The organism is Streptomyces sp. SD15, from assembly GCF_054462255.1.
The window spans coordinates 1-46,759 of record NZ_JBTLMO010000058.1; the positions used below are offsets into that span (position 1 = coordinate 1).

The following is a 46,759-nucleotide window of genomic DNA, read 5'->3' on the forward strand; positions in this document are numbered from 1 at the left end:
TCGGCAACCGACGACAACGCCGCAGATCGGCGTGCCGGACCCCGCGTCTCCGGCATGATCCGCCGGACAGGCCCTAGGGGATTCCCCCTCGATCCGCGCGCCCCTCACGGTGTTCCGCGAGATGGACATCACCAGGCCGACCGCACGGTCGGCCTGGCTCCGCACGTGGGCCGAGCGACACCGACCGGTCCCGGGTCGCCGCCCGCGAAAACGGAGCGACACCGCGCCTGCGACCCGGCCACACTCCCGTACATGACCTTGCCCCAGCAGTTCGCCCTGCCGTCTGCGGAGTACCTGGCATGGTGCCGGGAGTCGCCCCCCAACTGCCCGGTCTGCGCGTCGTCGCATGGGTCGACCGACCCGGGCCACCGCCGACCGTGACGAACCACATACCGCCTGAGTAGCCGACTGGTAGCGCACTGTCAGTCCTTGCCCCTAGGCTTACGCGCATGTCCCCCGATTTCACTCACTCTGGTTCCGTGCGGTCTGCCGCCGCGTTAAACGAGCAGATCCGCGCCCTGTGGATCCGCGCGGGCGGTTCCCTGTCCGCTCAGGAGCGTGCGGAGTACGAGCTGCTGGTCGTGAAGTGGGCGGAAGCGATACGCGGAGAGGTCATCGAGGCGGCGTGAGGTCCAGGGAGTGACGGTCACCCGGGACCGACGTCCCGCGAGTTGACGCTCACCGTCCCCCGGAAACCCGCAGCACCGCCCCCGTCGTGTACGACGCGTCGGGCGACATCAACCAGGCGATGGCGGCGGCGACTTCCTCGGCCTGCCCGACGCGGCGCAGTGGAATCGAGGACGCGGCGCGTTCGGCGCGAGCCGGGTCGCCCATGGCCGCGTGCATCTCGGTGTCGATCATGCCGGGCGCGACGGCGTTGACGCGGATGCCGTCCGGGCCGAGTTCCTTGGCAAGGCCCATCGTCAGGGCGTCGACGGCCGCCTTCGTGGCCGCGTAGTGGACGAACTCCCCCGGGCTGCCGAGCGTGGCCGCCGCCGAGGACACATTGACGATGATGCCGCTCCCCCACGCCGCCATGGACCGGGCGGCGCGGCGCGAACACAGCAGTGTCCCCAGGAGGTTGACCTCGACCACCCGTCGCAGCTCGGCGGGGTCGGTGTCCGCGAGTCTGCCGAGCGGTCCGGTCACCCCGGCGTTGTTCACCAGTCCGGTCACCGGCCCGAGCCGCTCCGCCGCCGTGTCGAAGAGCCGCTCGACGTCGTCCTCGTCGGAGGTGTCCACCCGCACCGTGACACAGCGCGCCCCCGCCGCGCGCACGGCGGCCGCGGCCCGCTCCGCCGCCGCGCCGTCGCTCACGTACCCCACCACCACGTCGTGTCCGTCCGCCGCGAGCCGCGCACAGGTCGCGGCACCGATCCCCCGGCTACCACCCGTGACGACCGTGACATGACGTGTCATACGTGCCTCCTCATGGCGAACCTGATCCGCACCAAGCCCGCATGCGATCACCCTACGATCGCAGCCGCGCCAGCACGTCCTCATCGAGAGCGTAGGGCCGCTCCTCGGGCAACAGCCCAGCCGCGCGGTCGAGTTCCCCCGCGCGCACGAGGGCGTGGACCTCCGTCGCGAGCGGCGTCACGTCGTCGATGCGCACGATCCAATCGTCCGCGTACCGGGCCGCCGCCTCACCCCCGAGTCCCAGTTGGAGAGAGCGGTACGGCAGCGCATTCAGCCGCAGATCACGCTCGGGATCCCACTGGACCCGCGCCGCCGCCTGCCTCAACTGCCGCTTCCAGGAGGCCTGGTCCTCGTGCAGCTCGGGCACATAGTGCGAGAGACAGGAGTTGCGCAGCGCCCAGACGAAGCCCTCGCGACCGATCTCGACGGCCAGAACCGTCTCCTGCCCCTCCTTCGTACCCCAGCCGCAGCGATACATCATCCACAGGAACGACGGCTTGATCCATGTCATCCGGTCGCGCTTCCAGGCGGACGGAAAACAGTTGTCGCGCGCCGCGGCAAGGCCGATCTCCGGGCGATACGCCTGGTAGACGGTGACCGTGGAAGGCGTGTGGCGGGCCCGGATGCGGAACTTGGGCTCTGCTGGGAGGGATTGATCGTTCACGGCCAACAGGATCCGCCGGCGGAGCACGCCAGGGCCACCGAATATCGCTGCACGGCTCTCGATATCGCTGCACGCCCCTTGGCTGCGCACGCTCCGTGGCCAACACTGAGCCGATGACGCAGCGTGTGGAGCTCGCGACCGTGATGGACCGGTTCGCCGTGGACGGACTCGTCACCGAGTACGCGGTGGCGGTCGACGACGGCGACTGGGAGGCGTACCGGAGGCTGTTCGCGCCGGACGGACGCGCCGACTACCGCTCGGCCGGCGGCATCGAGGGGGACGCCGACCAGGTCGCGGAATGGCTGGCCCAGAGCATGCGGCTGTTCCCCATGCGCCAGCATCTGATCGTGAACCGGCGGGTGCGGTTCGGGGTGCTGGACCAGGACACGGGCGACACGGCCCGGGTCCAGGCGGACTACATCAATCCGATGCGGTTGGCGGGACCCGAAAGCGGATCCACCGCCCCCGACTTCCTGTGCGGCGGCCGGTACGCCTTCGGACTGGTGCGTACGGACCTGGGCTGGCGGCTGCGTGAGGTGGTCGTCCAGGAGAAGTGGCGCCGCACTCCCCAGACAGGCCAGGAACCGGCGGCCCCCTGAGCAGACGCTCTTGTCGGAGATCGTCCCCGACGCGCACACTGGAGGCACGCACCGGGGAGGGAGGCGCTGTATGAAGATGCCCGATCGCCTTCTCACCTCCCCTTGGCAGCGTGGAATCGTCGCCGCGCTGGCGGGCTCACTGCCGGTCTTCGCCTTCCCCTCCCCGTCGTGGTGGTGGTTCGCGTATGTCGCCCTCGTGCCCTGGATACTGCTGGTCCGCTCGGCCCCGACGGGGAGGCGGGCCGCGTACGACGGCTGGCTCGGCGGACTGGGTTTCATGCTGGCCGTGCACCACTGGCTGCTGCCGAACCTGCATGTGTTCACGATCGTGATAGCGGCGCTGCTCGGTGTGCTGTGGGCGCCCTGGGGCTGGCTCGTACGACGGTTCCTCGCGGGCGTGCCATCGGCGGGGCGGGTCGGGGCCGCGCTCGTCGTGCTGCCCTCGGGGTGGCTGATGGTCGAACTCATCCGGTCCTGGCAGGGCTTGGGCGGGCCCTGGGGTCTGCTCGGGTCGAGCCAGTGGCAGCTGGAGCCCGCACTGCGGCTCGCCTCGGTCGGCGGGGTGTGGCTGCTGAGCTTCCTGGTGGTGGCGGTCAATGTCGCGGTCGCCGTGCTGGTCTCGGTGCGACAGTCCCGTATACCCGCCCTCGCCGGACTGGTCGCCGCGGCCGCCGCGACCTCGGCGGCCTGGATGTGGTCGCCCCGCCCGGACGGGGAGGGCCGCGTCCGGATCGCCGTCGTCCAGCCCGGTGTCGTCGGTGGCACGGACAGCGGCGAGCAGCGCTTCACCCGCGAGGAGGCGCTCACCCGCACCCTCGCCGGACAGGACGTCGACCTGATCGTCTGGGGCGAGAGCAGTGTCGGTTTCGACCTGGCCGACCGCCCCGACCTGTCGGACCGGATCGCCGCGCTGTCCCGCCTGACCGGCGTCGACATCCTGGTGAACGTCGACGCACGCCGCTCCGACCAGCCCGGAATCTACAAGAGTTCCATCCTCGTGGGACCGCAGGGGCCGACCGGCGACCGCTACGACAAGATGCGGCTCGTCCCCTTCGGTGAGTACATACCCGCGCGTTCCCTTCTCGGCTGGGCGACCTCGGTGGGCGAGGCGGCGGGCGAGGACCGCAGGCGCGGCACCGAGCAGGTGGTGATGAATGCCGGGCACGGGTTGCGGGTCGGCCCGATGGTCTGCTTCGAGTCGGCGTTTCCCGACATGAGCCGTCATCTCGCCCAGGACGGTGCCAAGGTGCTGATCGCGCAGTCCTCGACGTCCACCTTCCAGCACAGCTGGGCGCCGGAGCAGCACGCCTCGCTCGCCGCACTGCGGGCCGCCGAGACCGGCCGCCCGATGGTGCACGCGACACTGACCGGCGTCTCCGCCGTCTACGGCCCCGGTGGCGAGCGCGTCGGCTCCTGGCTCGGCACCGATGAGAGCGGGGCGGCGGTGTACGACGTACCGCTGGCCGGCGGTGTCACGCCGTACGTCCGGTTCGGGGACTGGCCGGTGCACGCGGCGCTGCTGGTACTGGCGGCCTTGTGCGCGACGGAGGGCGTCCGGGCGCTCAGGCTACGGCGGACTGCTCCTGAACCGCTCGTACCACCTGCTCGCACAGTTCGTGAGTCGCCAGCGCGTCACGGGCACTGAGCACCTTGCCCGCGCGTACGGCGTCGAGGAAAGCGACCACGCCCTGCTCGATGCCGCGCTGCCGGGCCACCGGCACCCAGTCCCCGCGCCGCCGCACGGTGGGCTGCCCCTTGTGGTCGATCACCTCGGCGAGATTGAGCACCTGACGCTTGGTGTCCTGCCCCGACACTTCGAGGATCTCCTCCGCCGAACCGCTGAGCCGGTTCATCACACCGAGCGCGGTGAAGCCGTCTCCGGCGAGCTGGAGCACGACGTGGTGCAGCAGCCCGTCCTCGGCGCGGGCCCGCACGGTCACGTCGTCGATCGGCCCCGGCACCAGGAACCGCAGCGTGTCCACGACGTGGATGAAGTCGTCGAGGATCATCGTGCGCGTCTCCTCGGGCAGCCCTATGCGGTTCTTCTGCATCAGGATCAGCTCGCGCGGGTGGTCGGCGCACTGCGCGTACCCGGGCGCGTAACGCCGGTTGAAGCCGACGGCGAGACTGACGTTCCGTTCCTCCGCGAGCCGCACCAGGCGCTCCGAGTCGGCCAGCTCGTAGGCGAGCGGCTTGTCGACGAACGTCGGTACGCCCGCCTCCAGGAGCCGCGTGACGATCTCCGGGTGCGCGACGGTGGCCGCGTGCACGAACGCCGCGTCGAGATCCTGCGCCAGCAGCTCCGAGAGGTCGGCGTGTCGCTGTGTCACCGGCAGGTGGAGGCCGTCGCCGACCCGAGCAAGCGTCGCGGGCGTCCGCGTCTGCAGATGCAGCTCGACCCCCGACTGGACGGCGAGCACCGGCAGATACGCCTTCTGCGCGATGTCGCCGAGTCCGATGCAGCCGACCTTCACAGGGGTCTCCTCAAAGGGGTGTGGGCGGGGTTTTTGACCTCGTCGGAAGCATACGACCGCGACAGCGGCCGCCAGTCTGCGATGCCGTCGAAACTTCGCGGGAACGGCGCGGGTGTGCCTTGGACGGCGCGGCGATCACGCGGTCGCGTACGGCGCTGCCGACGCGGTTGCTCACCATGGTGAACCGGGCGCACGGCCTTCCGGGCGATCGCGGTCATACGGAGATCGCGATCGTGCGGGGCTTGCGGTCCTACGAGGCTTGCGGTCATAAGGAGATCGCGGTCCTACGAGGCTTGCGGTCCGCCGTGCAGGTGGCGAGGCCGGGCAGCTCCGGGTCAGCCTGCGGGCGGCGGCGCCCACCGGAGGAGCGGAAGGATCACCCGTGCGGGGCATCCTGCGCCTACCCGCTCCCCAAAGTGGGCCGCAGGCGCCAGAGTTGCGCGGGTGCATCGAACGACAACGACCGCAACGCTCCTGGTCACCGTGGCGGCCACCGCCCTCGCCGGCTGTGTGACCGTCCAGCGACCGCCCGTTTCCAGCCGACCGCCCGCACCGGCCCTCCCGTCGGCACCGCGTCCGGACGGCAACGCCGAGCCACAGGTCGTGCAGGCGCCGGCGCGGGAGGCGCTGGCACTGATCGAGCCGTCCCGCAAGCCGTCGCCGAGCGCTTCGAAGCCGAGCCACGCGGCTCCCCCGGCCCCCGCCGCTCCGCAGGCGCCCCCGCCGAGACGCCCACACACCGCTCCACAGCCCCAGCCGGACCGGCCCGCACCCCGCACCGTCACCCCGCCCGCCACGCCGGAGCTGCCGAAGACTCCTGACCTGTGTGCCCTCGGCAGGAAGTACGGGGGCTGGAAGGCGGACAGCCCCGAGTCGGTCATCTGCAAGGAGACCTACGGCCGCTGACGGGTCCGGTACGCGTCACGACGCACCCCCGACCCCGGCAGGGCGCCTTTCGTCGACTCCTCGGCCTGCGTCAGCGCCGGGGCCGACGTCCGCCTGCTGGCGCGGAACTCCTCACGGCAGGCGGTCCGAGACCCTCGTCGGCGGCGCGGCGAGCGGCGGCCCGACCACCCTGCTGCGACACCGACCCGCCGGGCCTCGGCACCGCGCACCCCAGGCCTGGCCTGGCACGGTGCTCTCCCCGGGACCCTAGGGTCGCTGTCTCGGCGGCCCCAGCGTCTCGCCTCCGGGCCCGCCGAAGGAGCCGGGGCCCTCGAAGGGACCGAGGCCCTCCCCCGATGCCCCGCCGAGTCTCAGCTCCAGACGGCCGATGGCCGCCCGCACACCGTCTCCGTAACCGTCGTCCCCGAGGGCGCCGACCGCGCCGCGGGCCCGACTCAGATGGCTGCGGGCGGCATCGGAGCGGCCGAGTTTCACATAGTCGGCCGCCAGGTTCAGATGCAGCGACGGGTAGAACACGCGCACCGCGAGCGACTGGTCGTGCTCGACGACCCTCCCGTCGGTAAGCTCCTCGGCCGCCGACAAGGCCCGCAGGTCCCAGGCCAGCTCATCCGAAGGATCGTCCTGCGTGTCCGCCATGTAGTGCGCCAGCGTGCAGCGGTGCAGTGGGTCGCCGTCCTGGCCGATCTCCGCCCACAGGTCCAGGAAGCGCCCCCGAGCCTCCTCACGGTCGCCACCATGGTGCAGCATGACGACCTGTCCGATCCGGGTCATCATGGCATCCGGCGCCGCCTTCTCCTGTTGCTCCGCCACCGCGTCCTCCAGGCTCGTCACTGTCCCTTCCGACGCTAGCCGCAGGCACTGACATTCACGCTCAGGCGCCCCCGTACGCCGCTGGGCCAGGCCGGTGACGGTCCCGCCCAGCGGCACCGGCGTCAGCCGAGGTCCGGAATCCGCCAGTCGATCGGCTCATGGCCCTGCCGGGCGACCGCCTCGTTGATCTGCGTGAACGGGCGGGAGCCGAAGAACTTCTTGGCGGAGAGCGGCGAGGGGTGCGCGCCCTTCACCACGACGTGCCGCTCCTCGTCGATGAGCGGGAGCTTCTTCTGCGCGTAGTTGCCCCACAGGACGAAGACCGCCGGGTCGGGCCGGTCGGCAACGGCACGGATCACCGCATCCGTGAACTTCTCCCAGCCCTTGCCCTTGTGCGAGTTGGCCTCACCGGACCGCACCGTCAGCACCGCGTTGAGCAACAGGACGCCCTGCTCGGCCCACGGCATCAGATAGCCGTTGTCCGGGATCGGGGTGCCGAGCTCCTCCTTCATCTCCTTGTAGATGTTCCGCAAGGAGGGCGGGGTCTTGACTCCGGGGCGGACCGAGAAGCACAGGCCGTGTCCCTGGCCCTCGCCGTGGTACGGGTCCTGGCCGAGGATCAACACCTTCACCCGCTCGTACGGCGTCGCATCGAGTGCGGCGAAGACCTCCTCGCGCGGAGGGTAGACGGGACCCTTGGCGCGCTCCTCCTCGACGAACTCGGCGAGTTCCTTGAAGTAGGGCTGCTGCAGCTGCTCGCCCAGGACGCCGCGCCAGGACTCGGGCAGCATGGCGGTGTCGGTCACGTCAAGTTCCTCCGATGTGCGGTCACTTCCAGGCTTCAGAACCTACAGGCGACCACTGACAATCGGACTCGCGCCCCGTACCGCCGTACGCCCCTCCCTCCTGCTACCAGCTGGTCTTCCGGTACAGCTCCCACATCATCATGATCGTCGAGGGGTCGAGGGCCTGCTCGCCGCCCGCGATCTCCTCGCTCGCCGCCACGTACTGCCTGCCCTGCCACAGAGGCAGCAGCCGGGCGTCGTCGACGAGGATCTGCTGGGCCTCCTCGAACTCCTCGACGACGGCCCCGCGGTCGATCTCACGGCGCGACTGGGGCAGCAGGACGTCGGTGATCCGCGGCGCCGGATAGGGCGTACCGAGCGCGTTCTGCGCACCCACGAACGGCGCGATGAAGTTCTCGGCGTCCGGGAAGTCGGGGAACCAGCCGCGCCCGAACACCGGGTACTCGCCCTTGCGGTAGCCCTCTTCGTACGTCTTCCAGGGGCGCCCGTTGAGGCTGACCCTGAACAGGCCGGAGTCCTCGAGCTGGCTCTTGAGCTCCCGGAACTCCGGGGCGGTCTCGGAGCCATAGCGGTCGGTGGTGTACCAGAGGGTGAGCGGGACGCGCTCGGTGATGCCCGCCTCCAGGAGGATCTGCCGGGCCTTGGACGAACTGGGGTCCCCGTAGTCGTCGAAAAAGCCTGTCGTGTGCCCGGTCAGCCCCTTGGGGACCATGGAGTAGAGCGGTTCGACGGTGTCCTTGTAGACCTTGTGCGCGATCGCCGCTCGGTCGACGATCTGGGCGACCGCCTTGCGGACCGCTGGAATCTTGGCCCACGGGTCCTTCGGGTTGAACACCAGGTAACTGATCTCGGTGCCCGCGCCCTCGACGAGCTGGAGGTAGTTCTCGGCACCCGCGGTCCGGAGCGAGACGACGTCATGGGAGGCGAGGCCACGGAAGGTGACGTCGATCTCCTTGTCCCTGAGGGCGTCGACCATCTTGCCGGAGTCCGGGAAGTAGCGGATGGTGACCGCGTCGTTCTTGCGCTGGGCGAAACCCTTGTAGTGGTCGTTCCTGACGAGTACGGCCTTCTCGCCGTCCTCGTAGGAGCGCAGGCTGTACGGCCCGGACCCGAGGACCTTTCCGTCCTTGCGCGGCGAGCGGGCGGGGTAGTCGTCGGGGTCGACGATCGACATGGCCGGCGTGGCCAGGACGAACGGGAAGGTGGCGTCCGACTGGTTGAGGTGGAAGACGATCTCCCGCTCGCCCCGTGCCTGGACCCGGTCGAGGCTGCCCAGCAGACCCGCGGGACCGCTGGGCAGGTTGATCTTCCTGATCCGGTCGATCGAGTACTTCACGGCCTGCGCGTCGAGGGTGCCGCCGTCGGAGAATTTCAGGTCCGCGCGCAGCTCGCAGCGGTACGTGCGGTTCGAGGTGTCCGTGAACGCGCAGCTCTCGGCCGCGTCGGGTTCGGGCGACACCGCCCCGGAGGGGTAGCTCAGCAGCGTCTGGTAGATGTTGCGGAACAGCTCCCAGGAGCCGTCCCAGGAGGCGGCCGGGTCCAGCGTGCTCGGGACGCTGGTGGTGCCCACGACGATCGGCCCGTCATCCTCGGTCGATCCCGAGGTGAGGACACCGCACCCGGCCACCAGGGTTATGGACGTGATCCCCGCCAGCTGCCGCAGACGTTGGTTCCGGTTGAACACGCGCACGCTCCTCGATCTGCCGTACCAAGGGTCGGCAGACCATACCGCAGTGCCCCACCGGTGAACCCGCGTTCCTGGCAGGGCACTTGATCAGCGCATACGTGACTACGTTGTCATGCTGCGGTGCACCAATGTCACCTCGACGCGGGCGCTGTTCCTGTCCATCGGCTCGCGCCCGCGTCGAAGCTCAGGTCATCACACCCCGGCGTTCAGGAAGATGCCGCCGTCGACGACGAGGGTCTGACCGGTGATCCAGTCCGACTGCGCCGAGGTCAGGAAGGCGGCGGCGCCCCCGATGTCGGAGGGCACGCCGAGCCGGCCGAGCGGGTAGGACGCGGCCGCCTCCTCTTCTCGGCCCTCGTACAGAGCCTGCGCGAACTTGGTCTTGACGACGGCGGGTGCGATCGCGTTGACCCGCACCGTGGGCGCGAACTCGTGTGCCAGCTGCACGGTCAGGTTGATCATGGCGGCCTTGCTGATGCCGTACGCGCCGATGAAGGGCGAGGCCGAGATGCCCGCGACGGAGGCGATGTTGACGATCGCGCCCCCGTTGTCCTTCTGCCAGGCGTGCCAGGTCTTCTGCGCGAAGCCGAGCGCCGAGACGACGTTGGTCTCGAAGACCTTGCGCGCCACCTCCAGGTCGAGGTCCGCGATCGGGCCGAACACCGGGTTCGTACCGGCATTGTTGACCAGGTAGTCGACGCGCCCGAAGGCCTCCATGGTGCGCTCGACGGCGACGGTCTGGTGGGCCTGGTCGTGCGCCTTGCCCGCGACGCCGATGACGCGGTCGGCACCGAGTGCCTCGACCGCCTCCTTCAGGGTGTCCTCGTTGCGCCCCGTGATGCATACGCGGTCACCGCGGGCGATGAGGGCCTCCGCGACGCCGTAACCGATGCCGCGGCTCGCGCCCGTGATGAGGGCGACCTTGCCGGAGAGTTCGGGAAGTGCGGTCATGTCCGTGTCCCCCGGCCTCAGTTGAGCGGTCCGCCGGCCACGTACAGCACCTGGCCGGAGACGAATCCGGCGGCCTCGCCGGTGAAGAAGGCGATGGCGTTGGCGATGTCGTCGGGGTTGCCGACGCGCTGCACGGGGATCTGGGTGGCGGCGGCGGCCTGGAAGTCCTCGAAGCCCATGCCTACGCGCTCGGCGGTGGCCGCGGTCATGTCGGTGGCGATGAAGCCGGGCGCGACGGCGTTCGCGGTGACGCCGAACTTGCCGAGCTCGATGGCGAGGGTCTTGGTGAAGCCCTGCATACCGGCCTTCGCGGCGGAGTAGTTCACCTGGCCGCGGTTGCCGAGCGCCGAGGACGACGACAGGTTGACGATCCGACCGAACTTCGCGTCCACCATGTGCTTCTGACATGCCTTGGCCATCAGGAAAGCGCCGCGCAGATGCACGTTCATGACCGTGTCCCAGTCGGACGCGCTCATCTTGAAGAGCAGGTTGTCGCGGAGTACGCCCGCGTTGTTCACCAGGATCGTCGGCGCGCCGAGTTCCTCGGCGATCCGCGCGACCGCGGCCTCGACCTGCGCCTCGTCGGAGACGTCGCAGCCGACCGCGATGGCCTTGCCACCGGCGGCAGTGATCTTCTCGACGGTGTCCTTGCACGCGGCCTCGTCGAGGTCGATCACCGCGACGGCGCGGCCCTCGGCTGCCAGTCGTACGGCGGTCGCGGCGCCGATGCCGCGCGCGGCACCGGTGACTACGGCGACGCGCTGCTCAGTGGTGGACATTGCTGGTTCTCCTCGCCCTTGAAAAGCCCTGCGGCTTGTCTGAAAAGCCCTGCGGCTTGACATGTCCTGCGGCTCACACGGTACGCCCCTCGGGTGAGCGACCGCTTAGTACCTTCAGCAGACGTGACGCTAGAAGCCCTGGCACCCGGTGTCAACGGCACATCGCGGGCGTGTGACCCATTACCTGACGAGCAACTCGAGCAACCGCTCCGCCTCGGCCTGCGGATCGGCGGTCAGTCCGGTGTGCACGGGCCCCGGCTGAACGACGGTGGAGCGGGGCGCGATCAGCCAGCGAAAGCGCCGACCGGCGTCGTCGCCTGCCGCCTGACCTGCCGCTTTCCCGCCTGAGCAGACCCCCTCGACAGCACGCAGCGCGGCCCGTACGCCCGCCACGTCGGCGTCCGGGTCCAGCGCCCGCAGCTTGGTCTCGTCCAGATGCGTACGGGCGGCCACGAAGGACTTGGCGCGGCAGTACACCAGCACGCCCGCGTTGAAGCACTCGCCGCGTTCGACGCGCGGCACGACACGCAGCAGCGCGTACTCGAAGACATCCCGCTCGCTCACTCGTTCCCCTTCATGCCCTTGATCTTGTCCCCCTCGATGCCCTTGATGCGCTCATGAATGGTGGCGGCGCGCGCGAGCAGCGGCTCCGCGTAGGCCCGCCGGAGCGCGTCCGTCGACTCGAAGCCCGGTTCGCCCATAAGCCACTCCTCGGGGATCTCGGCAGTCACCTCGGCGAGCAGTTCCTCGGTGATCAGCGGCGCCAGCTCGGCGGCGGCCGAGGAAATGTCCGGCCCGAAGGGCGCGAGCGCGTGGTCCGAGGCGTCGTACGGCTTGGCGGCAGAAGCCCGTGCGCCGGGCCAGTGGTGGTGCCAGATCATCGTGGCGCCGTGGTCGATGAGCCACAGATCGCCGTTCCACATGAGCAGGTTGGGGTTGCGCCAGGATCGGTCTACGTTGTTGACCAGCGCGTCGAACCAGACGACCCTGCCCGCGCCCTCGGCACTCACCTCGAAGGCGAGGGAGTCGAAGCCGATCGCGCGGGAGAGGAAGTCCATCCCGAGGTTCGTCCCGCCGCTCGATTTGAGCAGCTCCTGAACCTCCTGGTCCGGTTCGCCGAGCCCCATGACGGGGTCGAGGCCGATCGTCACCAGGCCGGGCACACGCAGGCCGAGCCGACGGGCAAGCTCACCGCAGACGACCTCCGCGACGAGCGTCTTGCGACCCTGCCCCGCGCCGGTGAACTTCATGACATAGGTCCCGAGATCGTCGGCCTCGACGAGCCCCGGCAGTGAACCGCCCTCACGCAGGGGCGTGATGTAGCGGGTCGCGATGACTTCCTTGAGCATCGCCCCAGGCTACTGGGGTGGTCCCGGGATCCGGCCGCGGCCCGAGGGCGCCCGTCGCGCCGGGATCCCGATGGGGGCGAACCGGCTGTCGACCGGCTGTCGGTTGCGTCAAGAAGTCCCCAACCTTCTGAACAGGGCACCAGGGTGGGCCGTACCCCTGTACGCATCACCATCACGTTCTTTGAAGGGAATGTCAGCATGACCAGCGAATCACTTCCCCCCGTCTCGGCTCCGGCCCGTCGCACGATCATGACGGCGGTCGGCGCGGCGGGGCTCGCCGTCGCGCTGACCGCGTGCGGATCGGACGACGGGTCCTCCGACTCGACGGCCAACGAGAGCGCGAGCAGCGGCGGCGACGCCGCGGCCGGGGACTCGGGCGGCACGGTCCTCGCCAAGACCACCGACATCCCCGAGGGCGGCGGCAAGGTCTTCGCCGACCAGGGCGTGGTGGTCACGCAGCCGACGGCGGGCACGTACAAGGCCTTCTCGTCCAAGTGCACCCACCAGGGCTGTGCGGTGAAGGACATCACTGACGGTGTGATCATCTGCCCGTGCCACGACAGCAGGTTCTCGGCGACCGACGGCAGTGTGACGAAAGGGCCCGCGACCCAGGCACTGGCCGCCGCCAACATCACGGTGGACGGCGACTCGATCACACTCGCGTGACCGCGGCGCTCTTCAGCGGCGCGTTCGCTTGAAGCAGGCCAGGACATCGTCGGTCGCCGTGATGGTGGCGACCAGGGCGAGCGTGTTGCGGATCATCGCGGGGGTGTAGTCGGAGGGCACCCCCGCGATGGCGTCCGCGGGCACGACGACGGTGTAGCCACGGTTCACGGCATCGAACACGGCGTTGGGAACAGCCACATTGGCCGAGACACCGGTCACGACGAGGGTGCGGCAGCCCAGGTTGCGCAGCAGCGCGTCGACGTCGGTGCCCGCGATCGGCGACAGCCCGTGCAGACGGCGTACGACGAAGTCCTCGTCGGCGACCTCGATGGGGGCCGCGACCCGTACCGCCGTGGTCCCCGACAGCTGCCGCACGGGCAGCCGTTCGGCCGCTCGGAACAGCCGGGCGTTGCGGTTGGCGCCGCGCCCGTCGGGCCGTCGCTCGGCGATCGCGTGGATCACCTGCACCCCGCTCTCGTGCGCGGCGGCGACCAGTTTGGCGACCTGGCCGAGCGCCCCCGAGGAGCGCGCCTCCTGGGCGAGTTCGGGCAGCGCGCTGTCCGGGCCCACGACACCCTGCTGACACTCGACGGTGAGCAGCACCGTGGCGGCGGGGTCGAGGAGTTCACTGAGCTGTTCGTACGACGGCATGGCTCCCCCAGTCGTCGGAGGTCGGAGCGGGCGAGCGTAACGACCATTGCGTGGGGACGGAAGACGGCCCATGCTTTTCTGACGCGATGTCAGAAGATCTCTGTCGATGGATCTCTGTCGACGTCAAAGAAGGTCGACAAAGAAGGTCGACGTGGAAGAAGAGGTGACCGCATGACCGTCACTCAGCGCAGAGGCCGGAAGATCATGATGACTCCCGGCGAACTGGACGAGTTCCTCACCACCCAGCGCACCTGCCGCGTCGCGACCGTGTCGAAGGACGGCACCCCGCATGTCAGCGCCCTCTGGTTCGTCTGGGACGGCACCTCGCTGTGGCTGTACTCCGTGGTACGCAGCAAGCGCTGGACGGAGCTGCGCCGCGACCCGCGGATCGCGGTGGTGATCGACACCGGCGAGGAGTACGGGGAGCTGCGGGGCGTCGAGCTGTCCGGCACCGTGGACTTCGTGGGCGAGGTCCCCCGCACCGGGGAGCTGTGCGCCGAACTCGACGTCCCCGAGACCTTGTTCGCGCGCAAGAACTTCGGCATCGAGGAGATGCCGCACGACGGCCGTCACGCGTGGGCGCGGCTGACACCGACGGCGATCGCCTCCTGGGACTTCCGCAAGCTGCCGCCGCAGTGACCCGATCGCAAGCTGCCGCCGCAGCGACCGGACCGCAGGCCACCGCCGCAGTAGCCCGACCGCAGATCGCCGCCGCAGTAACCCAAACCGTTCAGTGAACGCCCTCCCCGGCCATCTGCAGCGCAGAAACCGCCGCCCTGATCGAGGGGCGGCGGTCGGCGTCCGCCCGCCAGACGACGTAGACGTGCCGCCGTACGCGCTGGCGCAGCGGCACGGTGACGACCCCCTCGGGCATGGGATTGCGCCCGAGCAGCGGTGCGATGCAGACGCCCAGCCCCGCGGCGACCAGTCCGAGCTGCGTGTGCGTTTCCGCGGCGCGATGGCCGATGTGCGGCTCGACGCCCTTGGAGCGCAGTGTGAAGATCAGCCACTCGTGGCAGAACTCGCCCTCGCCCCAGGTGATCCACTCGTCCTCGGTGAAGTCGCCGAGGTCCACCTCCCCGCGGTCCGCGAGCCGGTGGCCGACCGGCATCGCCACATCGGCCGGGTCGTCGAGGATCGCCGCCTTCACCAGACCGTCGGGCAGCGGCATCGGCTTGTTGTACCAGTCGAGCACGACCGCCAGATCGAGGTCGCCGCGCACCACGCCGGCGACCCCGGCCTCGGGCTCCAGCTCGCACGAGCGCACCCGCAGCCCGGGGTGGTCGGCACGGAGCGCGGCGAGCGCGGTGGGAAACAGCCCGCGCGCGGCGGTCGGGAACGCGGAGAGCCGCAGCTCACCGACGGCCTGACCGCGCTGCGCCTCCAGGTCGGACTGGGCGAGCTCGACCTGGGACAGAATGCGCGCCGCGTGATCGGCGAGCAGCTGCCCGGCGTCCGTGAGGCGCACCCCCCGACCGTTCTTGGCGAGCAGTTGCTGGCCCACCTCGCGCTCCAGTTTGGACATCTGCTGGGACACGGCCGACGTCGTGACATGCAGCCCCTCGGCCGCGCCGCTCACCGAACCGTGCCGGGCGAGGGCGTCGAGGGTGCGCAGGCGCTCCAAATTCAACATGTAAGTAATGCTACGAGATAGCGGTCAAAAAATCTCGCTTGTGCTACGAGATTGTTCTGTCGCATCGTGGTGCCCATGAGCACCGTCGCCGCTTCCCGAACCGTCAAGCCGACCGACCCGGCCCCGCGCAGCCGCACCGCCGTCGACTGGCGGATCCGCTTCGGCGTCCTCTCCCTGATCTGGGGTTTCAGCTTCCTGCTCATCAAGGTCGGCACGGAGAGCTACGCACCGTTCCAGGTGACGCTCGGGCGGCTGGTGTTCGGGACCGCGGTGCTCGCGGCGGCGATGGCGGTGAAGCGGGAGCGGCTGCCGCGTGGAGCGCGCACCTGGGGCCATCTCGCGGTCGCGGCCTTCCTGCTCAACGCACTGCCGTTCTCGCTGTTCGCCTACTCCGAGCTGACGATCCCGTCCACGCTGGCGGGCATCTGCAACGCGACGTCGCCGCTGTGGGGGATGGCCCTGTCTCTGATCGCCCTCTCCGAGGACCGCCCGACCCGGCGCCGGGTCGCCGGTCTCGGCATCGGCTTCCTCGGCGTGCTGACAGTCCTCGGTGCCTGGCAGGGCTTCAACGGCCTGGACGCCACGGGCACGGCGATGGCCCTGCTGGCCTCGCTGAGCTACCCGATCGGCTGGATCTACGTCCGCCGCACACTGGCCGGCTCCGGCGACTCGCACCTGTCGATGACCGGCGCCCAGCTGCTGCTGGCCACCGTCCAGCTGGCCTTCGTCACACCGCTGTTCACCAGCCTGCCGAGCCACTTCCCGGTCGTCCCGCTGCTCGCCATAGCCGGCCTGGGCGCCCTGGGCACCGGCCTCGCCGTGCTCCTCCAGTACGGCCTGGTCGCCGAGGTCGGCCCGACGACGGCCCAGATGGTGACCTACTTCATCCCGGTCATCGCCACCGCGGCGGGCGTGGCGATCCTGGGCGAGTCGCTGACCTGGTCGACGCCGGTCGGCGCGGTGATCGTCCTGGCGGGCGCCGCGCTCACTCAGACCAGGACACGCCGGTGACTCACACGTAGCGGCGTACCTCCGCCGGGCCGACAGCGGCGGCCACCGCGTCCACCACCCGCTCGACATCGTCCGACGCGAGGTTCGAGACGGTGATCCGGACGGCGGGCGGCGCGCCGATCCGGAAGCGTGCGCCGGGGGCGACGGCCCAGCCGGAGTGCAGCAGCCGCGCGACCGCACCGGTCTCGTCCGGGACAGGGATCCACACATTCATCCCGCTGCGCCCGTGCGCCTCGATGCCACGCTCCGCGAGGCCGTCGATCAGCGCGTCCCGGCGCCACCCGTACGCCGCCGCCACAGCCCGTACGTCCACGGCGCCGCTCGTCCACAGCCGCGCGACGGCCCGCTGCAGCAGATGGCTCACCCAGCCCGGCCCCAGCCGCTGCCGCCCGTGCACGCGATCCACGGTGACGGCGTCCCCGGTGAGGACGGCGAGCCGCAGGTCGGGACCGTACGCCTTGGCGACGGAGCGCACCAGGGCCCAGTGGTGCGTCACGCCGGCCAGCGGATGCAGGGGCAGGTCGACGATCCGATGCCCGTGGTCGTCCTCGATGAGCAGGGTCTCCGGGTGTTTCTTCAGCACGGAACGCAGGGCACGCGCGCGCTTGGCGCTCACCGCGGCGCCGGTCGGGTTCTGCGCCCGGTCCGTCACGATCAGGGCGCGGGCACCCGCTTCCAGGGCATGTCGTACGTCGTCGGGGAGCGGGCCCTCGTCGTCGACGCGCACGGGGACCGTGCGCAGCCCGAGTGCCGGGGCGAGGTCGAGCAGGCTGCCCCAGCCGGGATCCTCGACGGCGACGGCATCGCCGGGCTTGAGGTGGGCCATCAGCACGCGCTCGATGGCGTCGAGCGAGCCGGAGGTGACGAGGATGGGCCCGTCGGGCACCCCGTCCGCGTCGAGGTCGGCGCGCGCCAGCCGCGCCAACTCCGGTTCGACGGCGGCCTCCCCGTACATCACGGGGGCCAGGTCCGACTGCTCCGCTGCCGCCGCGAACGCCTCGGCGAGGCCGGGCAGCAGGGTCCGGTCGGGGTTGCCGTCGGCCACGTTCCGCACACCGTCCGGTACCTCGACCCGGATGTACTCGCGTCCCGTCGTGGCGGGCTTGGAGCGCACGCGGCTGCCGCGCCGGCCCGCGGTCTCGATGACTCCGCGCTCGCGCAAGGTGCGATACGCGGCGGCGACCGTATTGGGATTCACCCCGAGCTGCTCGGCCAACTCCCGCATGGGCGGCAGCAGTTGCCCAGGCGCGAGATCTCCACTGCCCACCGCGCGTTCGACGCTCGCGGAAATGTCGGCTGCGCGACGCCCTTCGATCCGATACTCTCCTAGCACAAAGCAGATTATGCACTAGTGCAATGGAGAGCGCAAATGTCGGAGACGAGCACGCAGCCCAGGACTACGCAGCCCGCCGCCTACACCCCGACCGACCGCACCGTTCCCACCCGCTCCAAGGAGCGCGCCGCGTACGACCACGAGCTGGTCCACGCGATACTCGACGAGGGCTACGTCTGCCACCTCGGCTTCGTCCGGGACGGCGCCCCGGTCGTGCTCCCCACCCTGTACGGACGGGTCGGCCAACGCCTCTACGTGCACGGCTCGACGGGCTCGCGCCCGCTGCGCATGACCGGCCAGGCCGACCCCGGGCTGCCGGTCTGCCTGACCGTCACCCATGTCGACGGCCTGGTCCTGGCCCGGTCCGCCTTCCACCACTCGATGAACTACCGCTCCGTAGTGGTGCACGGCATCGCCCACCAGGTGACGGACCCGGACGAGAAGCGGGAGGCCCTGGACGCGCTGGTCGACCACGTCGTCCCCGGCCGCTCGCACGACTCGCGCCCGGCCAACGCCAAGGAACTGGCCGCCACCGCAGTGATCCGCCTCGACCTGGACGAGGTCTCCGCGAAGCTCCGCACCGGCGGCCCGAACGACGACGCCGAGGACCTCGCCCTCCCCCACTGGACCGGCGTCGTCCCCCTCGCCAAGGGCTACGGCACCCCGATCCCCGCCGACGACCTCGCCCCCGGCATCGAACTCCCCGATTACCTGGCGGTCCTGTGATCCAAGCCTCCACCCCTAGGGCCCTGCCCGGCGGATCATGCCGCAGACGCGGGGGCCGGCACGCCCACCTGCGGCGTTGTCGTCGGTTGCCGACGCTCCGCGACGAGCCCGAGTGGCACCAGTGACTCGCCGCGCGGAGCGGCCCGGGACCACCAACTACGCGGACGGGTGTGCGGTCGGCCACCAGGTGACCGACCACGCCTCACACCGGTGCCGCCTCTTTCCGCGGAGTCTCGCGCGCGGCACCCGCGTCCCGCACCTCGGACACCGCCAGTCCGGCGACGGACCCCAGCATCAGCAGAGTGCCCGCGAGCGTCGCGGCGGTGAGCCGCTCGCCGAGCAGCCCGACGGCCAGTACGGTCGCGCTCACCGGTTCCAAGAGCATGATCACGGAGACGGTCGCGGACCGGACGACGGCCGCGCCGGCGAAGTACAAGGCGTACGCCAGGGCCGTGGGGATCGCGGCGATGTACGCCAACAGACCCAGCACCTCGCCGGGGTCGGCAGCCTGGGGAACGAGCCCCTCGGCCAGCCCCAACGGCAGGAGACAGCCGGTGGTCACCGCGAAGGCCCAGACCGTCGTACCGGAGGCGTCGGCCGCACCGTCGCGCCCCCACCACCTGGTGAGCACGGTCATCACGGAGTACCCGGCCGCCGAGACGATCGCGAGCACGACGCCCCAGGGCCGGACCGTCGCACCCCCGCCGCCCAGCACGAGCACCACGAGCCCGGTGAGCGCCCCGGCGACGGCGACGACCCCGCCGCGGCCGAGCCGCTCCCCCATGGTCAGCCGCGCCGCCAGCGCGATGAGCACGGGACCGGCGCCGAGCGTGACGACGGTGGCCACGGCCAGGCCCGTCGCCTCGACGGCGGCGAAGTAGGCGGTCTGGAAGACAGCGAGCCCGAGACCCGTGACACCGATCCGCAGGGCCTTGCGGCCGAGCGGCTCACGGGCGGTGGGCCGGATCCGGCGGCGCGTCAGACGCACGGCGAGCAGCAGAACGAGTCCGCCCGCGCAGCGCCAGAAGGAGAGGGCGATGGGCCCCATGTCACTGGCGCGGTAGACCAGCGACGCGGCCGCGCCCGCGGTGCCCCAGGCGGTACCCGCGATGATCAGATAGAGGAGGCCTCGCCCGGTGGGCAGGCCAGAAGCAGCATTCGACACGTGTTCTCTCCGCCAAGACGCAGAAGTTCGGGAAGGGACCACGTCGCCGCCGGCGCGCAGGGCACAAGGCGCGGCGCATCAGCGTACGGAAAGGTCCTTGGACTTCTTCTGCGGGCAGCACCGTTCCACCCGGTGGCTGTGCCGGGTCGGGATTCCGGAAGGCCCGCCTCAGGCGGCCGGAGGCGGAAGAACGAGCGCCTTCGCATGCATGATCAGCACCCTACGCGGCGCCGCCGCGGCCCGACAACTCCCTTTCGGAGCCTTCAGGACCCGCCTTTTCCCATGCGGGGCCCTGGGGACCGACCTGTTCCCGTTCGGGGCCTTCAAGCCCGCCCTGTCCCGCACCCCCGGCGACCGGCCCCTCGGAAGCCTTGGCGGGCGCCGACGACTGTGCGATGAACGCGCCGACCAGCACCACCGCGCCACCGACGATCTGCGGCGCCGAGAGGTGCTCACCGAGCAGGACCCACGCGAGAACGGTCGCGAGGACCGCCTCGAGGCAGGCCACGACGCCCGCGACCTGCGGGGAGAGCCTGCGCACGGAGAGCACTCCGGTGACGTACGCGACGACGGTCGCGATCAGCACGATCCAGGAGAGGAGCAGCGAGGCGGGAACCGACGTCCCGTTCATGTCCGCGCCGCCCGCGAGCACCGACCAGTCCATGGTCCAGGGACGTGCGACGACCGTCAGTACGAGGGCGCCGACGAGCAGGCCGTACGCGATGACGCCCAGCGGGTCCGGTGCCTCGTCGCCCGCGTCGCCTCCCTGGTCGGACAGGACGAAGTAGCCGACCTGGCAGCAGGCGGCGCCCAGGGCGAGCAGCAGCCCGACGGCGTCGAAACTCAGTCCCGACCAGACCTCGACAACGCAGGCGAGCCCGCCGACCGCGAGGACGACCCCGAGGGCCGCGGCGCGCGTCACCGGCCGACGCTGCACGAACCGCACCCAGCCCAGCACGAGCGCGGGCGCGAGGTATTCGACGAGCAGTGCGACCCCGACCGGAATACGGGAGATCGCCGCGAAGTAGCAGGCCTGGACGCCGGCCACGGCAAGCAGTCCGAACCCGGCGAGCAGCGCGGGGTGCCGACGCACGAGAGCGCGATGGCGTACGGCCATCGGCAGCATCACCAGCGCGGCGCCCGCAACCCGCAGCCACACCACGTGGAGCGGGTCGAGACCCGCCTCGATCAGTGGCTTCGCCGCGACGCCCGATCCCCCGAAGGCGACCGCCGAGGCGAGGGCAAGGCCCAGGCCGACGCTCTTGCCGCGGTTGCCCTGACTGCCCTGAGACGTATGCACCGGGACATGATGACAGGCGACGACATGAGCGTCACCCCCAATGACACCTGTCTCAGCGACTGGACTCAGCAGCCCTGGTGGCCGCCCCCGACGTACTCCTCGAACTCGGCCCCGGCCTCGATCCGCAGCAGCAGCGCCGGGGCGTCGACACCCGCGCGCCCGAGCACCTCGACGGCCCGCGACTGCTGGTCGTCGAGGATCGCGGCGAGCAGATCGAGGCAGCGGGCCTGTTCGTCGCCCCTCAGCTCGGCACGGTCGCAGGCGCCCTCCATGGCACCGGCCGCCACCGGGGACCAGCCCGCCTCGGCGGCAACCGGCGACTCGTCCGCCTCGGCAACCACCGGTAGGGCGCCGGAGCTCTCGACCGTGCCCTGCCAGCGCAACCCGTAGCCGATGCTGCGCTGCACGAGATAGCCGAGCAGCCGGGCAACCTGCGGGCCACCGTCGAACACCGCGCGCACCTGGGGGTCGGACTCCAGCAGTGAGTGCAGCAGATGGGCGGTGTCGATCTGCCGGTCCCCGTCCCGCAGCGCCCTTCTGCGCGCGCCGGAGAGCACCGAGGCCAGCTCGGCACTGAGCCTGGCATCGAGTTCCGTGCGGTGGGAGCCGCTCTCGGCGGCCGACTGCTGAGGGATACGGGGTGGCACATCCCCTACCCCATCAGTCTCTGCACTCCGGGGCATCCTCGTCGGGCAGCATTTTCGGGTCCCACGCAAGGTGGGCACCCGTGAGCGCGTTCTCCTCCTTACGGATGACTTCGCACCGTCATGCCCTCGGGGCGCGCGCCGCCTTGCTCCGCGCCCCATGTGCAACCGCGCCGCACCGGCACTCGCCCCTCAGAAACATGGACCACGGGTGTTGGCTGGTGGCATCGGCGTAGCAGCGCGTCCTCGGGGGCGTACCCGCGATACACGTACTGCCTGCCGTCGGCCGCCGCCAGAATAGGCGGACGCCTGACTGTTCATCAGTATTGAATATTCCGGGGCCTGCGGCTACGTTCCGCGACACCGTAGCTGCGCCGGGCGCAGCGCCCGACACGAAGGGGTGGTCGCATGGCCGAAGTCAGCGCGGAAGCACGCGTCGAGGCGCCTGCCGAGAAGGTGTGGGCGCAGCTCACGGACTTCTCCTCGTACGGCGAGTGGAACTCGACTCACACCGACTTCCCGAAGGGCGGCCCCACGTCACTCGAGGTCGGCGGCACCTTCGAGGAGAACATGAAGCTCATGGGCTTCCCGGCCGAGGTGAACTGGACCATCGAGGAGCTGGAACCTGGCCGCACTCTGGCCATTCGCGGCAAGGGCCCGATGGCGGTGACGGTCGCCACCCGCTACACCCTGACCCCCGACGGCGACGCCACGACGGTGCGGATCGACGGGGAGTTCACCGGCGCGGCCGTCTCCCTGATGGCGGGCAAGCTCAAGGACTCGGCGACGGCCGCCCTCAACGAGTCACTGCGCAAGCTGGCCGGACTGGTGACCTGAGCCCCACACGTAACCCTGGACCGCACGCGATCCGAGGCCCGCGCCGCGGCCGAGACCCGCGCCCAGCCCCCATACGCGGAAAGGCGCCCCGCGGAAACACTTCCACAGGGCGCCGTCAGGTACCACAGCATGCCCGTCAGTCCTCGTCGGCGAGGATCAGGTACAGCTTCTTGCGGGCATCATTGATGACCGCCAGCGCCTTGTCGCGCTGGTCCTTGCTGCCGGTCTTCCAGACCTGACCGAAGGCCTCCATGAGACCGAAGCCGGCCTGCCGGATCTCGTGCAGCGTCTCCCAGTCGACCCCGCGCCCGGCCTCTTCCCAAGGCGCGTCGGGTCCCGCGTCGGCCGCGGTACGACCCTCCTCGGAGAGCGAGAACAACTTCTTGCCGCCCTCGGCCGCACTGGCGATGAGGCCCTCGTCCTCCAGCAACTGAAGGGTCGGGTAGACCGAACCCGGGCTGGGCTTCCACGCCCCGCCGCTGCGCTCGGCGATCTCCTGGATCATCTCGTAACCGTGCATGGGCCGGTCCTTGAGCAGAGCCAGGATCGACGCGCGTACGTCACCACGCCGCGCCCTGCCCCTCGGTCCGCCCCGGCCCCCGCGCCCGCCCCAGGGGCCCGGGCCGAATGCGGGTCCACCGAATCCGGGACCACCGGGACCGCCCGGCCCGAAGGGCCCGAAAGCCCCACGCCGCTCCTCGAAGCCGCCCCGCTCACGCGGACCGGGTCCACCGCGGCGTCCATGCCCACGTTCGAATCCAAATTCCTGTCCATGGGAACGCATCGCCATCACTCCATTCCATCGTCGATCTGTCGCGATGCGTCAACGATATATCGGAATAGCTCGCCTGACAACCCCCGTGCCCAGCCGGTCGGGAACCGCCAGGACGATCAAGACGGCAACCAGTCCAGCTCCCCGGAATTGGCCTTGTCCCGAGCCTCCGTAGGAGGGCTAGCGTCGGGCCATGCGGATTCGAATCGTCGACGCCTTCACCGACCGCCCCTTCACCGGCAACCCGGCCGGGGTCCTCCTCCTCGACCTCGACGCCTTCCCGGACGACGCCTGGCTCCAGAACGTGGCGTTGGAGGTCAACCACGCCGAGACGGCGTTCGCGCACCGCCTCCCCGAAGGCGGCGACGCCGACTGGGCCCTGCGTTGGTTCACACCCACCACCGAGGTCGCGATGTGCGGGCACGCCACACTGGCCACGGCACACGTCCTGCACACCACGGGCGCCCACCAGGGACCGGTGCGGTTCGCCACGCTCAGCGGCGTCCTCATCGCCACGCCCCACGAGAACGGATCCCTCACGCTGGACTTCCCCACCGCTCCGCTCACCCCGGTCGCGATCCCGGACGGCGTCGCCGCGGCCCTGGGCGCCGAGCCGCTCACGGCGTTCGACACCGGAGCGAACCTCGGCGACCTGTTGATCGAAGTCGCCGACGAGAAGACGGTCCGGGGACTCACCCCCGACGTCAGGGCCCTCGCCCGGTACTCCACGCACGGCATCATCGCGACCGCCCGCGCCGAAGACCCCTCCCAGGGCTACGACTTCGTCTCGCGCTGCTTCTTCCCGAACGTCGGCATCGACGAGGACCCTGTCACCGGCAGCGCCCACACGGCCCTGGCGCCCTACTGGTCCGAGCGCCTCGGCCGCCCCGACCTCACCGGCCTGCAGGCCTCCCCGCGCTCCGGTCTCGTCCACACCGAGCTGCGCGGCGACCGCACACTCCTCAGCGGCCGCGCGGTCACGGTCATCGAGGGCGAACTGCTCGCGTGACGGCATGCGAAAGGGGCGTACGAAGGCTTCGTACGCCCCTTTCGCCACGCTCGTGCGCGCGCTGCGCCCTGAAGCCCTACACGCCTCACAGGCCACACACACTGCTCAGGCCGTCGGCAGCCACCCCACCTTCCCCGCCAGCAGCGCGTACCCCACGAACGCCCCGATGTCGAGCAACGAGTGCGCGACCACGAGCGGTCCGACCCGACCCCAACGCCGGTACAGATAGACGAAGACCACGCCCATCGCCATGTTGCCGACGAAGCCGCCGATGCCCTGGTAGAGGTGGTACGAGCCGCGCAGCACGGAACTCGCCACCAACGCGGTTCCCGGCGTCCAGCCCAACTGCCCGAGCCGGCGCAGCAGATACCCGACGACGATGACCTCCTCCAGCACGGCGTTCTGCACGGCCGACAGGATCAGCACCGGATACTTCCACCACACATCGGGCAACGCCTCAGGCACCACCGTGAGGTTGGCGCCGAACCCCCGGGCCGCCAGATAGAAGGCGATCCCCGTGCTGCCGATCACCGCCGCGATCACGGCCCCGCGCCCGAGGTCCGGCCAGGGCCGCGTGCGGTCGAATCCGATCACGCGCAGCCCCGTCCCCTCCCGCAGCAGGAAGTGCGCGACCAGCGCGACCGGCACCAGAGCCGACGCGATTCCGAACAACTGCCAGGCCAGATCCAGCCAGGGGCGCCCCGGTGCCGCCGAGGCGTTGAGGGTGGCCGCCTGGTCCTTGAGGCCCCCCGGCTTGGTGACCGATCCCACAAAGCTGATCAGTGCGGACACCCCGCTCGCACCGAGCGAGAGCCCCAGAACGAGCAATGTCTCGTCCCGGAGAATCCGTCGCGTCGGCCGCTCTCCAGGAAAAGAATCGGCCAGCGACCCCGCCTCCACCTGCACTCCCGCCTCCAGTTGTGTAATCCCGCCGCATCCCCATCTTCGCCCCGCTAGGGTCTCGAAAGAAGTTACGAAGATCGTGCGCGACAGGCCGTGGGGGACGGACGCCGTACGGGGCGTACCTCCCCCTTTTCTCCTGCCATACGGCTGTGTCGCGGCTCCAGGCTCACCGGCTCACCGGCTCACCGGCTCAACGGGGAGGGGCACCACCGTCATGGGACGTCACAGCTTGCCCGACGAGTACGGGGCGGGCGCGGCCGACCCCCGTCCACGCGCCCGCCGCCGCACGGTGGCCGTCGCGACAGTGCTGGTCCTCACGGTGGCCGCGGGCACGGCGGCCGCGGTCCGCGGTGGTCTGCTCTCCTTCGCCTCGTCCTGTCAGGATGAGGCCGTGCGCCTCAAGATCGCCGCGTCGCCGGACCTGGCGCCCGCTCTGAAGGCCGCCGCCGAACACGCCCGCGACCGCAACATCACCTCCGACGGCCGCTGCATCGACGTCACGGTGACCGCCCGCGAGTCGTACAAGGTCGCCGACTCGCTGACGTCGGGAAAGGAGTCCGACGTCCAGGCCTGGGTGCCGGACTCCGACCGGTGGGTGGACCAGGTCACCGGGGTGAGCAAGGCGACCCAGGTGACCAAGGCGGGCAACGCGGCGTCCTCGCCGGTCGGCGTCGCGGTGGTGCCGTCGGCCGCGAAGTCTCTGGGGTGGCCCGACAAGACGTACACCTGGACCGAACTGGCCGGCGCCTCGATGCGGGACGATCAGCTGAGGCTCGGCGCGGCCGACCCGGCGCGCAGCGCGACCGGCCTGCTCGCGCTGACCCAGCTCAGCACCGCCGCGGCCGGCACCAAGGGCGGCGACACCCAGGCGGCGGCCATGGCGAAGTCGCTCTCGCAGCGCACGTCCGACAGCGACAGCCAGGTCCTGGACACCCTCCCCCGCGACTCCTCCGGCACCGAGCAGGGCAACCCGAAGCGCAACCAGGCGCTCATCCTCTCCGAGCAGTCGGCGTTCGCCCACAACTCCTCGGCCGACCGCGGCGACCAACTCGACCTCTTCTACCCCAAGGACGGATCACCCCGGCTCGACTACCCGTTCGCGCTGGTCGACGAGGCACGGCTGAGTACCGACGAGAGGCGCGCCGCGCTGCGGTTCATGACGCTGCTGGACGAGTCGGAGGGGCAAAAGATCCTGGAGCGGCACGGCTTCCGCACGGATGACGAGGACGTCTCCGCCGCGCTGGTCGCCGAAGCCGGCGGCCGCTCCCCACAGCCGTATGCGCGAGCCGCGGCCGAACCCGCCCCGGCAACGGCCCTCGACGAGGCGCTCGGCATGTGGACGATCACCGTGCAGAGCGCCCGGATCACCACGATCGTCGATGCCTCCGGGTCCATGTCGGAGCCGGTGCCGGGCACCGGCCAGTCCCGTATGGACGTCACCAGGGCCTCCCTGCTCCGAGCCCTCACCACGTTCACCCCGGAGGACGAGATCGGGCTGTGGAGGTTCTCCACCGGCCTCGACGGCGACCGCGACTACCAGGTGCTGGTGCCGACCGAACGACTCGGCGACCGCGAGGGCACCGGTACCCAGCAGGACAAGCTGTCGGCGGCCTTCAGCACCCTGGAGCCCGTCCCGGACGGGGCGACGGGCCTGTACGACACCACACTGGCCGCGTACAAGGCGGCCACCTCCTCCTACGTGAAGGGGAAGTTCAACGCGCTGGTGCTGCTGACCGACGGAGTCAACCAGGACCCGGGAAGCATCTCGCGTTCCGCCCTCGTCTCCCAATTGCAGCGGCTCACCGCCCCGGAGCGCCCGGTGGCGCTGATCGCGATCGCCGTGGGTCCGGACGCCGACAAGGCGGAGGTCGAGGAGATCGCCAAGGCGACCGGCGGCTCCGGCCACCAGGTCAACGACCCCTCGCAGATTCACTCGGTGATGCTGAAGGCCATCGTGGAGGCGGGCAGCCCGGGATGAGGCCCGACAAGCCGGAGCCAGGGCTGAGGCCCAACCACGAGAGCCAAGCCTGAGGGCCAACCACCAGAGCCAAGCCCGACGTCCAACCACCAAAGCCAAGCCCGACGCCCGGCTACCCGAGCGGCACCGGCTCCGGCAGCCCCACCGGCCAGGTGTGCACGGGCTCACCGAGGTGCATCAACTCGCCGTAGCGCCGGGTCGTGGCGGCCAGCGCCGCATCCCTCCCGAGCCCCTTCTCCAGGGCTTGGTGGAAGGTAGCCGCCTGCCAGGTGGCCCCGTTGACGCGCAGCCGGCACCGCTCCTCGATCACGCCCAGGTAGAAGTCCCGGTCGGCGGGTTCGACGCCCCAGGCGTCCAGCCCCGCGGCGGCCAGCGGCAACAGCTCGTCACGGACCAGGTTCACCGCCTCGACCCGCGTGGTGCCGCCATATCGACCACGCCGTGGCCACTCCAGGCGTGCGTCGATGCCGTGCCGGCACGCGGCGTCGAAATTGGCGGCGGCGGACGCGAACGACAGCCGTGTCCACACCGGCCGTGTCTCCTCCGCGAGCGCGCGGACGAGCCCGTAGTAGAAGGCCGCGTTGGCGATGACATCGTTGACGGTGGGGCCGGCGGGCAGGACGCGGTTCTCGACGCGCAGATGCGGGACGCCGTCGGCGACGCCGTACACGGGCCGGTTCCAGCGGTACACCGTGCCGTTGTGCAGCGAGAGCTCGGCGAGTTTGGGGACGCCTCCCTTGTCGAGGACCGCGAGCGGGTCCTCCTCGTCACAGATGGGCAGCAGGGGCGGGAAGAACCGCAGATTCTCCTCGAAGAGGTCGTACGCCGAGGAGATCCACCGCTCCCCGAACCAGGTACGCGGCCGCACCCCCTGGGCCTGCAGTTCCGGCGGTCGGGTGTCGGTGGACTGCAGGAACAGCGGTGGCCGCGACTCACGCCACAGCTCGTGCCCGAACAGGAAAGGCGAGTTGGCCCCGACGGCGACCTGCGCGGCGGCGACCGCCTGCGCCGCGTTCCACACATCCGCGAAGCGCGCCGGGGTGACCTGGAGGTGCAACTGCACGGAGGTGCAAGCGGCTTCGGGCGTGATGGACTTCGACGTACAGACCAGACGCTCCACACCCTCGATGTCGAGCGTGAAGTCCTCGCCGCGGGCAGCCACGATCTGGTCGTTGAGCAGGGTGTAGCGGTCGACGTCCGACAGATTCGAGGAGATCAGGTGGTCGCGGTCGAGTGTCGGCAGAATCCCGATCATCAGGATGCCGGCGTCGACTTCCGCTGCTTTCCGATGGGCATATGCGAGCGAGGTGCGCAGCTCCTCGGCCAGTCGGTCGAATACCCTGCCGCCCAATCGGTGTGGGGCTATGTTGACTTCCAGGTTGAACATGGCGAGTTCTGTTTGAAAATCTCGGCTCGCAATCCTTTCGAGTACTTGCGCATTCATCATTCTGGGCATGCCGTCGGATCCGGCGAGATTCAGCTCGATCTCCAAGCCCATGAGATTCTTGGGGCGATCGAACCGCTTCTCCTCCAGCAGTCGCGCCAGCCCCGTCAGACACCGCCGGAGCTTGCCGCGGTAACGCTGGCGATCGGACAGGTCGAACGGCCCTGCCACGACCTTCTCTCCCATCGAAGCGTCCCTCCTCGAATGGGCAGGCCGATCCTCCGGCCCCTGCCGTCCCGGGGGATGATGCCCAGGCAACACGATCGATAACGCCCCGGACAGCTTCATCGGCCGCTACGCTGGACATGTCGTCCGGAGGCACATTCACGAGGCATGCACCAGGGCGAAATTTCGGCCGGAAGTGATCTCGTGAAAAACGCCGACGAGAATCGGCCGACCGCTCCGACGAAGTATTCCGAGGTCACCTCCGCGCACCGACACAGAATCGGGATGAACCTCTCGTTTCGCCGACCGAATACCGCCTTGCTCTTCATATTCAGGACGGCTAGACGAAACACCATCTGAACACGTGTCGTATAAACTCCGCGAACGAGGCAGAGAGTTGGCGCTCGCGGTCCTAGGTCCTGTCGTCAAGGTGACGTGCGGCAGGCGACACCCTGTCGGCAGATCCAGACCCCCCGCCCCTCGGACCCCGAGAGCTGACAGCGCCGTCCGCCCTCGCGCCACCATGCCTGTCGAATGAGAGGCGACCCACCATGCCGCTGCACGTACCCCCGGCTCCCGCGCCCGCCCTGCGCACCGTCCTCACGGCACTCGGTTCCCCCACCGCTGTCCGCGAGGCCCGTACTCCGTCCCTGCGCATGGCCCAGGGACCCGCCACCCCCGAACTCCCGCTGCCCGTGCATGTCCTGGACCGAATCACTCCGGCAGGCGCGTCCACCGCCCGGCTCGCCGGATGGCGCTTCCTGATCCGCTGCGGCGACCGCGCGGTGGCCGCGGCCGACACCATGCTCACCCCCGACGGCTGGGCCTTCTCGCACTTCTTCGAAGGCCCGTACATCGCCGCCACCGAACGCGCCCTGCGCCAGGCCGAAAACATGAAGCAGTCGTACCAGCCCCGTCTGTTGTCCGTTCCCGGGCTCTACATGCTCACCCTCTGGCTGCACGGCGACTGCGCCGCGGACGGCGCCACCGGCCACCCGGCCGCCACCGATCTCCTGGTGCCGCTCGCACCCGCCCCGCCCGGCATCGCCGCGCACCGCCCGCACCGCGTCGCCGAACTCCTCCCGGTCCTCACCCACCGCCTCACCTCCGCCCCATTGCTCAGCTCACCCGCGTAACCACCCGCGCGAAATCCCGTGCCCCGCCGCCGTCCCTTCGGCCGCGGGGCACGTCGCTCGTTCGGGCCGCAGCACGCTCGTACGAGGGGAAAGGCGCCCTGGCCGCCACCGGACTAGCCCTATCCGGCCACCTCGAACCACCCGAAGGGACAGCCCAGTTGGAATGAACCCTCCGCACGGGTGATGCGTCCTCAACCTGTGAGGAGCGCTCCTGCGAAATCCCTGCGGAACGAGTCCCGTAGGGCAACACTGGGTTCTAAACACACACCAACGGGGGGGCGGCCATGAGTACTTCCAGCCGCGGGACAGACACCACAGCCATCACTCACCTCACAACCCAGCGAAAGATCCCATCCATGTGCCAGCACCAGCCACTGTGTCCGTCAGCCGAATCCGCCGACCGGGAGTCCGCCCGTCTCGCGGCGCACCACCCGGAGCAGGGATGGAGCCTGCTGTGCAACGGCGTTCTGCTCTTCGAGGACACCGGTGAGCTCCTGCCGGACGGCCAGATCATCGCCCCGCACCGCCCACTGGGCAGCGAGCACGTGATGACGGCCGCCTGAGCCGCACAACCGGGTGGCCTTGACCGAGCCGCCCAGACATACGAGGGGCCGGCGCGGAGACACACTCTCCGAACCGGCCCCGACGCATGTCCAGGAGTGATCACCCGCTCGATACCCCGAACCGCGGACCGGAATCCTGACCGGAGCGCAGGGCACCTTCAGCGCCGGCATGGACCTCAAGGCCGCCAGGATTCTCGACGTCTCCAGGCGGACTGGACGACATTGATGGCCAGCCGGACGGTTGTCGTCCTGAGCAGCGCCGACGGGTTCGAGACAACCGTACGATCGGTGCCCTGCCACCGAAGCCATGCCTCCTGGATGACGTCTTCCGCCTCGCTCGCGTTCCCGACGATTCGGCTGGCGCCTTTGAACAGTCCGGGTCTGGCACGGCCGAACACCGACGTCGCGTCGTCCAGGTCACCGATCGTCGGGTTGTCCGTCGTGCCCGCCATCTCCCGACCTTGCCCGGCTTGGGCCAGATGTGTGTCCACGACCCGCCCCTCTGCTCCGTGGGTCAGCGGCTTGATGGCTGCCTGGTTCCACGGCTACGCCGCCGAAAGTCCCCGAGAGCTTGCCCCCGAGGGAGGAGGAGATCATCGCCGGACAGGCGGAGCATGTCGCCTGGATCAGGATGCGACCGGGATCCAGCGTTGGGTGGCGGCGCTCGCCCGCCCTCATCGTGCTCGAATCGGCACGTTCTCTGTCCTCGTACGGCCCTATGATCGATCCAGCTCGCCTTGATCGAATCACGGCCGCAGCGATCCCCATACGTATTACGATACCGATCGAAGTATCCGGACAGGGGAGCCGCCATGGCGAGGAGCGGTTCAGGAACCGGGTTCCTCGGGCGGCAGAACGAGTGCCAGGCCCTCGACGACCTTTTGGCAGGCGCCAGAGGCGGGCGCAGTGGGGTCTTGGTCCTGCGCGGTGAGGCAGGAATCGGGAAGACCGAGTTGTTGAAGTACCTCCTCGATCGCGCCACCGGATGTCGCATCGTCAGGGCTGCCGGCGTCCAGTCCGAGATGGAGCTCTCCTACGCCGGCCTGCACCAGCTCTGTGCCCCACTGCTGGCCGGCCTCGACGGGCTTCCTGAACCTCAACGCGACGCAATCGGCACGGCGTTCGGGCTGCGTGGCGGCGATGCGCCCGACCGGTTCCTCGTGGGCCTGGCCACGCTGAGCCTCCTCGCGGACGCCGGAGGGAACCAGCCGCTGGTCTGCCTCATCGACGACGCGCAGTGGCTCGATCGGGTGTCGGCACAGGCTCTGGAGTTCGTCGCGCGCCGGCTGCTCGCGGAATCGGTCGTGCTCGTCTTCGCCGTCCGCGAGCCCAGCGCCGGCGAGGCTCTTGGCAGCCTCCCCGAGCTACCCGTCACGGGACTGACCGAGCGCGACTCCCGAACACTCCTCGACTCGGTCGTCACCGGGCCGCTCGACCAGCGGGTGCGTGACCGCATAGTCGCCGAGTCGCGCGGTAACCCGCTGGCCCTGCTCGAGCTGCCTCGTGGCATGACCGCAGCGGAGATGGTCGGCGGCTTCGGGCGTCCGGATGCACGGCCGTTGTCGAGCCAGCTCGAGCAGGGATTCCTCCGCCGCATCCAGTTGCTTCCGGCCGAGTCGCAACGCCTGCTGCTCACCGCAGCCGCCGAGCCGGTCGGCGACGTGACGTTGTTGAGGCGTGCGGCCGAGCGGCTGAGGATCGACATCGACGCCGCTGCGTCACACGCCGACGCGGCGGAGCTGATCACACTCGGCACCCGGGTGCGGTTCCGGCACCCGCTGGTGCGTTCGGCGGCCTATCGCGCGGCGGGCCCGAACGACCGGCGCGAGGCGCACAGGGCGCTGGCCGATGCGACCGATGCTCGGCTCGATCCCGATCGCCGGGCCTGGCATCTGGCACGCGCGACCTCGGACCATGACGAAACGGTGGCTGCCGAGCTGGAGCGCTCGGCGGGCCGGGCGCAGGCGCGCGGCGGCATCGCGGCGGCGGCGGCGTTCCTCGACCGAGCTGCCGAGCTGACGCCCGATCCCGCACGACGTGCGCAGCGCGCGGTGGATGCCGCACAGGCGAAGCTCCGCGCCGGTGCGTTCGAGCCGGCGGCCACTCTCCTCGCCGCGGCGGAGGCTGGGCCCCTCGACGAGCTCGAGCGCGCGCGGATCGATGTGCTGCATGCCCAGATCGCGTTCGCGCAGGGCCATGGCAGTGCGGCTCCTCCGCTCCTGCTCGCCGCCGCTCGCCGACTCGAGCAGCTCGACGTGGCGCTCGCTCGTGACACCTACCTGGAAGCGGTCTCGGCGGCGATCTTCGCCGGCCGCCTGGCGCGCGGCCCAGGGTGGCGGGAGGCGGGCGAGGCGGCACGCGGGGCGCCGCCGTCGCAGCTGCTGCGCGCACCCGACATGCTGCTGGATGCCCTTGCCATGCGTCTCACCGACAGCCGCGCGGTCTCGACGCCGATGATCGAGCGAGTCCTCCGGGCGTTCTGTGACGAGGACGTCTCCGTCCAGGACTCGCTGCGCTGGCTCTTGCTTGCCGGGATCATCGCGGCGGATCTATGGGACCACGAACGCTGGCACATAGCCGCAGCCCGTCACGTGGCGATCGCCCGCGAGGCGGGCGCGCTCAGCGAGCTCCCTCTTGCGCTCGACTCGTCCGCCGTCGTGCACGTCTTCGCCGGCGAGCTGGCGGCGGCGGCGGCGCTGATCGAGGAGGTGAGAACGGTGAGTGCGGCGATCGGGAGCAACCAGCCGCCCTTCGGGGCGCTCGCGTCGGCTGCCTTTCGTGGTCACGAGCACGAGGCACGCACGCTGATCGACGCCACGATCAGCGAGTCCGTGCCGCACGGCCAGGGGCTCGCAGTCACCGTCGCGCACTACTACCACGCGGTGCTCTGCAACAGCCTCGCCCAGTACGAGGACGCTCTGGCCGCGGCCCAGGCGGCAGCCGCCCACCAGTGGGAGTTCGGCGCGCCGCAATGGGGCCTGGCGGAGCTGGTCGAGGCGGCCGTACGTGGCGGCTCGCCCGAGCTGGCGCCCGACGCGATCGAGCTGCTCTCGGAGGCGACACGAGCCAGCGGCACCGACTGGGCGCTCGGTGTCGAGGCGCGCTCGCGCGCGCTCCTGAGCGAGGGGGACGCCGCGGAGCAGCTCTACCGTGAGGCGATCGAGCGCCTCGCCCGGACCCGTGTCCGCGTGGAGCTGGCCCGCGCACACCTCTTGTACGGGGAATGGCTGCGCCGCGAGAACCGCCGTGTCGACGCCCGTGCCCAACTGGGCGTCGCACACGAGATGTTCAGCAAGATCGGGGCCGAGGCGTTCGCCGAACGCGCGCGAGGCGAGCTGCAGGCCACGGGAGCGAAGGTTCGCAAACATACCGTCGCGACACACACGGACCTCACCCGTCAGGAAGCGCAGATCGCCCGCCTCGCCGGCGAAGGGCTCACGAACCCCGAGATCGGCGCCCGGTTGTTCCTCAGCCCCCACACCGTCGAGTGGCACCTCCGCAAGGTGTTCTCGAAGCTCGGCATCTCCTCCCGCAAGGAGATCCGCGCCATACATCTCGAAGGCGAGGCGACATCAGCCTAGGCGGGGGCTGTGGTGGATGGCCGGTCGGAGAGTGCGCTGCGGAGTTGTCTGCGGGAGGTGATGCCGAGTTTGGCGAACACTTTCCGCAGGTGCCACTCGACGGTGTGAGGGCTGATGAACAGTTGCGCACCGATCTCTCGGTTCGTCAGTCCGTCCCGAGCAAGGCGGGCGATCTGCGCTTGCTGGGCGGTGAGCGCGGTCGGGGTGGCAGCCGTGCGCTTGGCCAACGTTTCGCCGGTGGCCCGCAACTCTCGGCTTGTGCGTTCGGTGAACGCGCCGGCGCCGAACCCGGTGAACATCTCGTAGGCGGTCCGTAGCTGGTCGCGCGCGTCGACGCGACGGTTCTCGCGGCGCAGCCATTCCCCGTACAGCAGGTGTGCACGGGCGAGTTCCACGCGGATGCAGGTGCGGTCGAGCCGCTCGATCGCCTCGCGGTAGAGCTGCTCCGCGGCGTCGCCCTCGCTGAGCAGAGCACGCGAGCGCGCCTGGATACCAAGTGCCCAGTCCGTGCCGGCGGCGTCGGTCATCTCGACCAGCCGGGCCAGAGCGGCAACGGCCGCGTCGCGATTGCCGCTACGTACCCCCGCCTCCACCGACTCGGCGAGATACCAACCGAACATGCCCAGGTCTTCGTATTCACACGCCCGTCGGGCATGGTCGAGGGCGACGTCGTACCGCGCCAGACCGTTGTAAAGCACAGCGGTGGCGTAGCCGGCCAGTCCCAGGGCCCGTCCCTCACCCTTGGCAGTCGCGGTCCGGATACCGGCGTCGATCGACTTCATTGCCTGGCGTTCATCGTCACGCCATGCCACGAGCATGAGTGATGCGTAACCTTGCGGGGCGTTGCCCGTCGCTCTGGCGATCGCGTCCGCTTCGTCGATCAGGGCCGACGCGGCGGCGAACTCGCCGGCCTGCAGATGTACACACGCACGATGGGCAAACGCGAGGGGAAGGACAGCGAGCGCGCCGGCATTGCGGGCCAGTCGGACCGCACGACTTGACAGCTCGTGCCATGCCCCGTCGTCCCACAGCTCCGGTGCGACGAGTTCGGGTGCGACCGGGCACGCCAACCAGAGCTGGCGCGTGGCGTCGCCCTGATTGCCCCAATCATCGGCCTGGAATGCCCGCAGGGCCCTCTGGAGCGGTTTCACACTCGCTGCGTAGCCCGCCGTGAAGCGGGTCGACACCCCGTCCAACAGGAGATCCGTCTGCCCCGGCAGGCTGGGTCCGCGGGGCGCGGCGTGGGCAGCCTCAGCGGCATCCCGGACCGTCTTTCCGTCGTCGAGTCGGCCCGCGAAGATCGCCGCGGCGAGCGCCTCGAGATACGTCTCACGGGCCAGCGCTGCGTCATGGGGTTCAAGATGTTTGGCTGCGTCGAGGAAGAGGGGCGTGGCCCCACCGCTTCGGCTGCGGGTGAAGACGATGTGCGCGTGCAGCCGCGCCAGCCGGGCACGATCGAACTCATCCAGCGGCCCCAACTCCGCAGCCATCGCCAGCTGATACGCCGCCTCGGGCGCCGCCGCTTCGAACTTCGCCTGGGCAGCCGCCAGCGATCGTTTGCAACGGAGAGCAGGGTCGGGCGTCAGCTCCATCGCACGCTCGAGGAAAGCTGCCGCCGCCGCGACGCCGCCACGCGCCCGCGCCCGGTCCGCCGAGCGCACCAACTCAACGGCCACCGCCTCATCAGGGACCACCGTCGCATGGGCACGATGCCACGCCCGACGATCAGGATCCGAGTCCGCGTCGACGACCTCGGCCAGCACGCGGTGAGCCTCTTTCCGGTCGGACAGGGCCGCCGCGCGGTAGGACGCCGAGCGCACCAGCGGATGGCGAAAACGCACGCGCGTACCCAGCTCGAGCAATCCCGCTGCCAGGGCCGGGGACGCCGCGTCCACTCCGATCCCAAGTCTCTCCGCCGCGCGTCTCAGCAAGGTGACGTCCCCGACCGGCTCGGCAGCGGCGATCAGCAACAGTCGCTGCGTCGCCGGTGGTAGTGACTGGACCCGGCTGAGGAAGCTCTGCTCGATCTGGCTCACCACTGGCTGCGCGTCCGGCCGGGCGAACCCGCCGGCCAGGTCGGCCACCGTCGACCCGCGCGGCAGCTCCGAAAGGGCGAGAGGGTTCCCTCGTGCTTCGGCGAGAATCCTGCTCCGGATGCGCTCGTCGATCCACCCGGGGGTCACCGAGTCCAACAGCGAACGAGCGTCATGCTCATTCAAGCCGCGCACACTCAGTTCGGGAAGCCCTTCGAAGGCGGGCTCGTCGTCCTCCGACGCCCGCACCGCGAAAACAAATCCGACCGACTCCGCCATGAGGCGTCGCGCCACAAAACCAAGAACCTGTGCCGACGCGCGATCGAGCCATTGCGCATCGTCGACCAGGCAGATCAACGGCCGCTCCTCGGCTACGACGGCCAAGTGGCTGAGTACCGCCTGGCCAAGCAGAAACCTGTTCGGCGATGCGCCACTGGAAAGGCCCAATGCGATGCCGAGCGCGTCGCGTTGCGGGCCGGGCAGGTGATCGATGTCCTCGAGCAAGGGTCCACAGAGCTGGTGCAACCCGGCGAACGGAAGCTCCATCTCGGTCTCGGTGCTGCCGGCTCGAGCTACCCGGCAGTCGACCACGCTCTCCGAGAGATAATCCAGCAGAGCGGTCTTGCCGATACCTGCCTCGCCGCGCAACACGAGAGCGGCGCTCTGGCCGGCTCGTACACTCGCCGCAAGCTGATCAAGTGCAGCACACTCCCTGCTCCGGCCAAGCACCCGTACACCACCATCTCCCCGACCCAGGCGCAACCTGCGTCGATCGTACGCCTCTCAACAATCGCATACCTCTCAACCCACTCCAATCTGGGGCTCCAGGGGGTGGTCGTGGTCAGGAGGTGGCAGGGTGAGCGGGGGCTGACGACGAGCGGGCGGGCGGCATCTTCGCCGCCCCGCCCTGTCGAGTCCCCCGAACAGCAGTAGCGGCCGGGCCTCGAAGATCACCGCTGTGGACACGTGGCGGGCCGTCGCAGGCCTGCACCGCGAGCTGCCGTTCCTCGGCGTGATGCGCGCACGGCGATCAGATCACGCGCAACACGCAGCCCACCATGCGGATCGTCCGCCAGAGCTGCCGCTGTCTGGACGCAGGTCGTCCTCGCGCTGCTCATCGCCAGCACCGCGGTCGGGGCAACCCCCCGCGCCCGGCGGCATAGGTCCCGTGGACGCGGCTCTGGTGTTCACCTTGGTCGCCTTCGGCGCCCCGATGCCCCTGGCCACGGCCACCATCATCGGCTACCGCGTCCTGACGGTGTGGGTGCCGCTGCTGCCGAGGGCGCTGGTGCTGTCGGTGCTGGTGCAGCGGAAGGTGCTGTGAGGTGTCAGCCGCCGGGCCGTCGTCGCGACCCGGCCCGGCTACACGGGACGGGGCAGGGAAACGGTGACCCGCTGCAGCTCGTCCAGCAGCCAGGCCCTGACGTCGTCCGCCCCGAGACCGGCGAACAGGAAGATCCGTCCGTCCTCACCGGTGTCCTCGTAGTAGCCGATGATCCGCTCGAGCTGCACGAACCCCCACTTGAGATACAGGCTTTGGGCCGCAGTGTTGCTTTCGCGCACCTCGAGCGAGACGTACGAGACACCCTCCTTGTCCGCGGCCAGCAGCATGTTGAGCAGCGTCCACTCGCCGAGTCCGCGGCGCCGCCACTGCGGATGGGTGGCGATCTTGGCGACGTGGGCGCCCTCTCCGTGCGTGAAGTACCCGACGTACGCCACGACCTGTGCGACGGGTCGGCGCGATCGCTTGGTGAACTGATGGACGACCCACCAGGAACTCTCCCTGAACGCCAGCTCCTCGCGGAAGATGTCAGCGGTGTAGGGCGTGGGAAAGCTCTCCCGCTCGATCCTGGCCACGCTGTCCACGTCCCGCAACCGCATCGGCCCGAAGCGCAGCAGCCCGGGCCGGGGAGACGAGTCGTCCGCCGTCGACGGCCGTATCCACTTGCTGTACGCGACCTTCGGCATACACCACTCCCTGAAACCCGGGTCACTCCCAGAAACGCTTCATGACGTCCGCGAACTGCTCGACCAGGTAGGCGCGATACTCGGGGTCGTTGGCGTCACTGTGTGTCTGCGGGTACCGGTGGTCGAGGAAGTACTGGATCCCCAACCTGCGCAACTCCTCGTGGGTGAACCTGGCCGGTGAGATACGAGCGATCCGCTTGCCGCTCTCCGCCGCCCGCGCGGTGATGTCCGAGGGAACGACGAACTGCTGCGGTGCGATGAGCAGGACCGTCTCCTTCGCGTACGCCAGTGCCGCGACGAGGAGGACCTCCCACCAGCGGGTCCAGACGAGTGGCAGTCCGTACTGGGCGGACAGGCTGCTTCGGAACGATTCCTGGTCCTCAAGGACTTCCACGGGCGGTACCCGGGTGTAGAGGGAGTCGCCCAGGCGGTCACGGATCTCGTCGAAGGTCAGCCCCCAGTCCTTGAAGGACACCCGTCCGTAGATGTCGAACGACGACACCTGCACCTGTTCGCCGTACATGCTCTTCAGGTCTGCCGGCACGCCCAGCGTGCGGGTGAGGTACCACTCGGTCGCCTGCATCTCGTACCCGCGACCGGAGAAGCTGTAGGAGAGGTCGCACCGCGGATCGCCCAGATCACCGTCCTCGTAGTGGTGGGACAGCCACACGATGGGCTCGTTGCGGTCGATGAGGCGCCGCTGGGCGGGGCGCTCCTGCCGTACGTAGAGCTTGGGCTGCCGCTTGTAGTAACTGCGCAGCGTCCGGCGGAAGTCCAGCCCGTCCTGCATCGAGCCGTGGAACTCCACGCTCCGCACCTGACGGCTGCTGCTGGTCATCGCCAGGTGGAAGGCCTTGTGCCGCATGCTGTTGATGAACTCGTCCGCCGGCGGCCAGCTGTGGCTCGACCACTCGTCGGACCGTCTGAAGACAGAAGCCCGCGGCTTCGGCCTCGGCTCCGGGGCCTCGATCTCGAGTATGTCGCCGGGCGGGAGGTCCGGGGCGACATCGGGGGCGTCGGATCCGTTCGGCACGTCCTCCCTCCCGGGTACCCGGACGACCTCGTAGAAGTGCGAGAACTGCGTGCAGTTGCGAGCCACGAAGAACGGCCCGCCGCTGTTGCGCGCACTCACCGCGGTCACTTCCACCATCAGCTCCCGGGTGCCCCTGATCCGGCCGATCCGTTCCACCCTCACCTGGTCGAAGTAGCCGACGAGAAACCGGAAGACGCGCTCCTTGAACATGTTGTTGAAACAACTTCCGCACGCCGTCAACACCGTCTCGAAGGTCGGGGAGATCCGCTGCTCCCCCTCCAACAGCTTGGCCAGAACCCGCGAGAACGCCTGGTAGTGCCGTATCGAGAGTCTGAGGTCCGCCGCTTCCTCGTTCAGCCGGTAGATGAGCCGCAGCAGCGCCGTGCCCTTGTCGAAAGTGTGGGCCGTCCCTTCCGCCCGGTGCGCCTCGTACTGCTGGACCAGGCGCGGAATGTAGTCCAGATATCGCAGGAGTACGGGCAGACTCGGCTCCCAGATCTGGTACTTGGTCGCCGGCAACGCCGACCCTGCGTCGTCCGGCACCAGCGCGGGCTGGCGCAACAGCCGCTGGACGGGCCGCACATGGGTGGCGTTGCAGACGAACAGGATGCGCCGGTACCTCGGGTGCAGCCTCTGCAGGAAGGCCGCCATGTGCTGCTCACGCCAGGTGTCCACCGGCTCGAATCGCGCAGGAGGGTGCGCGAGACGCTGCTCGACCAGGTTCAGGTACCACTCGGCTCCGTATTCGAGCGCGAGGCCGTCGTCGGGCCAGTCCTCGTCGGCCACGCAGAAGTGGTCGATCAGGTGTCCGGGGGCGATCTCCTGGTCGACGAACCGCAACGGCACGCCCCGTTCGCGGGCGATCCGGACTGCCTCGACGATGCCGTCGCCAGGCGTCACCGGAAAGACCTCGCGCTGGTCGCCCTCGCTCAGCGACGAGATGACCAGCGAGACGTGCGGGAGTCGGCCGACGGCCTCGAGCATCGGCTCGCGCACCGACTCGGGCAGGCCGACGGCGATCAGGTCCTGTTCGTCCAACTGGAGTTCCTGCGCCGCCCGCTGGACCTGAACCGCGAAGTTCAGGTGGTGGCGCAGGATGGGCACAAAGCAGATGTTTCCCTGTCGTACGTACGGTGAACTCATGTGCACCACGCCCGCCGAGCTCAGTTCCGCCGACCGACGACGAGAGAGGCGATTCGCTCGAAGATCTTGATCTTCGGGCCGCCGACGTGCTGCTCGTAGTTCATCGCGTAGTTCATCAGGGCGACCGCCTGTCGAACGGAGATGTCCAACCGCTCCTCCTGTTGGTACCAGGCCACGAAGGCATCGAGGAAGTCCGGTGAGGGGCTCAGGGAGGTCTGGATGATCTCGCGCAGGTGCTCGAACGGCGGCTGCGTGATCTCGATCACCGGCAGGGTGCGCTGCTCGATGTACTCCGGCAGGACGTGCCCGGCGTTGCTGAGCGAGGGGTTCAAGGCGCAGCAGAACCGGAAGCGCGCCCTCGCATCCTCGTCCCTGGCGCCGATGTTGACACCCGTCATCGCGGAGTAGACGTACTGCCGACCGTCGAGCACCGAGGCGAGCGGGCTCAGCGCACGCTCCGGGACGCGGTTGATCTCGTCGAAGAAGAAGAGCCCACCCTCGTACAGTGCGGTTGCCAGGGGACTCGCCCGCAGCGTCAGCGGAATGGAGTCGCCCTGCGCGGTCTCGGGATCGGGCGTCAGCAACAGGGCCAGATCCTCCGGCGTCAGCTCCTCGTGGCCCTGCACGATGTACAGCGGCCTGTCCAGACGCCGGGCGATCTCGTAGACGATCTCGTTCTTGCCCAGCCCCGGGGCGCCCTCGAGCCGGAAGCTCAGCGGGGGGACACCGCTGTCGAGCAGTTCCCTGCCGTCCGGGCTGATTCCCCAGGCAACCCGGCACATCATCAGTTCCATCTCGCGCCCGATGAAGGGGCGTTTCGGGACCTCGACCGGTTCTGCCAGGGCCACCGTGACCCCGTGGATCTCGGCATAGCGCGCCATGCTGTCTCCCCCCTCTGGAATGTGACGCCGCCTCAGGCGGCTCGGCAGCTCACTCGGAATCCGAGCCTGTGAAAGCGCACGAACGGATCGAACCACCCGCCGACCAACGACCAGACGGGGTTGTGCGCACCCGACATGGCACCGCCCTTGACGACCGCCGGCTTCCCCCGGCGGGTCCTCGGGTCGCGGGGCCGGTGCATGAGCTCCGTTTCCGTAGCCGACGTCATCGACATGGTGGTGTCGCACCACTGCCATACGTTGCCGAAAAGATCGTGGATCCCCAGCCGGTTCGGGGGGAACACCCCCACCGGCGCACCCTGGACGTGCTCCAGCCCGTGCCGGTACGGCTCCATGTACTGCTGGATGACCCCGACCAGCTCCGGAATGACACCGGTCCCGGCGTCGACGCCGGCCTCCGCCAACTGGGCGGCGGTCAGGTCAGCCAGAGCGCCGTCCTCACCGATCCACTCGCGCAGATCCGTCAGCACCAGCGGGCCGTCCTGCCGAATGCGGGCACGCTCCGCGGGCGTACGGCTCCGCGTCCCCCTTGCGATGGTGAGCACCAACTCGAAGATCTGGTTGCTCCCGTGCGCCGCGCTGTCCCATTCGACGGCGGACGGAAGCCGGAAGACGTGGCCCCTTCGACGGTGGGTCAGCCACGCGCAGTACGCCTTCGCCTCGAAGAGGCTCACCCCGGTGACCGGCTGATTCGGCAGGTTCAGCCGGCTGTTCAGCCAGTACCGGGGGAACCTGATCTTCTGCACCTTGATCCAGTTCCAGCCGAGGTCGTCCCACCAGTCGTCGTTGTCGTATCCCCCGCCCAGGACGAACTCTGCGAACTCCATGTTGGTGACGGGGTACTTGCCGATCCGGAAGGAGTCCATGAGTTCCGAGCGCGGTACGTCGACCATGGTCCGCAGCGGCGCGCCCACGGCGATCCGCGGATCAAGCCGGCCGAGGGTCCGGAGGTCCTCGATCCGCTCGTCGAGGCCGTCGGCGGCCGTGACGCTCCCCCGGCTCAGGGCAGCCGAGGTCGTCCTGCCGACGCGTCCGGGCAGTTCGAGCAGGCATTCGTGGGCGGTCCGGGGACCGGCGGTCCTGAAAAGGTGCTCGACAACAATGCCGGCGTCCTTCTCCTTCAGCAGCGAGACCAGGATCCGCAAGAGGTCATGCCAGTCGCTATCCGTTCGGGCGGATCTGCCGAAGACGGCGGCGACACCGGACCGGCCGATGTCCTTTGCCAGTTGACGCGCGGCGAAGTAGTCCCGCAGGAGGTCGAATCGGAACTCCAGGACTCCGGCGTCGCCGACCTCGCGGAGCAGGCCCAGAAGCCGCCCGGTCGCGATCAACTCCTGGTCCGCCGGATCCTCGCTCCGCTTCTGCCGGGCGTCCGCCCGTTTGAGTTCGAGCGCCACCGCGGCCAACCGGACCTCCGCGTCCCGCCGCACCCGGTCCTCGATGCCCAGGGCGCTGCCCCACCGGGCGACGTAGAACTCCAGGACCGTCCTGAGTCCGGCTCCCGCCAGGTCGTTGTCGGTGAGCGCCAGTTCGCACAGCAGGCTCAGCACCAGCGGATTGCGGATGTGCTTCGAGATCGGCGCGCCGTGGGCGCCCATCAGGTTGAGCAGGGAGAGGTCACCGCGCCGCTCCTCCAGCAGGGCTCTGATCTGCTGCTCGCTCAGCTCGCGGACCGTCAGGACGCTGAGCTTCAGGAGTCCGGCGGTCCGCTCGTCGCGGCAGGCCAGGAGGGCGCCCATGGCGGGATCCTCGGTCCGCCGGCGGCTCAGGTCCTGGCTCAGCCGGTCCTGCTCCGCCAGCGACAGGCGGTGGACATCGTCCAGCAACAGGTACAGCGGAGAGCTGAACAGCGCGCGCACGGCGTGCAGCGAGCCGAGTCGCCCGACGAGGGCATGGCACGGCAGGGGGAACCGTTCGCTGCCGTCTTCGAACCAGGCGAAGGCCTCCCGCCCCAGGTGTGCTTCGATCCGGCCCACCAGGTCAGGATCCGGGTTCTCGTCCAGTGGCACATACAGCGGCAGGTAGTGCCGGGCACGCACCCCGGCCTCGCCGATCCGGGGCACGAACCACCTGTGCTCGATGCTCAGCAGCGACGTCGTCTTACCCGCGCCCGTGCCTCCCGTCAGCGTGCCGTGCCGCACCATGGCCGGGATTTCCGCCGTGGACTCCACGAATCCCACGACCGCGTCCTCCGGGCGGGCTTCCGGATCGAGCCGTAGGTCTGCCGCCAACGCGACGACGCCCCGCTGCCGGGGAACGGTGCGGCAATGGCCCTCGATCCGGTAGGCGATCTCGTGGAACCCGGCCTCCATCAGCAGACGCGCCAACTTCAGGGCGACGGCGGTCTTCTCCGGTTCGTCGACCACTGAGTCCACGAAGGCCGGTCGCGTCGGGAGGCCGCGCAGGATCTCGGCGGTGGCTCGGGGAAGGGTGGCGCTGTTCGCGCTGAGCAACGGGAAGAGCACGGATCTGAACGGCAGCCTCCGGCCGAGCCTGCGTTCGCACTCCTCGGCGCGGTACCGATACCGCTCGGAGAACAGCTCGGCCGCGGTGAGGACCTGTGCGGATCGCCGACGGAGCGCCTCCGCCGACCGGCCCCACGCCCATCGTGGCAGCCCCAGCACGAGCCGGTGTCCCCGGGAGGCGGCCCAGGTCAGAAAGGCCTCCAGAAGCACTTCGGGCTCCGCGTCACCGGTCGCGTCGGGCTCTCCCGGACGCCCCCGCCGCACGGCGAGCAGACGCTCCGGCCGTGCCGAGGAGCAGTCGATCAGGAGCAAGGACGCGGGGAGACCCGATATCTCGGCATGTCCCGCCGCCTCGCGGTAGGCCGGAACTCCGTATCCCGGTTGGCTGTATCCGGGCTTGCGATACCGTGCGGGGCCCGCCGGACCGAGCAGCGGTTCCCCGTCGATCCAGACGGCGTCCCCGGCGCCTTCGGAGACGGCCAAAAGGGCCGGTTGCACGTCGGCCGCGAAGTCGGTGACCAGGACCAGCGGGCGCTGGGCGTCGAGCAGTTCCCGGAAGTGCTCGACCGGTTCGGCGGCCGCGAGCGCCGGGCCGGACATCAGGGCCGCCGGCCGGAACAGCACAGACGGCGCGTCGTCCGCGCGGCGGGCAGGGGGCGCCATGCGGCGCGCGGATGCCAGCGGGTCGGGCCCGGTGAGCCCGTCCTCGGCGTCTATCCGCAGGCAGAGCAAGAGGGCCTGCTCCCCCTGCTCCACTCCGGTCGGCAGACCGCGCAGAACGGCCTTGAGCTGTTCCGCGGGAAGTTTCTCCACCAGTTCCACGGCGAACTTGCGGGCGGAGCCGTCGTAGTCGATGCCGGCTCTTCCGGGCCACTGGCTGAGGACGGGCAGCAAGATCGCATCGCGTTCGGCGCTGGTCCTGAAGTACTTGCTGAGGAAGTCGACGGTCTCTCCGAACAGACCCGCGCTGAGGACTGCCATGGCGTCACACTCTCAACCGCTCGATGGCACCGGGCGCGTTGTCCTGCAGGTCGGCCAGTACCGCGATCATGCTGATTCCCTCATTGCGCAGATACCGCTGACGACCATTCGGCTCGGTCAGCATTCCGCCGCTGTGGTGAATCCCGATGACCTCGAACGCATTATTGAACACCGGCGAACCGGACGAACCCGGCTCGGTTGAAGTGGTGTATTGAAGGATGCGTTCATCGGCGTACGCCACGAAGTTGTTCTGCATCGATATCTTCTTGTAGTGCCCGCCGGGATGCTGAATGATGTTCACCCGCTGATCCCGCCGGCTCCGCTCGGGCCTGAGCTTCAGCGCGGGAATTCCCTCGGGCACACCGGCCAGCTCGATCACCGTGAAGTCCAGTCGGGCGTTGGTGTGGAACAGTCCGCCCGCCTTGGCGCCGCATGTCCGCACGGGGGTGCCGACCCCGTACCGGTCGAGCTGGTAATTGAACTGGTATTCGCTCTTCTCGGCTGTCAGCCGGTCCCGGATCACATGGTTGTTCGTCATGAGGAGGTCCGGGGAGACCATGAAGCCCGTGCCCAGCGATGCGGGGGTGACGATGCGCGCCACAGCCTTGGCGGCGTCGAGTGCGAGCTCGAGGTGGGCCACGTCCCTGAGCGTGTTCTCGCCGATGATCTTCTCCGCGACCTGGTCGAACGACATTCGCCCGTACCAGCCGTCGGAGATCCCCCGGTCCGCCGTCGGCCTGATCGTGAACGGGTAGCGTTCCAACAGTCCGCGCAGATACTCCGCGTCCTCGCCGCCTCCCAGATAGGCGAGCATCTTGTTGGCGAGCACTCCCAGCGTCTCGCGTCCCGGCTCGTCCTGTCCGAAGGTCTGCAGACGCTCCACGACCCGGACTGCCACCGCGCGCGGGGTGCCGTCCAGATTGAGGGATGTGACCACATCGTCCTTGCGTGGCGTTCCGGCGAACACATCCGTCACGAAGTCCACGCGATTCTGCACCGTCTGAAAGTCGGGCATGGCACTGAGAATGCCGATCAAGCGCTCGAAATCATGCGCATCCAGGCTGATACCCATCGGTTCCCCCGATCCGACGTCAGAGATCTCAGCGAATGACGACACGTCAGGCTACATCGTGAGGCGTCCCGAGCACGGCGTCAACAGACGCTTAAGGGAGTACACGCCCGTGATCGAATTTGTCGTGCATCAGTGAGAATTTCGATCACGGGCCGGAGATCGAATTTGGCGGTGTCCATGAAACCGGGGCGAAGCCCACGGCCGAGGAATCGACCACACCCTCCCGGCCGGGCGGCACCTGCAGCGATCCACAGCGCCTGCTGCGGTACGTGCGCGGCGACGCGCCACGGGCCATGACGTTCCCGAGCTGATGGTGCCGAGCGTCTACGAGTCGTACGGCATGGCCGCCGTCGAGGCCCTGGCATCCGGTATCCCCGTCATCGCCCACCCCACGCCGGGACTGCGCGAAGCGCTCGGCCGGGCCGGCACGTTCATTGGCCGCGCCGACTACCGGGCATGGGCGAGCATAGAGGGCAATCAGGCCATGACTGACTCGCGCTCTTCTCGCACTGCGTTGCACTGCACAGACTGCCCCTCAGATGTCTCTTCAGTCCTCCTGGTCGGCTGTATCGGGCAACCGTCCGGCAGGACTGTGCGCCAGCAGCGCCGCCGACGGCCATCCCGCGACCAATACCTGCTTCCACTCCAGAGTCGGCGCCGCCGCGACATTCGCCGCCAGCGACACCGCGATCCCCAGCAGAAACGCGGACCACACCGCGCCGCGCGCCCGGGGTGTACAGGGTGCCGCGGGCTTCAGCAGGCCGACCGTGGCCAGGAGCAGAAGGCCGTCCACAGACAGTGGCCACAACGACGCGACGCGCTGACGCTGTCCGCTCCGCCCTGCACGCGAACTTCCGCCGATGAACGTACGAGGCGTACGCCGCGCCCCCTGCCACGACCAGAGCGCACTGAGGCCGGATCCACGCATCCAGATCGAAGCCCCGGCTCCCCGCAGCTCCCCCTGGGGCTCGGTGTCAGTACTCATCGAGCCCACCGTCCGGCACCCGCCCCAGTGGGGTTTACCTAGGGCCTGTCCGGCGGATCATGCCGGAGACGCGGGGTCCGGCACGCCGATCTGCGGCGTTGTCGTCGGTTGCCGACTCCCCCACTCTCGGCTTCGCTCGAGCGGGGGGACCCCCATCGCGTCGACGCCCTCCTCCGCCTTGCAGCTCGACGCACCAGACCCCGCTCACCTGCGCCGACA

The 46,759-nt window shown here is 69.7% G+C and carries 41 protein-coding genes and 2 pseudogenes; 16 read left to right on the top strand and 27 right to left on the bottom strand.

Features of this window, described 5'->3' with window-relative positions:
* The first annotated feature begins 449 nt into the window (after positions 1-449).
* Positions 450-629, top strand: coding sequence for a hypothetical protein (locus ACX28W_RS36850; protein ID WP_362080538.1), 180 nt, complete (start codon positions 450-452; stop codon positions 627-629).
* Positions 630-678: 49 nt separating this feature from the next.
* Here the strand turns inward: ACX28W_RS36850 and ACX28W_RS36855 are convergent, their stop codons facing one another.
* Positions 679-1,419 (bottom strand): SDR family NAD(P)-dependent oxidoreductase, encoded by a 741-nt coding sequence (locus ACX28W_RS36855; protein WP_459004373.1) that lies wholly within the window; start codon positions 1,417-1,419, stop codon positions 679-681.
* Positions 1,420-1,471: 52 nt separating this feature from the next.
* On the bottom strand, positions 1,472-2,083 hold the full coding sequence (locus tag ACX28W_RS36860; protein WP_459004374.1) for a DUF4291 domain-containing protein: 612 nt from the start codon (positions 2,081-2,083) through the stop codon (positions 1,472-1,474).
* Between the two features lie 113 nt (positions 2,084-2,196).
* Here ACX28W_RS36860 and ACX28W_RS36865 point away from each other — a divergent pair, with 113 nt between their 5' ends.
* Together ACX28W_RS36865 and lnt are read left to right on the top strand one after the other, a co-directional pair.
* Positions 2,197-2,682: a nuclear transport factor 2 family protein gene (locus tag ACX28W_RS36865; RefSeq protein ID WP_459004375.1), complete on the top strand. Its 486-nt coding sequence runs from the start codon at positions 2,197-2,199 to the stop codon at positions 2,680-2,682.
* A 70-nt stretch (positions 2,683-2,752) separates the two neighbouring features.
* Complete coding sequence (gene lnt, locus ACX28W_RS36870; RefSeq protein ID WP_459004376.1) at positions 2,753-4,327, top strand: apolipoprotein N-acyltransferase; 1,575 nt, start codon at positions 2,753-2,755, stop codon at positions 4,325-4,327.
* Here the strand turns inward: lnt and ACX28W_RS36875 are convergent.
* Positions 4,245-5,156 carry a Gfo/Idh/MocA family protein gene (locus ACX28W_RS36875; RefSeq protein WP_459004377.1) on the bottom strand — a complete coding sequence of 304 codons (912 nt, stop codon included), beginning with the start codon at positions 5,154-5,156 and terminating at the stop codon, positions 4,245-4,247. The genes lnt and ACX28W_RS36875 overlap by 83 nt on opposite strands.
* 444 nt (positions 5,157-5,600) lie before the next feature.
* Between ACX28W_RS36875 and ACX28W_RS36880 the strand changes: the two genes are divergently transcribed.
* Entirely contained in the window at positions 5,601-6,062 is a 462-nt protein-coding gene (locus ACX28W_RS36880) for a hypothetical protein (RefSeq protein ID WP_459004378.1), read from the top strand.
* A gap of 246 nt (positions 6,063-6,308) precedes the next feature.
* On the opposite strand, the gene ACX28W_RS36885 is transcribed toward ACX28W_RS36880, so the two are convergent.
* From ACX28W_RS36885 to ACX28W_RS36915, 7 genes are all read right to left on the bottom strand, one after another.
* Positions 6,309-6,872: a hypothetical protein gene (locus ACX28W_RS36885; protein WP_459004423.1), complete on the bottom strand. Its 564-nt coding sequence runs from the start codon at positions 6,870-6,872 to the stop codon at positions 6,309-6,311.
* Between the two features lie 122 nt (positions 6,873-6,994).
* Complete coding sequence (locus ACX28W_RS36890) at positions 6,995-7,678, bottom strand: uracil-DNA glycosylase (protein WP_459004379.1); 684 nt, start codon at positions 7,676-7,678, stop codon at positions 6,995-6,997.
* A gap of 103 nt (positions 7,679-7,781) precedes the next feature.
* Positions 7,782-9,362 (bottom strand): ABC transporter substrate-binding protein, encoded by a 1,581-nt coding sequence (locus tag ACX28W_RS36895; RefSeq protein ID WP_459004380.1) that lies wholly within the window; start codon positions 9,360-9,362, stop codon positions 7,782-7,784.
* A 195-nt stretch (positions 9,363-9,557) separates the two neighbouring features.
* Positions 9,558-10,316 carry an SDR family oxidoreductase gene (locus tag ACX28W_RS36900; RefSeq protein ID WP_459004381.1) on the bottom strand — a complete coding sequence of 253 codons (759 nt, stop codon included), beginning with the start codon at positions 10,314-10,316 and terminating at the stop codon, positions 9,558-9,560.
* A 17-nt stretch (positions 10,317-10,333) separates the two neighbouring features.
* Complete coding sequence (fabG, locus tag ACX28W_RS36905) at positions 10,334-11,095, bottom strand: 3-oxoacyl-ACP reductase FabG (RefSeq protein ID WP_362078023.1); 762 nt, start codon at positions 11,093-11,095, stop codon at positions 10,334-10,336.
* A gap of 180 nt (positions 11,096-11,275) precedes the next feature.
* Positions 11,276-11,659 (bottom strand): DUF3037 domain-containing protein, encoded by a 384-nt coding sequence (locus ACX28W_RS36910; protein WP_459004382.1) that lies wholly within the window; start codon positions 11,657-11,659, stop codon positions 11,276-11,278.
* Entirely contained in the window at positions 11,656-12,444 is a 789-nt protein-coding gene (locus ACX28W_RS36915; protein WP_459004383.1) for a HipA family kinase, read from the bottom strand. Before ACX28W_RS36915 ends, ACX28W_RS36910 begins: the two co-directional genes overlap by 4 nt.
* A gap of 198 nt (positions 12,445-12,642) precedes the next feature.
* Here ACX28W_RS36915 and ACX28W_RS36920 point away from each other — a divergent pair, with 198 nt between their 5' ends.
* Complete coding sequence (locus ACX28W_RS36920) at positions 12,643-13,110, top strand: Rieske (2Fe-2S) protein (protein WP_459004384.1); 468 nt, start codon at positions 12,643-12,645, stop codon at positions 13,108-13,110.
* A gap of 12 nt (positions 13,111-13,122) precedes the next feature.
* On the opposite strand, the gene ACX28W_RS36925 is transcribed toward ACX28W_RS36920, so the two are convergent.
* Positions 13,123-13,761, bottom strand: coding sequence for a cysteine hydrolase family protein (locus ACX28W_RS36925; protein WP_459004385.1), 639 nt, complete (start codon positions 13,759-13,761; stop codon positions 13,123-13,125).
* 171 nt (positions 13,762-13,932) lie between these two features.
* On the opposite strand from ACX28W_RS36925, the gene ACX28W_RS36930 reads away from it, so the two are divergent.
* Positions 13,933-14,400 carry a pyridoxamine 5'-phosphate oxidase family protein gene (locus ACX28W_RS36930; protein WP_459004386.1) on the top strand — a complete coding sequence of 156 codons (468 nt, stop codon included), beginning with the start codon at positions 13,933-13,935 and terminating at the stop codon, positions 14,398-14,400.
* A 91-nt stretch (positions 14,401-14,491) separates the two neighbouring features.
* On the opposite strand, the gene ACX28W_RS36935 is transcribed toward ACX28W_RS36930, so the two are convergent.
* Positions 14,492-15,394 carry a LysR family transcriptional regulator gene (locus ACX28W_RS36935; RefSeq protein ID WP_459004388.1) on the bottom strand — a complete coding sequence of 301 codons (903 nt, stop codon included), beginning with the start codon at positions 15,392-15,394 and terminating at the stop codon, positions 14,492-14,494.
* A gap of 75 nt (positions 15,395-15,469) precedes the next feature.
* Between ACX28W_RS36935 and ACX28W_RS36940 the strand changes: the two genes are divergently transcribed.
* Positions 15,470-16,405, top strand: a complete 936-nt coding sequence (locus ACX28W_RS36940) for a DMT family transporter (protein WP_459004389.1) — start codon at positions 15,470-15,472, stop codon at positions 16,403-16,405.
* A 1-nt stretch (position 16,406) separates the two neighbouring features.
* On the opposite strand, the gene ACX28W_RS36945 is transcribed toward ACX28W_RS36940, so the two are convergent.
* Positions 16,407-17,738 carry an aminotransferase class I/II-fold pyridoxal phosphate-dependent enzyme gene (locus ACX28W_RS36945; protein ID WP_459004391.1) on the bottom strand — a complete coding sequence of 444 codons (1,332 nt, stop codon included), beginning with the start codon at positions 17,736-17,738 and terminating at the stop codon, positions 16,407-16,409.
* A gap of 36 nt (positions 17,739-17,774) precedes the next feature.
* On the opposite strand from ACX28W_RS36945, the gene ACX28W_RS36950 reads away from it, so the two are divergent.
* Positions 17,775-18,464 carry a pyridoxamine 5'-phosphate oxidase family protein gene (locus ACX28W_RS36950; protein WP_459004393.1) on the top strand — a complete coding sequence of 230 codons (690 nt, stop codon included), beginning with the start codon at positions 17,775-17,777 and terminating at the stop codon, positions 18,462-18,464.
* 202 nt (positions 18,465-18,666) lie between these two features.
* Here ACX28W_RS36950 and ACX28W_RS36955 read toward each other — a convergent pair whose 3' ends face one another.
* The 3 genes from ACX28W_RS36955 to ACX28W_RS36965 all read right to left on the bottom strand — a co-directional run bounded on the left by ACX28W_RS36955 (position 18,667) and on the right by ACX28W_RS36965 (position 21,576).
* Positions 18,667-19,629, bottom strand: a complete 963-nt coding sequence (locus tag ACX28W_RS36955) for a DMT family transporter (RefSeq protein WP_459004394.1) — start codon at positions 19,627-19,629, stop codon at positions 18,667-18,669.
* Between the two features lie 220 nt (positions 19,630-19,849).
* A complete protein-coding gene (locus ACX28W_RS36960; RefSeq protein WP_459004396.1) occupies positions 19,850-20,929 on the bottom strand; it encodes an EamA family transporter in 1,080 nt (359 codons plus the stop codon).
* A 65-nt stretch (positions 20,930-20,994) separates the two neighbouring features.
* Positions 20,995-21,576 carry a Clp protease N-terminal domain-containing protein gene (locus ACX28W_RS36965; RefSeq protein WP_459004397.1) on the bottom strand — a complete coding sequence of 194 codons (582 nt, stop codon included), beginning with the start codon at positions 21,574-21,576 and terminating at the stop codon, positions 20,995-20,997.
* 405 nt (positions 21,577-21,981) lie between these two features.
* On the opposite strand from ACX28W_RS36965, the gene ACX28W_RS36970 reads away from it, so the two are divergent.
* Positions 21,982-22,410, top strand: coding sequence for a type II toxin-antitoxin system Rv0910 family toxin (locus ACX28W_RS36970; protein ID WP_459004399.1), 429 nt, complete (start codon positions 21,982-21,984; stop codon positions 22,408-22,410).
* 136 nt (positions 22,411-22,546) lie between these two features.
* Here the strand turns inward: ACX28W_RS36970 and ACX28W_RS36975 are convergent, their stop codons facing one another.
* Positions 22,547-23,194 carry a PadR family transcriptional regulator gene (locus tag ACX28W_RS36975; protein WP_459004401.1) on the bottom strand — a complete coding sequence of 216 codons (648 nt, stop codon included), beginning with the start codon at positions 23,192-23,194 and terminating at the stop codon, positions 22,547-22,549.
* Between the two features lie 181 nt (positions 23,195-23,375).
* Here ACX28W_RS36975 and ACX28W_RS36980 point away from each other — a divergent pair, with 181 nt between their 5' ends.
* The gene (locus tag ACX28W_RS36980) at positions 23,376-24,191 is read left to right on the top strand and encodes a PhzF family phenazine biosynthesis protein (RefSeq protein ID WP_459004403.1); all 816 of its coding nucleotides are present in this window, start codon (positions 23,376-23,378) and stop codon (positions 24,189-24,191) included.
* A 105-nt stretch (positions 24,192-24,296) separates the two neighbouring features.
* Here ACX28W_RS36980 and ACX28W_RS36985 read toward each other — a convergent pair whose 3' ends face one another.
* Positions 24,297-25,097, bottom strand: a complete 801-nt coding sequence (locus tag ACX28W_RS36985; RefSeq protein WP_459004404.1) for a CPBP family intramembrane glutamic endopeptidase — start codon at positions 25,095-25,097, stop codon at positions 24,297-24,299.
* Positions 25,098-25,308: 211 nt separating this feature from the next.
* Here ACX28W_RS36985 and ACX28W_RS36990 point away from each other — a divergent pair, with 211 nt between their 5' ends.
* A complete protein-coding gene (locus ACX28W_RS36990; protein ID WP_459004406.1) occupies positions 25,309-27,072 on the top strand; it encodes a substrate-binding and VWA domain-containing protein in 1,764 nt (587 codons plus the stop codon).
* A gap of 112 nt (positions 27,073-27,184) precedes the next feature.
* Here the strand turns inward: ACX28W_RS36990 and ACX28W_RS36995 are convergent, their stop codons facing one another.
* Positions 27,185-28,702, bottom strand: a complete 1,518-nt coding sequence (locus ACX28W_RS36995; RefSeq protein ID WP_459004408.1) for a glutamate--cysteine ligase — start codon at positions 28,700-28,702, stop codon at positions 27,185-27,187.
* A 530-nt stretch (positions 28,703-29,232) separates the two neighbouring features.
* Between ACX28W_RS36995 and ACX28W_RS37000 the strand changes: the two genes are divergently transcribed.
* Together ACX28W_RS37000 and ACX28W_RS37005 are read left to right on the top strand one after the other, a co-directional pair.
* Positions 29,233-29,817: a hypothetical protein gene (locus ACX28W_RS37000; protein WP_459004409.1), complete on the top strand. Its 585-nt coding sequence runs from the start codon at positions 29,233-29,235 to the stop codon at positions 29,815-29,817.
* Positions 29,818-30,173: 356 nt separating this feature from the next.
* Entirely contained in the window at positions 30,174-30,380 is a 207-nt protein-coding gene (locus tag ACX28W_RS37005; RefSeq protein WP_362077949.1) for a DUF5999 family protein, read from the top strand.
* Positions 30,381-30,556: 176 nt separating this feature from the next.
* Here the strand turns inward: ACX28W_RS37005 and ACX28W_RS37010 are convergent, their stop codons facing one another.
* On the bottom strand, positions 30,557-30,832 hold the full coding sequence (locus ACX28W_RS37010) for a sigma factor (protein WP_459004411.1): 276 nt from the start codon (positions 30,830-30,832) through the stop codon (positions 30,557-30,559).
* Positions 30,833-31,192: 360 nt separating this feature from the next.
* Here ACX28W_RS37010 and ACX28W_RS37015 point away from each other — a divergent pair, with 360 nt between their 5' ends.
* A complete protein-coding gene (locus tag ACX28W_RS37015) occupies positions 31,193-33,961 on the top strand; it encodes a helix-turn-helix transcriptional regulator (RefSeq protein WP_459004425.1) in 2,769 nt (922 codons plus the stop codon).
* Here the strand turns inward: ACX28W_RS37015 and ACX28W_RS37020 are convergent.
* Positions 33,958-36,723 (bottom strand): helix-turn-helix transcriptional regulator, encoded by a 2,766-nt coding sequence (locus ACX28W_RS37020; RefSeq protein ID WP_459004412.1) that lies wholly within the window; start codon positions 36,721-36,723, stop codon positions 33,958-33,960. The genes ACX28W_RS37015 and ACX28W_RS37020 overlap by 4 nt on opposite strands.
* 360 nt (positions 36,724-37,083) lie before the next feature.
* Here ACX28W_RS37020 and ACX28W_RS37025 point away from each other — a divergent pair.
* Positions 37,084-37,318 (top strand): annotated as a pseudogene (locus tag ACX28W_RS37025) (lysylphosphatidylglycerol synthase domain-containing protein); the annotation flags it as partial.
* A 38-nt stretch (positions 37,319-37,356) separates the two neighbouring features.
* On the opposite strand, the gene rimI reads toward ACX28W_RS37025, so the two are convergent.
* From rimI to ACX28W_RS37050, 5 genes are read right to left on the bottom strand one after another with little or no spacing between them, the layout of a single operon-like run.
* Positions 37,357-37,962: a ribosomal protein S18-alanine N-acetyltransferase gene (gene rimI / locus ACX28W_RS37030; protein ID WP_459004413.1), complete on the bottom strand. Its 606-nt coding sequence runs from the start codon at positions 37,960-37,962 to the stop codon at positions 37,357-37,359.
* A gap of 22 nt (positions 37,963-37,984) precedes the next feature.
* Entirely contained in the window at positions 37,985-40,138 is a 2,154-nt protein-coding gene (locus tag ACX28W_RS37035) for a hypothetical protein (protein ID WP_459004415.1), read from the bottom strand.
* A 20-nt stretch (positions 40,139-40,158) separates the two neighbouring features.
* Positions 40,159-41,019 carry an AAA family ATPase gene (locus ACX28W_RS37040; RefSeq protein ID WP_459004417.1) on the bottom strand — a complete coding sequence of 287 codons (861 nt, stop codon included), beginning with the start codon at positions 41,017-41,019 and terminating at the stop codon, positions 40,159-40,161.
* A gap of 32 nt (positions 41,020-41,051) precedes the next feature.
* Positions 41,052-44,483 carry an SUMF1/EgtB/PvdO family nonheme iron enzyme gene (locus ACX28W_RS37045; RefSeq protein WP_459004419.1) on the bottom strand — a complete coding sequence of 1,144 codons (3,432 nt, stop codon included), beginning with the start codon at positions 44,481-44,483 and terminating at the stop codon, positions 41,052-41,054.
* Between the two features lie 4 nt (positions 44,484-44,487).
* Positions 44,488-45,555, bottom strand: coding sequence for a trypsin-like peptidase domain-containing protein (locus ACX28W_RS37050; protein ID WP_459004420.1), 1,068 nt, complete (start codon positions 45,553-45,555; stop codon positions 44,488-44,490).
* 310 nt (positions 45,556-45,865) lie between these two features.
* Here ACX28W_RS37050 and ACX28W_RS37055 point away from each other — a divergent pair.
* Positions 45,866-46,006 (top strand): annotated as a pseudogene (locus ACX28W_RS37055) (glycosyltransferase); the annotation flags it as partial.
* A 96-nt stretch (positions 46,007-46,102) separates the two neighbouring features.
* On the opposite strand, the gene ACX28W_RS37060 reads toward ACX28W_RS37055, so the two are convergent.
* Positions 46,103-46,540, bottom strand: a complete 438-nt coding sequence (locus ACX28W_RS37060) for a DUF2637 domain-containing protein (RefSeq protein ID WP_459004421.1) — start codon at positions 46,538-46,540, stop codon at positions 46,103-46,105.
* Positions 46,541-46,759 lie beyond the last annotated feature (219 nt).

Bases quoted from the DNA above. Each gene is read 5' to 3' on its own strand.
- ACX28W_RS36850 (WP_362080538.1), top strand. From the start codon at position 450: ATGTCCCCCGATTTCACTCACTCTGGTTCCGTGCGGTCTGCCGCCGCG.
- ACX28W_RS36855 (WP_459004373.1), bottom strand. From the start codon at position 1,419: ATGACACGTCATGTCACGGTCGTCACGGGTGGTAGCCGGGGGATCGGT.
- ACX28W_RS36865 (WP_459004375.1), top strand. From the start codon at position 2,197: ATGACGCAGCGTGTGGAGCTCGCGACCGTGATGGACCGGTTCGCCGTG.
- lnt (WP_459004376.1), top strand. From the start codon at position 2,753: ATGAAGATGCCCGATCGCCTTCTCACCTCCCCTTGGCAGCGTGGAATC.
- ACX28W_RS36900 (WP_459004381.1), bottom strand. From the start codon at position 10,316: ATGACCGCACTTCCCGAACTCTCCGGCAAGGTCGCCCTCATCACGGGC.
- fabG (WP_362078023.1), bottom strand. From the start codon at position 11,095: ATGTCCACCACTGAGCAGCGCGTCGCCGTAGTCACCGGTGCCGCGCGC.
- ACX28W_RS36915 (WP_459004383.1), bottom strand. From the start codon at position 12,444: ATGCTCAAGGAAGTCATCGCGACCCGCTACATCACGCCCCTGCGTGAG.
- ACX28W_RS36920 (WP_459004384.1), top strand. From the start codon at position 12,643: ATGACCAGCGAATCACTTCCCCCCGTCTCGGCTCCGGCCCGTCGCACG.
- ACX28W_RS36925 (WP_459004385.1), bottom strand. From the start codon at position 13,761: ATGCCGTCGTACGAACAGCTCAGTGAACTCCTCGACCCCGCCGCCACG.
- ACX28W_RS36930 (WP_459004386.1), top strand. From the start codon at position 13,933: ATGACCGTCACTCAGCGCAGAGGCCGGAAGATCATGATGACTCCCGGC.
- ACX28W_RS36935 (WP_459004388.1), bottom strand. From the start codon at position 15,394: ATGTTGAATTTGGAGCGCCTGCGCACCCTCGACGCCCTCGCCCGGCAC.
- ACX28W_RS36940 (WP_459004389.1), top strand. From the start codon at position 15,470: ATGAGCACCGTCGCCGCTTCCCGAACCGTCAAGCCGACCGACCCGGCC.
- ACX28W_RS36950 (WP_459004393.1), top strand. From the start codon at position 17,775: ATGTCGGAGACGAGCACGCAGCCCAGGACTACGCAGCCCGCCGCCTAC.
- ACX28W_RS36970 (WP_459004399.1), top strand. From the start codon at position 21,982: ATGGCCGAAGTCAGCGCGGAAGCACGCGTCGAGGCGCCTGCCGAGAAG.
- ACX28W_RS36975 (WP_459004401.1), bottom strand. From the start codon at position 23,194: ATGCGTTCCCATGGACAGGAATTTGGATTCGAACGTGGGCATGGACGC.
- ACX28W_RS36980 (WP_459004403.1), top strand. From the start codon at position 23,376: ATGCGGATTCGAATCGTCGACGCCTTCACCGACCGCCCCTTCACCGGC.
- ACX28W_RS36990 (WP_459004406.1), top strand. From the start codon at position 25,309: ATGGGACGTCACAGCTTGCCCGACGAGTACGGGGCGGGCGCGGCCGAC.
- ACX28W_RS36995 (WP_459004408.1), bottom strand. From the start codon at position 28,702: ATGGGAGAGAAGGTCGTGGCAGGGCCGTTCGACCTGTCCGATCGCCAG.
- ACX28W_RS37000 (WP_459004409.1), top strand. From the start codon at position 29,233: ATGCCGCTGCACGTACCCCCGGCTCCCGCGCCCGCCCTGCGCACCGTC.
- ACX28W_RS37005 (WP_362077949.1), top strand. From the start codon at position 30,174: ATGTGCCAGCACCAGCCACTGTGTCCGTCAGCCGAATCCGCCGACCGG.
- ACX28W_RS37010 (WP_459004411.1), bottom strand. From the start codon at position 30,832: ATGGCGGGCACGACGGACAACCCGACGATCGGTGACCTGGACGACGCG.
- ACX28W_RS37015 (WP_459004425.1), top strand. From the start codon at position 31,193: ATGGCGAGGAGCGGTTCAGGAACCGGGTTCCTCGGGCGGCAGAACGAG.
- rimI (WP_459004413.1), bottom strand. From the start codon at position 37,962: ATGCCGAAGGTCGCGTACAGCAAGTGGATACGGCCGTCGACGGCGGAC.
- ACX28W_RS37035 (WP_459004415.1), bottom strand. From the start codon at position 40,138: ATGAGTTCACCGTACGTACGACAGGGAAACATCTGCTTTGTGCCCATC.
- ACX28W_RS37040 (WP_459004417.1), bottom strand. From the start codon at position 41,019: ATGGCGCGCTATGCCGAGATCCACGGGGTCACGGTGGCCCTGGCAGAA.
- ACX28W_RS37045 (WP_459004419.1), bottom strand. From the start codon at position 44,483: ATGGCAGTCCTCAGCGCGGGTCTGTTCGGAGAGACCGTCGACTTCCTC.
- ACX28W_RS37050 (WP_459004420.1), bottom strand. From the start codon at position 45,555: ATGGGTATCAGCCTGGATGCGCATGATTTCGAGCGCTTGATCGGCATT.
- ACX28W_RS37060 (WP_459004421.1), bottom strand. From the start codon at position 46,540: ATGAGTACTGACACCGAGCCCCAGGGGGAGCTGCGGGGAGCCGGGGCT.